This window comes from Pseudomonas sp. W5-36 (assembly GCF_046540455.1).
In the GTDB taxonomy this organism is placed as follows: Bacteria; Pseudomonadota; Gammaproteobacteria; order Pseudomonadales; family Pseudomonadaceae; genus Aquipseudomonas; species Aquipseudomonas graminis_B.
This window is the reverse complement of sequence record NZ_JAXCIQ010000017.1, coordinates 1-55,859: the sequence shown is the minus strand read 5'-3', so window position 1 is coordinate 55,859 and position 55,859 is coordinate 1. Positions and strand designations below refer to the sequence as shown.

58 protein-coding genes (1 of these 58 running past the window's edge) are annotated in these 55,859 nt (G+C 60.5%); 46 read left to right on the top strand and 12 right to left on the bottom strand.

Annotation, left to right across the window (positions count from 1 at the left end):
* The 7 genes from SLW74_RS22185 to SLW74_RS22155 all read left to right on the top strand — a co-directional run.
* A protein-coding gene (locus SLW74_RS22185; protein WP_065990645.1) for a PAAR domain-containing protein crosses the window boundary here: on the top strand, positions 1 to 263 show its 3' portion. The gene continues 1 nt to the left of window position 1, outside the view; only the last 263 of its 264 coding nucleotides appear in the window; only part of the start codon is in view: it crosses the left edge, with 2 bases visible at positions 1 to 2; the stop codon is at positions 261 to 263.
* Positions 264 to 619: 356 nt separating this feature from the next.
* A complete protein-coding gene (locus tag SLW74_RS22180; RefSeq protein ID WP_192131726.1) occupies positions 620 to 1,504 on the top strand; it encodes a manganese catalase family protein in 885 nt (294 codons plus the stop codon).
* Between the two features lie 78 nt (positions 1,505 to 1,582).
* A complete protein-coding gene (locus tag SLW74_RS22175) occupies positions 1,583 to 1,789 on the top strand; it encodes a hypothetical protein (protein ID WP_410930133.1) in 207 nt (68 codons plus the stop codon).
* 273 nt (positions 1,790 to 2,062) lie between these two features.
* On the top strand, positions 2,063 to 3,451 hold the full coding sequence (locus tag SLW74_RS22170; RefSeq protein WP_410930132.1) for an RAD55 family ATPase: 1,389 nt from the start codon (positions 2,063 to 2,065) through the stop codon (positions 3,449 to 3,451).
* Positions 3,452 to 3,543: 92 nt separating this feature from the next.
* Positions 3,544 to 3,909, top strand: a complete 366-nt coding sequence (locus SLW74_RS22165; protein WP_065990774.1) for a response regulator transcription factor — start codon at positions 3,544 to 3,546, stop codon at positions 3,907 to 3,909.
* A 99-nt stretch (positions 3,910 to 4,008) separates the two neighbouring features.
* On the top strand, positions 4,009 to 4,338 hold the full coding sequence (locus SLW74_RS22160) for a hypothetical protein (protein WP_369317860.1): 330 nt from the start codon (positions 4,009 to 4,011) through the stop codon (positions 4,336 to 4,338).
* Between the two features lie 111 nt (positions 4,339 to 4,449).
* Positions 4,450 to 4,623: a hypothetical protein gene (locus tag SLW74_RS22155; RefSeq protein WP_410930131.1), complete on the top strand. Its 174-nt coding sequence runs from the start codon at positions 4,450 to 4,452 to the stop codon at positions 4,621 to 4,623.
* A 27-nt stretch (positions 4,624 to 4,650) separates the two neighbouring features.
* On the opposite strand, the gene SLW74_RS22150 is transcribed toward SLW74_RS22155, so the two are convergent.
* The 3 genes from SLW74_RS22150 to SLW74_RS22140 all read right to left on the bottom strand — a co-directional run bounded on the left by SLW74_RS22150 (position 4,651) and on the right by SLW74_RS22140 (position 7,289).
* Positions 4,651 to 5,541, bottom strand: coding sequence for an alpha/beta fold hydrolase (locus tag SLW74_RS22150; protein ID WP_192131717.1), 891 nt, complete (start codon positions 5,539 to 5,541; stop codon positions 4,651 to 4,653).
* 209 nt (positions 5,542 to 5,750) lie between these two features.
* On the bottom strand, positions 5,751 to 6,119 hold the full coding sequence (locus tag SLW74_RS22145) for a histone-like nucleoid-structuring protein, MvaT/MvaU family (RefSeq protein ID WP_065990779.1): 369 nt from the start codon (positions 6,117 to 6,119) through the stop codon (positions 5,751 to 5,753).
* Between the two features lie 204 nt (positions 6,120 to 6,323).
* A complete protein-coding gene (locus SLW74_RS22140; protein WP_410930130.1) occupies positions 6,324 to 7,289 on the bottom strand; it encodes a tyrosine-type recombinase/integrase in 966 nt (321 codons plus the stop codon).
* Positions 7,290 to 7,468: 179 nt separating this feature from the next.
* Here SLW74_RS22140 and SLW74_RS22135 point away from each other — a divergent pair, with 179 nt between their 5' ends.
* The 4 genes from SLW74_RS22135 (at position 7,469) to SLW74_RS22120 (ending at position 13,239) form a co-directional block, all read left to right on the top strand.
* Positions 7,469 to 8,476, top strand: a complete 1,008-nt coding sequence (locus SLW74_RS22135; RefSeq protein WP_296308115.1) for a DNA-binding protein — start codon at positions 7,469 to 7,471, stop codon at positions 8,474 to 8,476.
* 32 nt (positions 8,477 to 8,508) lie between these two features.
* On the top strand, positions 8,509 to 11,094 hold the full coding sequence (locus tag SLW74_RS22130) for an EAL domain-containing protein (RefSeq protein ID WP_410930129.1): 2,586 nt from the start codon (positions 8,509 to 8,511) through the stop codon (positions 11,092 to 11,094).
* Positions 11,095 to 11,177: 83 nt separating this feature from the next.
* On the top strand, positions 11,178 to 12,533 hold the full coding sequence (locus SLW74_RS22125) for an MATE family efflux transporter (protein WP_192131709.1): 1,356 nt from the start codon (positions 11,178 to 11,180) through the stop codon (positions 12,531 to 12,533).
* A 55-nt stretch (positions 12,534 to 12,588) separates the two neighbouring features.
* On the top strand, positions 12,589 to 13,239 hold the full coding sequence (locus tag SLW74_RS22120) for a TetR/AcrR family transcriptional regulator (RefSeq protein ID WP_065990789.1): 651 nt from the start codon (positions 12,589 to 12,591) through the stop codon (positions 13,237 to 13,239).
* Positions 13,240 to 13,302: 63 nt separating this feature from the next.
* Here the strand turns inward: SLW74_RS22120 and SLW74_RS22115 are convergent, their stop codons facing one another.
* Together SLW74_RS22115 and SLW74_RS22110 are read right to left on the bottom strand one after the other, a co-directional pair.
* Positions 13,303 to 15,996 (bottom strand): glycoside hydrolase family 3 protein, encoded by a 2,694-nt coding sequence (locus tag SLW74_RS22115; protein WP_410930165.1) that lies wholly within the window; start codon positions 15,994 to 15,996, stop codon positions 13,303 to 13,305.
* Between the two features lie 56 nt (positions 15,997 to 16,052).
* Positions 16,053 to 16,304, bottom strand: coding sequence for a hypothetical protein (locus SLW74_RS22110; RefSeq protein ID WP_410930128.1), 252 nt, complete (start codon positions 16,302 to 16,304; stop codon positions 16,053 to 16,055).
* 775 nt (positions 16,305 to 17,079) lie between these two features.
* On the opposite strand from SLW74_RS22110, the gene SLW74_RS22105 reads away from it, so the two are divergent.
* On the top strand, positions 17,080 to 19,449 hold the full coding sequence (locus SLW74_RS22105) for a membrane-bound PQQ-dependent dehydrogenase, glucose/quinate/shikimate family (RefSeq protein ID WP_410930127.1): 2,370 nt from the start codon (positions 17,080 to 17,082) through the stop codon (positions 19,447 to 19,449).
* A 306-nt stretch (positions 19,450 to 19,755) separates the two neighbouring features.
* Here SLW74_RS22105 and SLW74_RS22100 read toward each other — a convergent pair whose 3' ends face one another.
* Positions 19,756 to 20,646, bottom strand: coding sequence for a LysR substrate-binding domain-containing protein (locus SLW74_RS22100; RefSeq protein ID WP_410930126.1), 891 nt, complete (start codon positions 20,644 to 20,646; stop codon positions 19,756 to 19,758).
* A gap of 222 nt (positions 20,647 to 20,868) precedes the next feature.
* Here SLW74_RS22100 and SLW74_RS22095 point away from each other — a divergent pair, with 222 nt between their 5' ends.
* The 9 genes from SLW74_RS22095 (at position 20,869) to SLW74_RS22055 (ending at position 29,242) form a co-directional block, all read left to right on the top strand.
* Complete coding sequence (locus SLW74_RS22095; protein WP_410930125.1) at positions 20,869 to 21,945, top strand: ABC transporter substrate-binding protein; 1,077 nt, start codon at positions 20,869 to 20,871, stop codon at positions 21,943 to 21,945.
* Between the two features lie 102 nt (positions 21,946 to 22,047).
* A complete protein-coding gene (locus SLW74_RS22090; protein ID WP_410930124.1) occupies positions 22,048 to 23,121 on the top strand; it encodes an ABC transporter ATP-binding protein in 1,074 nt (357 codons plus the stop codon).
* Positions 23,108 to 23,980, top strand: coding sequence for an ABC transporter permease (locus tag SLW74_RS22085; RefSeq protein WP_410930123.1), 873 nt, complete (start codon positions 23,108 to 23,110; stop codon positions 23,978 to 23,980). Before SLW74_RS22090 ends, SLW74_RS22085 begins: the two co-directional genes overlap by 14 nt.
* A gap of 6 nt (positions 23,981 to 23,986) precedes the next feature.
* Positions 23,987 to 24,784: an ABC transporter permease gene (locus SLW74_RS22080; RefSeq protein ID WP_065990804.1), complete on the top strand. Its 798-nt coding sequence runs from the start codon at positions 23,987 to 23,989 to the stop codon at positions 24,782 to 24,784.
* The gene (locus SLW74_RS22075; protein ID WP_410930122.1) at positions 24,781 to 25,923 is read left to right on the top strand and encodes an NAD(P)/FAD-dependent oxidoreductase; all 1,143 of its coding nucleotides are present in this window, start codon (positions 24,781 to 24,783) and stop codon (positions 25,921 to 25,923) included. The genes SLW74_RS22080 and SLW74_RS22075 overlap by 4 nt, the downstream gene beginning before the upstream one ends.
* Positions 25,913 to 26,281 carry a (2Fe-2S)-binding protein gene (locus tag SLW74_RS22070; protein ID WP_410930121.1) on the top strand — a complete coding sequence of 123 codons (369 nt, stop codon included), beginning with the start codon at positions 25,913 to 25,915 and terminating at the stop codon, positions 26,279 to 26,281. Before SLW74_RS22075 ends, SLW74_RS22070 begins: the two co-directional genes overlap by 11 nt.
* The gene (locus SLW74_RS22065; RefSeq protein WP_410930120.1) at positions 26,278 to 27,672 is read left to right on the top strand and encodes an NAD(P)/FAD-dependent oxidoreductase; all 1,395 of its coding nucleotides are present in this window, start codon (positions 26,278 to 26,280) and stop codon (positions 27,670 to 27,672) included. Before SLW74_RS22070 ends, SLW74_RS22065 begins: the two co-directional genes overlap by 4 nt.
* Before the next feature lie 22 nt (positions 27,673 to 27,694).
* A complete protein-coding gene (locus SLW74_RS22060) occupies positions 27,695 to 28,855 on the top strand; it encodes an NAD(P)/FAD-dependent oxidoreductase (RefSeq protein ID WP_410930119.1) in 1,161 nt (386 codons plus the stop codon).
* A 36-nt stretch (positions 28,856 to 28,891) separates the two neighbouring features.
* Positions 28,892 to 29,242, top strand: coding sequence for a RidA family protein (locus SLW74_RS22055; RefSeq protein ID WP_407073248.1), 351 nt, complete (start codon positions 28,892 to 28,894; stop codon positions 29,240 to 29,242).
* A 60-nt stretch (positions 29,243 to 29,302) separates the two neighbouring features.
* On the opposite strand, the gene SLW74_RS22050 is transcribed toward SLW74_RS22055, so the two are convergent.
* A complete protein-coding gene (locus tag SLW74_RS22050) occupies positions 29,303 to 29,545 on the bottom strand; it encodes a hypothetical protein (RefSeq protein WP_065990812.1) in 243 nt (80 codons plus the stop codon).
* Positions 29,546 to 29,998: 453 nt separating this feature from the next.
* Here SLW74_RS22050 and SLW74_RS22045 point away from each other — a divergent pair, with 453 nt between their 5' ends.
* From SLW74_RS22045 to SLW74_RS22015, 7 genes are all read left to right on the top strand, one after another.
* Positions 29,999 to 30,526: an AAA family ATPase gene (locus SLW74_RS22045; RefSeq protein ID WP_410930118.1), complete on the top strand. Its 528-nt coding sequence runs from the start codon at positions 29,999 to 30,001 to the stop codon at positions 30,524 to 30,526.
* 207 nt (positions 30,527 to 30,733) lie between these two features.
* A complete protein-coding gene (locus tag SLW74_RS22040; protein ID WP_244656952.1) occupies positions 30,734 to 31,180 on the top strand; it encodes a cupin domain-containing protein in 447 nt (148 codons plus the stop codon).
* Positions 31,181 to 31,343: 163 nt separating this feature from the next.
* Positions 31,344 to 32,249 carry a LysR family transcriptional regulator gene (locus SLW74_RS22035; protein WP_410930117.1) on the top strand — a complete coding sequence of 302 codons (906 nt, stop codon included), beginning with the start codon at positions 31,344 to 31,346 and terminating at the stop codon, positions 32,247 to 32,249.
* Positions 32,250 to 32,486: 237 nt separating this feature from the next.
* The gene (locus SLW74_RS22030; protein ID WP_410930116.1) at positions 32,487 to 33,680 is read left to right on the top strand and encodes an MFS transporter; all 1,194 of its coding nucleotides are present in this window, start codon (positions 32,487 to 32,489) and stop codon (positions 33,678 to 33,680) included.
* A 135-nt stretch (positions 33,681 to 33,815) separates the two neighbouring features.
* Positions 33,816 to 34,913: a PQQ-binding-like beta-propeller repeat protein gene (locus tag SLW74_RS22025; protein ID WP_410930115.1), complete on the top strand. Its 1,098-nt coding sequence runs from the start codon at positions 33,816 to 33,818 to the stop codon at positions 34,911 to 34,913.
* 57 nt (positions 34,914 to 34,970) lie between these two features.
* Entirely contained in the window at positions 34,971 to 35,735 is a 765-nt protein-coding gene (locus SLW74_RS22020) for a hypothetical protein (RefSeq protein WP_410930114.1), read from the top strand.
* Positions 35,651 to 36,118, top strand: a complete 468-nt coding sequence (locus SLW74_RS22015) for a PQQ-binding-like beta-propeller repeat protein (RefSeq protein WP_410930113.1) — start codon at positions 35,651 to 35,653, stop codon at positions 36,116 to 36,118. Before SLW74_RS22020 ends, SLW74_RS22015 begins: the two co-directional genes overlap by 85 nt.
* Positions 36,119 to 36,197: 79 nt before the next feature.
* Here SLW74_RS22015 and SLW74_RS22010 read toward each other — a convergent pair whose 3' ends face one another.
* The gene (locus tag SLW74_RS22010; protein ID WP_410930112.1) at positions 36,198 to 36,593 is read right to left on the bottom strand and encodes a hypothetical protein; all 396 of its coding nucleotides are present in this window, start codon (positions 36,591 to 36,593) and stop codon (positions 36,198 to 36,200) included.
* A gap of 187 nt (positions 36,594 to 36,780) precedes the next feature.
* The gene (locus tag SLW74_RS22005; RefSeq protein WP_410930111.1) at positions 36,781 to 37,305 is read right to left on the bottom strand and encodes a cyclophilin-like fold protein; all 525 of its coding nucleotides are present in this window, start codon (positions 37,303 to 37,305) and stop codon (positions 36,781 to 36,783) included.
* Positions 37,306 to 37,877: 572 nt separating this feature from the next.
* Between SLW74_RS22005 and SLW74_RS22000 the strand changes: the two genes are divergently transcribed.
* The 9 genes from SLW74_RS22000 to SLW74_RS21960 all read left to right on the top strand — a co-directional run bounded on the left by SLW74_RS22000 (position 37,878) and on the right by SLW74_RS21960 (position 46,561).
* On the top strand, positions 37,878 to 39,092 hold the full coding sequence (locus SLW74_RS22000; RefSeq protein WP_410930110.1) for a methyl-accepting chemotaxis protein: 1,215 nt from the start codon (positions 37,878 to 37,880) through the stop codon (positions 39,090 to 39,092).
* Between the two features lie 9 nt (positions 39,093 to 39,101).
* Positions 39,102 to 39,470, top strand: a complete 369-nt coding sequence (locus SLW74_RS21995) for a response regulator (protein ID WP_065990830.1) — start codon at positions 39,102 to 39,104, stop codon at positions 39,468 to 39,470.
* Between the two features lie 23 nt (positions 39,471 to 39,493).
* Positions 39,494 to 39,781, top strand: coding sequence for a lipid asymmetry maintenance protein MlaB (locus tag SLW74_RS21990; protein WP_065990831.1), 288 nt, complete (start codon positions 39,494 to 39,496; stop codon positions 39,779 to 39,781).
* Between the two features lie 66 nt (positions 39,782 to 39,847).
* Positions 39,848 to 41,905: a chemotaxis protein CheA gene (locus SLW74_RS21985; protein ID WP_410930109.1), complete on the top strand. Its 2,058-nt coding sequence runs from the start codon at positions 39,848 to 39,850 to the stop codon at positions 41,903 to 41,905.
* 29 nt (positions 41,906 to 41,934) lie between these two features.
* Positions 41,935 to 43,593: a methyl-accepting chemotaxis protein gene (locus tag SLW74_RS21980; protein ID WP_410930108.1), complete on the top strand. Its 1,659-nt coding sequence runs from the start codon at positions 41,935 to 41,937 to the stop codon at positions 43,591 to 43,593.
* Positions 43,594 to 43,630: 37 nt separating this feature from the next.
* The gene (locus tag SLW74_RS21975) at positions 43,631 to 44,170 is read left to right on the top strand and encodes a chemotaxis protein CheW (RefSeq protein ID WP_065990844.1); all 540 of its coding nucleotides are present in this window, start codon (positions 43,631 to 43,633) and stop codon (positions 44,168 to 44,170) included.
* Positions 44,171 to 44,179: 9 nt separating this feature from the next.
* Entirely contained in the window at positions 44,180 to 44,989 is an 810-nt protein-coding gene (locus SLW74_RS21970) for a CheR family methyltransferase (protein ID WP_065990846.1), read from the top strand.
* Complete coding sequence (gene cheD / locus SLW74_RS21965) at positions 44,986 to 45,519, top strand: chemoreceptor glutamine deamidase CheD (protein ID WP_065990848.1); 534 nt, start codon at positions 44,986 to 44,988, stop codon at positions 45,517 to 45,519. The genes SLW74_RS21970 and cheD overlap by 4 nt, the downstream gene beginning before the upstream one ends.
* Positions 45,482 to 46,561 (top strand): protein-glutamate methylesterase/protein-glutamine glutaminase, encoded by a 1,080-nt coding sequence (locus tag SLW74_RS21960; protein ID WP_410930107.1) that lies wholly within the window; start codon positions 45,482 to 45,484, stop codon positions 46,559 to 46,561. Before cheD ends, SLW74_RS21960 begins: the two co-directional genes overlap by 38 nt.
* Before the next feature lie 41 nt (positions 46,562 to 46,602).
* Here SLW74_RS21960 and SLW74_RS21955 read toward each other — a convergent pair whose 3' ends face one another.
* The 3 genes from SLW74_RS21955 to SLW74_RS21945 all read right to left on the bottom strand — a co-directional run bounded on the left by SLW74_RS21955 (position 46,603) and on the right by SLW74_RS21945 (position 49,523).
* Complete coding sequence (locus SLW74_RS21955) at positions 46,603 to 47,907, bottom strand: tyrosine-type recombinase/integrase (RefSeq protein WP_410930106.1); 1,305 nt, start codon at positions 47,905 to 47,907, stop codon at positions 46,603 to 46,605.
* 998 nt (positions 47,908 to 48,905) lie between these two features.
* Positions 48,906 to 49,073, bottom strand: coding sequence for a hypothetical protein (locus SLW74_RS21950; RefSeq protein ID WP_410930105.1), 168 nt, complete (start codon positions 49,071 to 49,073; stop codon positions 48,906 to 48,908).
* A gap of 78 nt (positions 49,074 to 49,151) precedes the next feature.
* Positions 49,152 to 49,523: a helix-turn-helix domain-containing protein gene (locus tag SLW74_RS21945; protein ID WP_282367867.1), complete on the bottom strand. Its 372-nt coding sequence runs from the start codon at positions 49,521 to 49,523 to the stop codon at positions 49,152 to 49,154.
* A gap of 129 nt (positions 49,524 to 49,652) precedes the next feature.
* Between SLW74_RS21945 and SLW74_RS21940 the strand changes: the two genes are divergently transcribed.
* From SLW74_RS21940 to SLW74_RS21900, 9 genes are all read left to right on the top strand, one after another.
* The gene (locus tag SLW74_RS21940; RefSeq protein WP_410930104.1) at positions 49,653 to 50,777 is read left to right on the top strand and encodes a phage/plasmid replication protein; all 1,125 of its coding nucleotides are present in this window, start codon (positions 49,653 to 49,655) and stop codon (positions 50,775 to 50,777) included.
* A complete protein-coding gene (locus SLW74_RS21935) occupies positions 50,774 to 51,004 on the top strand; it encodes a hypothetical protein (protein ID WP_410930103.1) in 231 nt (76 codons plus the stop codon). The genes SLW74_RS21940 and SLW74_RS21935 overlap by 4 nt, the downstream gene beginning before the upstream one ends.
* Positions 51,004 to 51,270 (top strand): hypothetical protein, encoded by a 267-nt coding sequence (locus SLW74_RS21930; protein WP_410930102.1) that lies wholly within the window; start codon positions 51,004 to 51,006, stop codon positions 51,268 to 51,270. The genes SLW74_RS21935 and SLW74_RS21930 overlap by 1 nt, the downstream gene beginning before the upstream one ends.
* Before the next feature lie 12 nt (positions 51,271 to 51,282).
* Positions 51,283 to 51,624: a hypothetical protein gene (locus tag SLW74_RS21925; protein ID WP_410930101.1), complete on the top strand. Its 342-nt coding sequence runs from the start codon at positions 51,283 to 51,285 to the stop codon at positions 51,622 to 51,624.
* 140 nt (positions 51,625 to 51,764) lie between these two features.
* Entirely contained in the window at positions 51,765 to 52,091 is a 327-nt protein-coding gene (locus SLW74_RS21920) for a hypothetical protein (protein WP_410930100.1), read from the top strand.
* A gap of 112 nt (positions 52,092 to 52,203) precedes the next feature.
* Complete coding sequence (locus tag SLW74_RS21915) at positions 52,204 to 53,709, top strand: hypothetical protein (RefSeq protein WP_410930099.1); 1,506 nt, start codon at positions 52,204 to 52,206, stop codon at positions 53,707 to 53,709.
* A 9-nt stretch (positions 53,710 to 53,718) separates the two neighbouring features.
* A complete protein-coding gene (locus SLW74_RS21910) occupies positions 53,719 to 54,069 on the top strand; it encodes a DUF2523 family protein (protein WP_410930098.1) in 351 nt (116 codons plus the stop codon).
* Between the two features lies 1 nt (position 54,070).
* Positions 54,071 to 55,393 (top strand): zonular occludens toxin domain-containing protein, encoded by a 1,323-nt coding sequence (locus SLW74_RS21905; RefSeq protein WP_410930097.1) that lies wholly within the window; start codon positions 54,071 to 54,073, stop codon positions 55,391 to 55,393.
* Positions 55,390 to 55,614: a hypothetical protein gene (locus tag SLW74_RS21900; protein ID WP_410930096.1), complete on the top strand. Its 225-nt coding sequence runs from the start codon at positions 55,390 to 55,392 to the stop codon at positions 55,612 to 55,614. Before SLW74_RS21905 ends, SLW74_RS21900 begins: the two co-directional genes overlap by 4 nt.
* Positions 55,615 to 55,859: the final 245 nt, after the last annotated feature.

The following is a 55,859-nucleotide window of genomic DNA, read 5'->3' as shown; positions in this document are numbered from 1 at the left end:
TGAAAGACATCATCCGCCTAGGCGACCTCACCACCCACGGCGGCGTCGTGCTTGAAGCCTTCCCGCAGACTAACCTCAACGGCAAGCCCATCGCCGGGGTAGGGCACAACGTCAGCTGCCCGTTATGCAAAGGTATTTTCCCCATCGCCGAAGGCAGCAGCACGTACGCCGTGGATGGAGTCCCGGTTGCACTGGACGGAATGAAGACAGCGTGTGGCGCGGCCCTGATCGCCAGTGGACCGAAAGCCGCCGTCATCAGCTGATGATCCACCTGCGCGACCCGCTCCATGTCCCCACGAAAAATCTTCATGGTCATCGACGGTGCAATGCCGTCGATCCAACTCCTGACAACTCTCCATTCAGATCGCTTAGGGTCGCGAAATTCAATTCGTTCGGCTGTCGTTTAAATAACAAACCACCTGTCGGGACACGCCCACCGTTATTAAACTTTAAGCGCCACACCATTGGTCGGGCCTATTTTCGCTTTCCTGAATTACACCACCCCCGATCTCTCTTTATATCTGTGCGTTCTGCTTAGTTGACCGATCGCCGTACTAAAAAAGCTGAACTTGTCGTTAAACATCCTGATATCAAAATAGCCTGAGAAGGGAGTAACACTATGTTCCTGCACAATAAACGTCTCCAATACACGGTTCGCGTCGCCGAGCCTAATCCGGGTCTGGCCAATCTGCTTCTGGAGCAGTTCGGTGGCGCCCAGGGCGAGCTGGCCGCGGCCACTCGTTACTTCACTCAAGCGTTGGCTGAAGAGGATCCAGGTCGCAAGGACCTGTTGCTGGACATCGCCACCGAGGAATTGAGCCACCTTGAGATCATTGGCTCGATCATCGTGATGCTCAACAAAGGCGCCAAAGGCAAACTGGCCGAAGGCGTGCAAGCCGAAGGCGAGCTGTACCGTGACATCAACGGTGCCGGCAATGATTCGCACATCACCAGCCTGCTGTACGGCGGTGGCGCTCCGCTGGTCAACTCCGCGGGCGTGCCATGGACAGCCGCTTACATCGATACCATCGGTGAACCGACGGCGGACTTCCGTTCGAACATCGCCGCCGAAGCACGGGCGAAGATCGTTTACGAACGCCTGATGAACGTGACCACCGATCCAGGCATCAAGGACGCACTGGGCTTCCTGATGACCCGTGAAATCGCGCATCAGATTTCCTTCGAGAAAGCGTTGCATTCGATTCAGCCGAACTTCCCCCAAGGCAAGCTGCCAGGCATGCCAGAGTTCTCCCGGACTTACTTCAGCATGTCCAACGGCGAGCCGAACGTGCGTGGGCCGTGGAACAGCGACGCAGATTTCGAATACGTCGAGAATCCAAAGCCGGCAGTCGATGGGGGCGATGGTACCGCTTCTGTCACGTTGAGCGAGGACGATTCGGTGACGCTGACCATGATGAAAGAGCGGCTGAAGTCCGATCTGGAAGCCGACCCTATGACCGGTGCTGACCTCGGTTCGGGCCTGGCTCAGGGCAAAGCCGAGTAAACCGAGACGGGCTGGGCCGGTACGTAGCGGCCCAGCCCGACAGTGTCATCAATGCCAGGTACAGCATGGAGGTCTCTGATGAACAAGCCATTGGAAGATTCAACCCTCAACGAAGTCAGCGAGTTGTTCAGCGACAACGCCAAGCTCGACTTCACGTCATGTGTAACCCGTTTTGAAGCAGAAGCGGCAACGCTGGGGCGCGGGTTCAGAACGGCGATGTTTGTTCAGCAATTCAAGGCGGGACTGCTGCCCAAATCCGTCAAAGGGGTTGAGAGACTCCATTAACGCTCGGGGTTTCTGTGGGTGGTTTCGCAGAACCATCCGCTGGCTGGACGGTTCCATCTCGCTATAACTCCATCGATTTTGCCCGCGAAAGCGGGCTTTTTTTTGTCGCTGCCGAGGGGACCGAATGAGATACCTGCTCAGCCACTGCACGCCGCGCAATCCGCAACGTTGCGACGGGCTGGACTGATCCGCGATTACCCGCCACTGTATTGGCCTTCGCGCGTGAGCAATGCGTATTTTCAGGCCTGATGCACATCAGGAGAGGGAGCAGATTTGAATCAGCTAAAACGCCTTGAAAGCGGGATCAAGGGCTTCGACGCAGTGCTCAAAGGAGGCCTTGTTGCGGGCGCGTCATACATCATTCAAGGACGGCCGGGGTCGGGCAAGACGATTCTCGCCAACCAGGTGGGGTTCAACCACGTCCGCCAAAACGGCCGCGTGCTGTTCGCAACATTGCTCGCCGAACCCCACGACCGGCTGTTTCATTTCCTCTCGACCCTGAGCTTCTTTGATCGCGGTGCGGTAGGCCAGAGTATCCAGTTCGTCAGCGCGTTCGACACCCTCGAGAACGACGGGCTGCACGAAGTGGTCAAGTTGCTGCGCCGCGAGATCAGCCGCCAGCATTCCAGCCTGCTGATACTGGACGGGCTGCTCAACGCGCGCTCCAGGGCAGAAACGCCGCTGGACACCAAGCAATTCATCTCCGAGCTGCAGGGGCATGCCGCATTCGCCGGTTGCACGGTGCTGTTCCTCACCAGTTCGCAACTCGACGATGGCAGTCCCGAGCACACCATGGTCGACGGCGTGATCGAGATGGGCGAAGACATGGTCGGCTCGCGCACGGTGCGGCGCGTCAAGATGCGCAAGACGCGGGGCAGTGGCGCGATCCCTGGTGCCCATGAATTCGAGATCAACGAGCAGGGCATTTCCATTTACCCGCGCCTGGAATGCATGCTCACCCGCACCGGCGCCATGCCCGAACATCCCCATTCCCTACTGAGCAGCGGCATCGACGGGCTGGACGCCCACATCGGTGGCGGTCTGGTCCGCTCTTCGGTGACCCTGATCATGGGCCCTTCTGGCGCGGGAAAGACGTCCCTGGGCATTCAGTTTCTGGGCGGCTGTTCGGCACAGGAGCCCGGGCTGTACTTCGGCTTTCACGAGTCGCCGCAGCGGGCCATGAGCAAAGCGCGTTCTCTCGGAAAGGACTTCGCCGGGCTGGAAGCGTCGGGGGCGCTGCACATCGTCTGGACGCCGGCCTCGGCGGGTCTGATTGATCGTGTCTGTTACGACTTGCTCGACCGGGTAGAGCGGCTGCGGATCAAGCGTGTGTTCATCGACAGCCTGAATGCCCTGAGCCGCACGGCCGCCGATCAGAGTCGGGTGCTGGACGTTCTGGACACCTTGCTCAGCGAGCTTCGCGGCCGGGGCGTTACGGTGATGGCGGCATGGGAAGCCCATCGGTTGTTCGACGAGCATGCAAACCTCCCGACACCGGATGTCTCCGGCGTGGTGGATAACCTGCTGCTCGTCCAATTCGTGCAGCATCGGACTGAACTTCAGCGGCAGGTTTCTATTCTGAAGATCAGAGACAATGCCTACGATCCCTCGCCACTTGAAGTCGTGATGAGCAACGCTGGAATCACCATGAAGAAGGTCTGAGATATGCGATTCGCAACGTGGGGGTGGCCAGAGCCGTTGAGTTGCCTGACCAGGCGCCAGACCCTCGCGACGTCGTGGGAAGTGACCCTCTGATGCCGACCATTCTGATCATCGACGACGAATACCTGATTGCCGACATCCTCAGCTTTGCGCTGGAGGACGAAGGCTTTCATACGGTCGTCGCCGGCAGCGGAAGCAAAGCGCTGGCCATTCTTGACCGCGAGCGCCCCGACCTGATCATCACCGATTTCATGATGCCGGGCATGACCGGTCTGGAACTTGCCCAGACAATCAAGTCCCGTCAAGTTCACATGGCGACGCCGATCATGCTCATGAGTGGCGCGCAGGCCTATATGGGGACCGAGCGGCCGGATTTGTTTGATGAGGTGATTGAAAAGCCCTTCGACATCGATCAGGTCATCGGCAAGATCCACGCTCTGTTTCAAGCCCGCCTGTAAGCCCGTTCATAAGTTGGCCTCGCTCGATCGTTATTACCGTTGAACGAATCGGATCAGGGCAGGGTCGATACTGATAACGCTTACAAGATGGGCAGCGCAATGAATACCTGGTACAGCAAATCGTTGGGTGAAGGCACCGTTGTCTACCGCCGCCTGCGCGTGTTAAACGAACTTCGCCATCAGATTTGTCCCGATGCGTCGTGCCCTTATTCGCTTTACATGGACGCCGTGACCGCGGAAACCATCGTTTTGTTTGAGCACGACCAGATGGTGCTGGCCACTGCCTTTGGTGCACTTCCTTGTGGGCAGCCTCACATCAACGGGGTCCGCCTGATCAACCTTGAATACAGCCCGCTGCCTGTCACGCTGCAAAGCGCGCAAATCTTCAGCACCCCACGTACCCACACACAACACTCGGTTCTACGCTGATTATTGTGCGTAATGACCATGCCCTTGAACGTTCAAACTGATCATCAATGTCAGCAGGTTCCAGTGTGAACAGCTCGGTTGGTTGTCAGTGTTTCCCGCAGGAGAATCATAATGGCCGTGGCCGTCGTCAGACTGGAAGGTGAAGACATCCCACTTGAACACCGGCAGTCCGGCGCAACCGCCGTCTTCCGCGTCAAGGATGAGGGGGGCGCCGAACTGTACTTTGAAGATGAAGTTGAAGCGGCCAAGTCAGCCGTCGAGCTAAGCAATGCCGAGCAGTCCTGAGTCGCTAGTGGCTCAGGTTATATGCACTCAATGATCGTCCAGCAGGCTTAGTATTGCATCGGTAAACTCTGCCGGCGCTTCTTGCGGCACATTGTGGCCCACTCCCTCTATCACCTGCCGCCGCACTTGCCCTGCAAATCCCCGCACCGCCGCAACGCCCTCACGTTTTGAAGAGACGCCATCGTCTGCCCCTGCGAGGATCACCGCCGGAACCCTGATCAGTGGCGTTTGCGCGAGCTTCTCCTGAATAAAGGCATAGGCGGGATCGCCCGGAACCAATCCGTAACGATGACGGTAGGAATGCACCACGACCTCGACAAAGTCCGGGTTTTCAAACGACTGAGCGGTGTCAGTGAACGTGGATTCGGAGAATCCCCATGTCGGTGACCAGAGCGTCCACAGCAAACGGCAGAACTCCGTTCGATTGGCCGCAAGGCCTGCCCGTCCGCGCTCGCCGTGAAGGTAATACTGGTACCACAGGCGCCGTTCCGTTTCGGGGGAGGCGGGTGTGTTTGCAGCAGCGATGTCCTGAATGTTGTAGCCGGGGTCGCAACTGACCAGTCCCGTTACCCGTTCCGGCCACAGCGCAGCGACCACACATGCGGCGCGTCCGCCCCAGTCGTAACCGGCGAGAATGGCGTGAGGAATGTTCAGCGCGTCCATGAGTGCCAGGAGGTCGGCGCCCAGTGCCGCCTGCTCGCCCGAGCGGGGTGTGGCGGCATCGACAAATCGGGTGGGACCGTATCCCCTCAGATAAGGCACGATGCAGCGGCAGCCAGCCTGAACCAGTCGCGCCGACACCTCGTCATAGGCGTGGATGTCATAGGGGAATCCGTGGAGCACTATCACGACAGGGCCGTCGCTGGGTCCCACGTCGCGGTATGAAACATTCAGCACGCCGGCAACGATGTTCTTCACGGGATGGCTCCGACAGACAGGTAGTAGCGAAGCCCTGAGGACATGCCGGGTTGAAATAAGGGAGGATCTATCTGATGAGCGTGTGCGACGGCGAAGCGTAAATCAATACGGGAGCAGCGTTTGAATCACCGATGCAGCGCCGTGGGCGCATGCATCGGGAGATCGGCAATGGGGCAGTGGTCAGTGAGCCAGCTCCCTAGACAGGCCGATCAGGAAACCCAGGATTCGACCGTGTCGGAACCGTGTTCGGCTTTCCATTCTTTCAAGGTTTTGTGGTTGCCACCTTTGGTTTCAACGACTTCACCGGTGTGCGGGTTTTTATACACTTTAACGGCGCGGGCTTTGCGAGTGGTTTTCTCGGGGGCGCTGGCGTTCTTGCCCTGTTTGGATCCGGTCGGGTGATCCAGAATCGAAATAATATCTTTAAGGCTCTTATTGTATTCGCCGAGCAGCGTACGCAATTTGCCTTCGAATTCGATTTCCTGTTCCAGGCCTTTATCGCCTTTCATGGCCTCGAGGGCAGCGAGCTGATCGGCAAGGTGACGTTCGAGTTGGCGGTATTCAGCAAGTTTAGACATTGGAACTCCATGTTTCGGTTTGTTGATACTGACGTGCGGCGTTAGCACTGGCGAACATTGGAGCGCACGGTGATTACTGGTGTAACCGTGGACACTGTAGTGCGAGTGGGTGCATGGATGCCAGTACTAACAGCAAACTTTTCTGCCTTGACTGCAAGGTTGCCAGTTCACGCGCTGTGGTGCGCTTTAAAACATGCACGCCTGTCAGCTGTTGCCGAGCGCTGCAGGCTGCAACGCTGTGTTCAAAGCGGGTTTCAATGCCAGGCCGCCAAACGACGTGGTCGGGTCTACATAACGCAGCGCTGATTTAATGTCTTTCCAGCCGACGTAATTCATCAGGCTTTTAATATCCCAGCCGTTGCCTGACGCCCACGTTGCAAATCCCCGGCGCATCGAGTGACTGCTGTAGAGGTCGTCGGGCAGCCCGGCGTCTTTAAAGATGCGCCGCAACATCGGCACCAGGCTGTGGGCGTTGATGGCGTCCATGGACAGGTTGCCCCAGCGGTCGATCCGGCGGAACACCGGCCCCTGGGTCAGCCCGGCCACGGTGATCCAGTTGATGTACGCATTGACCGGGCAGAGGGTCTTCAGCGCCGGGGTGCGAAAGGTGGTGCCCTCATGCTGGCGGTCGCCTTTGGTGTACGGCAGATAAAAGCTGATGCCTTCGCCGGCCTGGGCCTGGGTGTTGCCGATGTCCAGCCGGGCCAGTTCGTCGCCGCGAAACCCTCGCCAGAAGCCGATCAGCACCAGCGCGATGGAGCGACGATGACGCATCAGTGTCTTGTGGTCGCCCCGTGTCCAGGCGGCGTTCGCCTCATTCTCCAGCCATGCCACCGCTTGCTCGAGGTGACGCAACAGCAACGGCGCCGCCTGTTTGGCCTGCGCCGGGTGGACGACGCGAATGCCCTTGAGCAGTTGCCGCACGGTGGGTGTTTTGGTCGGGTCCGGAAACCCCTGGGTGACGTGCCACTGGGCCAGCGCCGCCAGCCGCTGCTTCAGCGTACTGATGGCGTGCTTGTCAGCGTACTCGGCGAGGTAGCGGACGATGCCGTCGCCTGTGGTGGGCAAGTAACCGCCCCAGACCACTTCGAAATGCTCGATCGCGGCGCGATAGCTCCGCCGCGTATTGGCGCGGGTGCCTGCTGACAGGTATCGATCTGCCTTTTCCATACGTCCCTCGGCGGCGTGACACGGGCGCTTTGCTGGCTGGGATCGCCTTTCACCCGTCTGAAAAGCGATAAAGCACTATTATCGGCTGCTGGCAGAAACATTTCCACACAAGGTTCTAGCTGCTAATGTAGCCTGTAATAACGTGTTACGTAACACGATACGAAATAGTAGGAGTGGACATGGCACGCGGAGGCATTAACAAGGCGGTGGTAGAACGCGCACGACAGGCGTTGCTGAGCAAGGGCGCCTACCCCAGCATCGACGCGGTACGGGTGGAACTGGGTAACACCGGGTCGAAAACCACCATTGCGCGGTACTTGAAGGAACTGGACGCCCAGGCGCCGGCCGAGGTGTCGTCGCGGGAGCGTATGAGCGAGGAGCTGAAGGCGCTGGTTGAAAGCCTGCTTGATCGGCTGACGGAGGAGGGCGCGCAGGTCGTTGCCCAGGCGCAGGCGGCGTTCGATCAACAACGATCAGCATGGGAAACCCGGCTGGAAGCCCTTGAGCTGGAGCTGAAGTCAGCCCGGCACCAGTGCGAATCGCAACACGCCGCGCTGACCGAACAGGGCGCCCAGTTGCACACCACCCACTCCTCCTGGCAGTCGGAACTGACGCGCAACGCCGGTCTGAGCCAGCAGTGCCAAGACCTTGAAAGGCGCGTGCAGGACAAGGACGTGCAAATTCAGTCCCTCGAAGAAAAGCATGTGCACGCCCGCGCCGCGCTGGAGCATTACCGCGATGCTATCAAGGAGCAGCGCGAGCAGGATCAGCGTCGCCATGAAGCCCAGCTTCAGCAGATCCAGCTGGAGCAGCGAAAGCTTCAGGAGACGCTGGTGGTCAAGCAGGATGAATCCACGCGCCTGAACCGCGACAACGAGCGTTTGCTCGGCGAGATGCGTCAACAGGCCCGGGCGTTGTCCGATCAGCAAGACCAGGCGCAGCGCCTCGCCACAGAACTTCGCAGCGCGCAGATGGCCACCGCCAAAGCCGACGGCGCCCGTGAGCAGCTTCAAGAGCAACTGGTGGCTATAAAAGCGGACAGTAAATCCCTGGCGAAAGCGGTGTCACAGGCGAACGAGCAACTGGCACAGGCCAATCAGCGTGTGGCCGTGTTGAGCGAAGACAACGACAGCCTGCGCGCTGAGGTCCAGCTCATTATTGCCACGGCGCCGCCGATACAGACCTAAGCGACCCACCGGTCTTCAGCTTGCGGAAAGCCATGTCAAACCAGCCCATCCCCAATGTCATCAAACCCGCCAGCCCCTCGACCGTCGCCCTGGCGCGGGGTTCGTTGTTCAAGTTCGTGTTCCTGCTGGCAGGCGTCTTTCTGCTGGCCGCCTATCTGCTGGCCTTCCTCGCCCATGACCTTGATCACAACGAGGAGATCGAAAGCGCGTTCTACACCGAGAAGGCAATGCGCTCTCTTCAAAAATCGCTGTCCGTCACGGTCAGGGACTACGCCTACTGGGGCGATGCCTACCGCTACCTGCATTTGCAGGTGGACACGGAGTGGGCGTTCGTCCGCCAGAACATCGGACCTACGCTGTACAGCGATTTCGGGTTTAAGGGTTTGTTCGTCATCAATGACGCCGGTCGTACGGTGTATGCGGTGATCGCAGGACAGCTGCAAAAGGTTGATGCCGATCCGTGGCTGGGACAGGCCAAGGACCGGCTGCTGGCCAAGGCCAGGGAAGGGGCCGAGACAGGCACGCCGGTCACCGCCTTCGTCGACCTGAACGGCACACCCGCGCTGGTTGCCGCAGCCGCTATCACCCCTGGCACCGACCCGGGGGTGACCGCCGATGGCCGGGCGCCTTCGGTGCTGATCTTCGTCGACGTGCTGGACGACGCCAAGCTGGCCGTTCTGGGCAAGGAATACGGCGTAGACGGCCTGCACATTGCAACGCCCAACGAGCTCAACCAAGTCTCGGTCTTTCCACTGGGCGAAGGCGGTACTGCCGGCGCCCTGCACTGGACGCCCCCCAAGCCAGGCCTGCGCTTGCTGACCCTCGGCCTGCCGCTGATCGGTCTGGCCGCCGCGCTGGTGTGCCTGATGACCTGGGCTATCCTGCGTCGCGCCACCGCCGCCGCGCGCTCCCTGGATGACAGCTACGCGTCCCTGCAAAAAAGTGAAAGCGCATTGGCCACCAGTGAAGCGCGCTTTCGTGACGTGGTGGAAGCCAGCTCGGACTGGGTCTGGGAAATCGACAGCGCAGGGCGTTTCACTTACCTCTCGGACCGCTTTGAAATCGTGACCGGACTGAACCGCGCCCAGTGGGTCGGCGCCTCGATGGACGATCTGCTGCAAACCGAGCTCGGCCAGGTGTCGCAGTGGCTGGCGATCCCCAACCGTCGCCCCGACATCACCATTCAGTGCCGCTACCTGGAGACCTGCGGGCGCGAGCGCATCAGTCGCCTGTCAGCGCGGTCGATGGCGGTCGGCGGATTCCGCGGTACGGCCACCGATGTCACCGAAGAAGTGGAGGCCCGTCGGCGCATTGAGTTTCTCTCCCAGCACGACGCCCTGACCGGGCTGCCCAATCGGGTCCGCTTGCAGGAGTTTCTGGACGGCAAGCTGAAAGCGTTGCCGACCCTCGATCAGCCACTGGTGATGCTGAGCATTGACCTGGACCGCTTCAAACCGGTCAATGACCTGCTCGGCCACGCCGCCGGCGACCGCGTGCTCAACGACGTGTCCAGTCGGTTGTCCGATTGCGTGCGCCACGGCGATCTGGTCGCGCGGGTGGGCGGCGACGAATTCGTGCTGATCCTCAGCGACCCCCAGACCCAGGACGAAGTCGAGGCGTTGTGCCGACGGCTGATCGAGTCGATCGAACGCCCGGTGGAGATCGACGACCAGGAAATATTCGTCAGCGCCAGCATCGGCGTCGCCATGGCGCCCACCGATGCGCGCGAGGCCGCCGAGCTGCTGCGGTACGCCGACATCGCACTGTACGAGGCCAAGGCCAGCGGTCGAGGCACCTGGCGGTTTTACGCAGGCGACATGAACGCGAAGATCATCGAGCGCCGTCGGCTGGAGAGTGACCTGCGCTATGCCATCAAACACGATGAACTGCGCCTGCATTTCCAGCCGCGTTTCCGTATTTCCGACGGCGAAATGGTCGGCGCCGAAGCGCTGGTGCGTTGGCAGCATCCCCAGCGCGGCCTGATTCCCCCGGACACCTTCATCCCCATCGCCGAGGAAAGCGGGCTGATCATCCCCCTCGGCGACTGGGTCATGGCCCAGGCCTGCAGTGAAGCCGCGGGCTGGCCGAAGCACCTGTTCATTTCCATCAACCTGTCGCCGGCCGAATTCAAGCGCGGCAACCTGCCGGCGCGCATTCAGGCCGCCCTCAAGGCCACCGGGATCGAGCCGTCGCGGGTCGAACTGGAGATCACCGAAGGGGTCATGATTGATGACGCCGTCGGGGCGCTCGATGTCATGCAGACGCTCAAGCAACTGGGGGTGCGCATCGCCATGGACGACTTCGGCACCGGGTATTCGTCGTTGAGTTACTTGCGCACCTTCCCCTTCGACGGGCTGAAGATCGACCGCAGCTTTCTGACCCGCCTCAGCGAAAGCGAGGGCGATCGCTCCATCGTGCAGGCCATCGTCGGGTTGGGCCGGGCGCTGTCACTCACGGTTACGGCCGAGGGCATCGAAACCGCCGAGGACCTGCAATTGCTCAAGTCAGTGCAGTGCGAGGAGGGGCAGGGCTATTTCCTCAGTCTCCCGCTGACCACCTCGGACTTTCACGCGCTGCTGGCGGCGAGAAATACGGCGGCGCTGGGCACAAACGTATAAAGTGCGCGCGCTGTCCCGGCAGCGCCGCTTCCATCCATCACACCCGCTGCCGCATCTGGCCACTGTTTAGTTCTGGAGTGTTCATGACTCACCCGCGCGCTGTTTTCACCGAAGGCTCGGTGGCCCGGCACGTGCTGGTGATGTCGAGCACCAGCGCCTTGAGCCTGCTCGCGGTGTTCCTGGTGGACATCTTCACGCTGCTCTACGTCTCGATGCTTCACGACCCGTTGCTGCTCGCCGCGACGGGGGTGGCGAAGGTGTTGATCTTCCTCAACAGTGCCGTGTCCAGCGGGCTGATCATTGCCGCCGCAACGGTGCTGTCGGAGCGGATCGGCCATCGCGCCGCGAAGGCGTCATCGCGTCTGGTCACCCACTTGATGGTGATGGTGGTGATCGCGTCGGGCGCAGCGGCGGCGTTGCAACTGGCGCTGCTGGTTCCGCTCACCCATTGGCTCGGCGCGGACGCCAGCACCTACGAAGCCGCGCGAATTTTCATCTGGCTGACCCTGCCGTTCAGCGTGTTGCAGTCGGCCATGCAGATGTCGGCGCAAATCCTGCGAACCGCCGGCGACAGCCGCCGCGCCCTGTGGGTCGTATTGTCAGGTGCGGCGACCCTGGCGCTGGCTGACCCCTTGTTCATTTTCGGCTTTGGCCTCGGGCTCGAAGGCGCGGGGATTTCCTATGCGCTGTCGGCGCTGGTGTCCCTGGGCCTGGGCATTTACTGGCTGCGGGCGCGGCTGGGGATGCCGTTTACCCTCCGCTGGCGCCTGCTGCGCCTGCACACGCGCAAGGTCATGCAGGTCGGCTTGCCCGCCATGGTCGGCAACCTGGCGACGCCCGTGGGCCTCACCTATCTGGTCTCGTCGATCGGCGCCTATGGCACGTCGGCGCTGGCGGCCATGGCGGTGATGGACCGCGTGATGCAGTTTGCCTACTGCGTGTTCTTCTCCCTGCCCAGCGCGCTGGCGCCGGTGCTGGGGCAGAACATCGGCGCCCATCGCGATGCTCGCGTCGCCTCAGCCATCGTGTTCAGCCGCAGGCTGGTGATCGTCTATGGCCTGCTGGTCTGGGCCGTGCTGCTGCTGGTGGCCACTCCGCTGGCTGACACCTACGAACTGGAAGGCGCCGGGCGGGCGATCTTTTTAGCGTTCTGCCACATCGGCGGCGGGCTGTGGGCGCTGATCGGGCTGGATTTCGTCGCCATCGCGATGTTTGTGACCCTGGGCCGGCCGTGGCTGGTGGCGCTGTTCGCCTGGCTGCGGGCAACGCTGGGGACCGTGCCGTTCGTGCTGGGCGGGATTCACCTGTTCGGTGCGGCCGGTGCGTTCCCGGCCATGCTCACCGGTAACGCATTGATTGCCGTGACTTCGATTACAATCGCGTCCCTGACGGCCAGGCGGTTTTTTCAGCGCCGGGGCGCCGCGCAGGCCGTGGCGTGAGCAGGCAGTTGCCGTGCTCGGTCGGGCTTTATTTGAATCTGCGAGACAAGGGCTTATGACAGACGACGAATCAGGGAATGACTCGCCCGAGATGGCCTCGCCGAAGCGGCGGCGTGCACCCAAGGGTGAAATGCGTCGTGCCGCCTTGCTCGACGCGGCGACGCTGATCTTCGCCCGCAATGGTTATTCCAGTGCGTCGATGAAAGATGTCGCGCAGCTCGCCGGCATCACCACCGTCGGCCTGCTGCATCATTTTCCGAACAAGGAGGCGCTGCTCAATGCGCTGCTGGAGCGGCGAGATCAGCGAGTGGTGTCGCGGTTCAGTGAACTGACCATGGAGATGACGCTGGAGGGGTTCATCAAATTCGTGCGGATGAGCATGAGTTTCAGCGTCCAGGACGCTGCCGAGTGTCAGGCGGCGATGGTGCTCAATACGGAAAGCCTGTCAGAGGCGCATCCGGCCTTCGACTGGTACAAGACGCGCTTTCACATCACCCACGAGCATGCGCGCGGGCATCTGCAGGCGTTGATCGAGGCGGGGGAGGTGCGCCCGGACATCGACGTGAAGGCACTCGCTCAGGAGATCTTCTCGGTCATGGACGGTGTGCAGATCCAGTGGCTCAGGGCCCCGGAAGATGTCGACGTGATGGCGGTGTTCGAGGGCTACCTGCGCCGTTTGAAAGCCGACCTTCAAGCTCGTCCCTGAGCTTGAAGTGGCCGTTTTAGCCAAGATTTAAGACGCGATCAGAAATCCGACCGGCTTACCCACTCAGTAGGTTTGCGAAGCGCTGACCTGCACTGCCTTGCGCAGTGGCAGCGGCAGCGGGTTGCTGTCGCGGGTGGTCAGGTGTTCCGGGAACAGCGTGATCAAGGTGCGATCCAGCGGCAGGTCTTCGGAATCAGGCCCTACGAGGATCTTGAACTTGCCGGCGTCCACATCCCAGCTGTCGGTCTTCTCGACGTAGTACGCCAGGGAGCGCGAATCGATCGGGATGCTCACGGTCTTGCTTTCACCCGGTTGCAGGTAAACCTTGGTGAAGCCCTTCAGCTCTTTCTCGGGACGGTCGACCGCCGGGTTGTTCGGGTGGACGTACAGCTGCGCCACTTCGAAGCCGGCCTTGTCACCGGTGTTGGTCACTTTGAAGGTGACATCGACCGTGCTGCCCGGCGCCATGACGTTGGTCGACAGCTTCAGGTCGCTGTAACCAAACGTGGTGTAGGACAGGCCGTAACCGAACGGATACAGCGGCTTGGCGTGCTTCTTGTCATAACCGCGATAACCCATGTACAGGCCTTCGCTGTAGGTCATTTCGGTCAGCGCGTTGTCGCCACGGTAGGCAGCCGGATCCGGGTACGACGTGTAGCTCGGGTTGTCCTCGATCTTCTTGTCGATGGTGATCGGCAGCTTGCCCGACGGGTTGACCTTGCCGAACAGAATCTCGGCCAGGGCCTGGCCGCCTTGCTGACCCGGGAACCAGGCTTGCAGCGATGCGCCGACCTTGCTCGCCCACGGCTGCATGTCCGCCGAACCGCCGCCGTGCATGACCACGATGGTGTTGGGGTTGGCCTTGGTGACGAAGCTGATCAGCTCTGCTTGCTGGTCAGGCAGTTCGAAACCGTGGTCGGAGCCTTCGCCTTCGTGCTCGTAGTTGGAGCCTGTTGCAATAACGACCGCGTCGTACTTGGACAGGTCCTTCGGCGGACGCAGCGCGGCCCAGCTCATCTGCACGCCGGTCACGCCACCCAGCGCAGGGATGAAGTTGCCCTGAATGCGTTGGTACTCAAGCTTCACCGAGTACGACTTGCCGGCCACCAGCGCGGCGGTTTTGCCTGACGTTGTCAGCGCGTTGACCACGTCGCCGGAGTACGGCGCGCCGTCGCTCTGCAGGACCAGCTCGTCGTTGACCCACAATTTGTACGGGCCGTCCGCACGCACCTTGAACACCTGGGCGCCGGAAACGCTCGGCTTGATGGTGGCGGTGTAGCGTGCCGAGAATGCGCCTGGGGTCGGGCTGAAACCGGACACCGCGGTGGTGCCGGCGTTGGTTTCGTTGGTGCCGGTGGTCCAGTTGAGGTTCACGCCAGGTTCGACGCGGGTCACGGCCGGGCTGCCGGAGAAGCTGGTGTTGGCGAAGTATTCCGCCTTCACGCCGGCATTGTTGACGTTATTGCTGCCCACCGCGGGCTGAAACCAGGCCGAGGCTTTGGGGTTCAGGCTCAGCTCGGGAAGGTAGGTGACGTTGGCGCTGCTGGATGCCAGTTGCTGCAGGCCGCTCAGCTCGGTGACGTAGCTGTTGGGCGGCGAGTTCGCGGTGCCGAACGGCGATGCCGGCGCCTGATAGGCCCAGTCACCGATGACCGCGATCTTGGCGTCTCGGGCCAGCGGCAGCAGCGGTTTGCCCGCTGCGGTGTTCTCGTTGCGCAGGAGCACGATCGACTCACGCGCTGTGTTCAGCGAAGCGCGCTGGCCGTACTCGGGGTGGTCCAGGGTCTTGGCGGTGTTGAGGTTTTCCTGGAAGTCATAGCTGACAATGGCGCGCAGGTTGCGTTTGACCTTGTCGTCGATGACGTTCTGGCTCAGCTGGCCGCTCCAGACATAGGGCATCAGGTTGGCTTCAGTGAATTGCAGGCCCGACGGCATGTCGATGTCGGTGCCGGCCCACGCGCCTTTGAACGCGTCATGGATCGCGTTGAAGTCACTGATCACGGTGCCTTGATAGCCCCATTCACCCTTGAGCACTTCAGTAATCAGGTGATGGTTTTCGCAGGCGTAATCGCCATTGATCTTGTTGAAGCCGCACATGATCGAGGCGACATTGGCGTTCTTCACCATCGACTCAAAGCCCGGCAGATACAGCTCACGCAGGGTGCGCTCGTCCACCACGACATTCAGCGCCTGACGGTTGGCTTCCTGTTCGTTGGCCAGGTAGTGCTTGCCGCTCGCCTGAATGCCCTGTGCCTGAATGCCGTTGACCACGGCCGGCGCCAGTACGGCGCCGATGAACGGGTCTTCGCCGCTGGCGTATTCCGCCGAGCGCCCGTTGTACGGCGTGCGGTACAGGTTAACGCCCGGGGAGAGCATTTGCTGACCACCGGAGATCCGCGTCTCGTAGGCGATAGCCAGGCCGAATTCCTTGGCGCGGTTGATGCTCCAGGTCGCCGCGAGAGCGGACTGTGACGGGTACTGCGCGCCGAATGTGGCGTTGTTGACGTGCACGCCCATGGAGGAGTCGTAGGCCACGGTGCCCTTGATGCCCCATTTGAGCAAAGACGGGATCATGTGGCCGTCGTTGACGCGGGTGAAGTTGATCTTCTCGGACTGGCTCATGTTGTCGAGGATCGAACTGACCCGGGCTTCGACGGCGTTGCCGGTGGCCGGCGTGACCTCCGCCAGGGCCAGGTTGGCTTGCAGCACGCCAAGGGACAACAGGCTCAAGGCCAGGGTGTGTTTGAAAACTGACATCGGGAATGCGCTCACGGGTTGCTGACGGAGGCCGGACGGCGGGGTGCGTGGTTCGGTCATGGCTTCTGCACCAGTACCGGCGCGTCACCGGTGTCGACCGGCGCATCGAGCACGGCGGACGAAGTCTGGGTAGCTGGCACGGCAACCTTGTCAACGCCGGAAAGCTGGTCGCGCTGTTTCTCAACTTGGGCGCGAATTGTTTCTGCAGAAGTGGCGTTTTGAGTGGACGTGGAGTCCGCCGCAACAGCAGCAAAACTGCAGGCGCCGAAAAGCACGACGCTGCACACAGACAGCATGGTTCTATTCATCGATTGTTTCTCGATTGATGGGGTGTGGAAATTAAATGAACGCGCAAACCCGCCCTGTGAGAACAGGGCGAACGTTAAGTCTGCGGAATCTACTGATTAGTTCAGCGTTTGCAAGATTAATTTTTAATTAGACGAGCGGTGATCGAAAAGGGGCTTTCAGGAAGGTTTCCGAAGGCGGTGCAGTGCTGAGCTGAAGACCGATAATCTTGATTCACGGCAATAAAACGCCCTTTAAACGAATTAAAGAGATGAATATTGCCAATAATAGAGCAAAACCATAGCTTGACTTGCCGTATGGAAAACCTAATTGCTATTAGGTTTAGGTTGCTGGTAAGCTCTCTCCGCGCTGAGGAATCCTCGACCATTCAGACGACTGCATAGCCGCCTTAGTTGCGGATACATATTCATCATCTTTGGCGGTTAATAGCACTTCTGTGTCGCTCATTATGTGAGTGACTGCGCCCAAAGTTTAATTTGAACTGATCAGGAGTCTCTGGAGAAACACTGGCGACCGCTGAACCGTGGGCGCTGTAAAAGTGCGCCTCTCTCATGAGTTAATAAGCACGCCAGTGCCGTCGTCCCTTTACACCCGCAACCACCCCTAACGCTAAAGGCCCTGCGTCAGACATTCGGAAAGGGGGCACAAAGGTTTTTGTGGCGCAGGGTGTGGGCGCTAGTATGGTCGGGAACGCTTGCGAACGGGCGGCTCGGACCTCCCGCTTTCGCCCACTTCCCACTCGGGAGCCATCACCGGCCCCAACACGGAAAACCAACAATGATCTTGAGAGTGACTGGGGCGGTGATGGCGATTTTCGCCATTGCCCTGTTGTACATGGGTGCGCAACTGGTGGCCGCCGGCGGCTCGGCGGCGTACTCGATGATCGCCCTCGCGGTATTGGCCTCGGCGGTGCTGCTGATGCTGAAAAAGCAGTCGGCGCTGACGGTGTATGCGCTGCTGATGTGGGCGATTCTGATCTGGATCGTCTACGAGGTCGGCTTCGACAAATGGCAGTGGATTCCGCGCGGCGACCTGTTCGCGCTGCTGGGTCTGTGGCTGGCGCTGCCGTGGGTGGTGCGCCCGCTGTACAAGGCGCAGAACCCGGGCGATACCCGCCGCTTCCATCCGTTTCTGGGCGGCACCGTCGGCGTGATGATGCTGATCGTGCTGGCGGTGATGTTCTACGACCCTTACCCGGTGGCCGGCAAGATCGACACCCCGCTGGCGACCCGCAGCACGGGTGAAGCCGGTAATGACTGGGTGGCCTATGGCGGCACCAACAGCGGTCAGCGTTTCTCCAGCCTTGACCAGATCAATGCCGGCAACGTGAAGAAACTGACCGTGGCGTGGGAATACCACACCGGCGATCTGCGCGATGCCGCCAAAGACGCCGGCGAGTACACCTTCGAAGCCACGCCGTTGAAGGTCAACAACCGGGTGTACGTCTGCACGGCGCACAACGAAGTGCACGCGCTGAACCCCGAAACCGGCAAGTCGGACTGGAAGTGGGTGCCGGAGAAAAACCGTTCGTACCTGCAGCAGCATCAGACCTGCCGTGGCGTCAGTTATTACGCGCCGGCCGCAACCGCTGCAGCCACCCCATCGAGCCAGTGCGCCAAGCGCATCATCACGGCCACTGCGGACGCAAAACTGGTGGCCCTGGACGCTGACACCGGCACGCTGTGCAGCGATTTCGGCGACAACGGGGTGATCGATCTCAGCACCAACATGGGCGAGATCCGTCCCCATGCGCTGATGCAGACCGCTGCGCCGCTGATCGCCGGTGATCTGGTCATCGTCGGTGGTTCGGTGATGGACAACGGCTACAACGATGGCAACCCGTCGGGTGTGATCCGCGCCTACAACGCTGTGACCGGCACGCTGGTGTGGAACTTCGACCCGGCCAACCCGGACTTGACCCAGCCCATTGCCGCCGAACAGACCTACCCGCAGGACACACCCGTGGCGTGGGGCACGTTGAGCGCCGACATGAAAAACGGCTTGGTGTTCGTGCCGTTCGGCAATGCCTCGCCAGACGAGCTGGGCATTAACCGCGACCCGAACAGCAACACGGAAAAATTCCGTGACACGCTGGTGGCGCTGGACCTGAACACCGGTGCGCTCAAGTGGAAATTCCAGTCCTCGAACAACGACCTGTGGGACCGCGATAACCCGTCGCAGCCGACCCTGATGGACGTCGGCAAAGAGGGCAGCCAGCAACCGGCGCTGCTGTTGCCAACCAAAGTGGGCAATATTTTCGTGCTCAACCGCCTGACCGGGGAACCGATTGTCCCGGTCGATCAGGTCAATGTGTCGACCCAGGGCGGCGTGCCGGGCGAGCATTTCGCGCCGACCCAGCCGGTGTCGAAAATCAACTTCATCCCGGAACCCCTGAGCGAGAAATCGATGTGGGGCCTGACGCCCTTCGATCAGATGGCCTGCCGCACGACCTACAACACGCTGCGCTACGACGGCAACCCGTGGACGCCGAGCACCGAGCAGGGTTCGTTGATCTTCCCCGGCAACATCGGGGCGTTCAACTGGGGCTCGGTGGCGGTGGATCCGGATCGCCAGATTCTGATCGCCGCACCAGTACGCCTGGCCTACACCTATCACCTGATCAAGCGCACCCCGGAAACCGCCGAGAAGCGGCTGTTCACCCAGGACGGTACGCCTTACTGGAACGAGAACTTCAACGGCGACTACGCGATTCGGATCAAGCAGTTCGCTTCGGCGCTGGGCGTGCCGTGCATTGCGCCGCCGTGGGGCCGCATGGTCGGGGTGGACCTGACCACCGGCAAAACCGCGTGGATGCGCCGCACCGGCACCACCCAGAACCTCAAAACCAGCTTCCTGCCGGGCCGCTTCCCGATCGGTTTCCCGATGGGCATGGTCGCCCACGGCGGTCCGCTGGTGACGGCGGGGGGCGTGGTGTTCCATGGCGCCACGGCGGACAACTTCATCCGCGCGTACGACGTCAACACCGGTGACGTGCTCTGGGAGAAGGAGCTGCCGGCGGGCGGTCAGGCGACGCCTTCGACCTACATGGGCAGCGACGGCAAGCAGTACGTCGTCATCTCCGCCGGCGGGCACGGCTCGCTCGGCACCACGTTGGGCGACAGCGTGATCGCGTTCCGTCTGGATTGATTGAATGACGTGTGGAAAAGGCCGTGACGCCGTTGTGCGTCACGGCCTTTTTTTATGCCGGGCATTGAACGCTACTCCCGCCGTCCTCCAATGAATCTCTGGAACCCTAAGCACGCGGCCCACGCAGGTTCTGTAGGAGCGTGGCTTGTCCCGCGATCGGCCGGAGACCGGTCGTGAAACCTTTGGACCCGCTTCGCCTGACGGAATGCGGCGCCTGGAATGCTGCCGCTGCGCGCCAGATCGCGGGACAAGCCACGCTCCTACAGTCGATCGGTGTCTGAAGGGGGGCGCTGCCGCGGCGTGCTCCTAAAAAACGATGTCCCGGTAGAACGCCTTCAGCGTGTCAACGAACTCTTCGGACAATTTCGTCGGCACTTGGGCCGGTGCCCACATGACGTAGGTGGGGAAGAGGATCTGCGGCACAAACGGGCGGATGACGATATCGCGGTGGCGATAATCCCGGGCCACCAGCGGGTGGGCGAGGGTGATGCCCATGCCCAGCGCCACCATCTCGCAATTGATCGCGCTGTACTGCGCCTCCACGGTCATGACCCGCTCAACGCCGGCCTGCTCGAACAGACCGTCCACCAGCGCCCGGGTGCCGTCGCCGTGGCACAGCGACACAAAGGTCTCTCCCTCCAGATCGGTGAAGGTGATCTGCGCTCGGGTCGCCAAGGGATGGGACGCCGGCAACACGCACACCGCTGCCACTTCGCTGAGCAGCTCGATCTGCTGACTGTCGACATCGCCAGGGTGCACCACAATCCCCACATCGCAGAACTGCGACTTTACCCACTGCTCGACGGTGGGCGAGGAGTTCACGTGCAGAGACACCGTCAGCTCCGGTCGCGTCTCGGTAAACGCCTTTAGCACCCGGGGCATCATGCTCATGCCGGTGGAAGGTACTGCCGCCACCCGCAAGCGGCCCGTACCCAGATTGCGGATGTTCTTCGCCGACAACTTGAGGCTGTCCAGCCCGACGTAGGCGCGCTCGACTTCCTGAAAGAAGGCCTGACCCTCCTGAGTCGGCATCAGCCTGACGCCGGCGCGCTTGAACAGGGTCAACCCGGTGCTGAGTTCCAGTTGGGCAATCAGCCGGCTGATGTTGGGCTGCGAGGTAAACAGCACCTCGGCGGCAGCGGTCATGGAACCCAGGCGCATGACGCTGCGGAAGGCTTCGATCTGTCTCAGGTTCATGTCGCGCTCCATATCAAATATGAATAACTAAGGCCTATATCCGTATTTGACCATATGGACGCCCCGTCGCAATACTCGAACCAGCCACCCATAGCGCACATGAAGATGCGCCACCCCGCGATGGATTCGCCGGGAGCATGCACGCTGCATGCATGGCTTCGGTTCACACCGAAGCGACTGACGCATTGTTCGATCTGCCCCCATGCACTTCGGAGATAGTCTGTGAATAGCCTCGACCTTTCCTCAGCAGCACGACCGTTTCGTCCCTTCCACCGCAGTGCCATGGCCGTTGCCCTGACGCTTGCCGCCGTTGGCAGCACACCCGTCTTCGCCGAGACCACGCTGTACGTGGCCGGCGTCGGCGGCTCCACCGAGCAGATGTACAAGAACCGCGTCATTCCCGCCTTCGAAAAACAACACAACGTCAAAGTCGTCTACGTCGCCGGCAACTCCACGGAAACCCTGGCCAAGCTCCAGGCGCAGAAAGGCCGTCAGCAGATCAACGTCGCGATGATGGACGACGGCCCGATGTACCAGGCGTTGCAGATGGGCCTGTGCGAAAAGCTCAGCGATGCGCCGATCTACAAGGACCTCTATCCGCTGGCACGGCTGAGCCCTGAAGCCACGGGGATCGGCGTGGTGGCCACCGGCATCGGCTACAACGAAGAGGCGTTCAAGAAGCGCGGCTGGGCGGCACCGGATTCCTGGGAAAACCTCACTGACCCACGCTTCAAACAATTGCTCGGCATGCCGCCGGTGACCAACACCTATGGCCTGCACACGCTGGTGGAAATGGCCCGGCTGAGGGGCGGCGGCGAGAAAAACATCGACCCCGGCTTCAAGGCGCTGAAGGACGAAATCGGTCCTAACGTGCTCGCGTGGGTGTCGGCGCCGGGCGAGATGGACGGGATGATGCAGAACGGCGACATCGTCATGGCGGTGTACGGCAGCGGTCGGGCCGTGGCGTTGCAGGGCACCGGCTTTCCGCTCAAATTCATCTACCCGAAGGAAGGCGGCATTGCCTTGCAGGTCGCCGCGTGCAGCGTGACCCCCAACGCGCAATCCGAACTCGCCCAGGCGTTTATTCAGTACGTGCTGTCACCTGAAGTGCAGGAAATCCAGGCGCGGGAGAACGGCTTCGCGCCGGTGAACCAGACCGTCAAGCTGCCGGATGATGTCGCCGCGCGCATGCCGTACGGGCCGGAGAAGGTCAACGCGCTGATCAAGGTCGATTGGGAAACCATCAACCAGCAGCGCAGCGAGTGGACCACGCGCTGGAACCGCACCGTCGAGCGCTAGCGTCACCGATCGCTCTCGCTGATCGACAGTCGCTGATCGACGTACACGCCGATCTTCCCCAGCACCCTTCTGGAGACGCAGGTCCGCCTGCGTGGCACGCCCATGGCATTTCTCACCCTCGAAGGCATCGTCAAGACCTACGGCACGTTTAGGGCCATTGACGGTTTGAACCTGGAAGTCCGGCACGGCGAGTTCATCGCCTTGCTCGGCCCGTCCGGGTGCGGCAAGACCACCACCCTGCAATCCATCGCCGGATTCGTGCAGCCTACGGAAGGTCGTATCGTTCTGGACGGCCGTGACATCACCCACGTGCGCCCCGAACAGCGCGGGCTGGGCATCGTCTTCCAGAGCTATGCGTTGTTTCCGCACATGACCGTGGCGCAGAACATCAGCTTCGGCCTGGAGATGCGCGGCGTGCCCAAGGTCGAACGCGGCAAGCGCGTCGATGAAGCGCTGGATCTGGTACGCCTCGCCGGCCTCGGTGAGCGTTACCCGAAAGCCCTGTCAGGCGGGCAGCGCCAGCGGGTGGCGATCGCCCGCGCATTGGCGATCCGCCCGAACCTGCTGTTGCTCGACGAGCCGATGTCCAACCTCGACGCCAAGCTGCGCGAAGAGATGCACATCGAACTGCGGGCGATTCAGCGCGAGCTGGGCATCACCACCATTCTGGTCACCCACGATCAGGTCGAAGCCATGACCATGAGCGACCGCATCGCGGTGATGCAGAAGGGCCGCATCGTGCAGATCGACACGCCGTTCGAAGCCTACGAGCGGCCGCATTCGCCCTTCGCTTCGGCGTTCCTCGGCAAGACCAACGCCTTCGCTGGCGCGGTGCAATTGCGTAACGACCGCTGCTGCCACGTGCAGGTCCACGACACGCTGATGCACGTGCCCCACGAAGACCGCACGCTGGGCAATGACGTCAACGTCTACATCCGTCCGGAAAAAATCCGTTTGGTGGCGCTGGGCAGCGGACGGTTTTCCGGGCGCGTCAGGCTGCGGGTGTTTCTCGGCAACCTGTGGTTGATGGCGGTGGAAAGTCGCCTGGGGCTGGTGCACATGACCCTGCCCAACCTCGGCACACCGCCGCCGGAGGAGGGCAGCGAGGTCGGGCTGGACTGGTCCGACGACGACCTGCGCCTGCTGGACCGGGAGGTCGCCCATGGCCAGGTATGACGCCGAACGGGTGGGCGTGGCGCCGTGGCTGCTGAGCGGGCCGGCATTGCTGGTGTTCATCGCGCTGTTGCTGGCGCCCTTGTTGCTGACCGCCGTGCTGTCGTTGAACCTGTTCAGCGACACCGACGGCGTGGTGCCGATCTACACCCTTGGCAATTACCTGGAGGTGTTCAAGGACGACTACTTCCACGAGATATTCCTGCGCACCGGTGGCATGGCCCTCGCAGTCACGGTGCTGTGCGTGCTGCTGGGCATTCCGGAAACCATCATCATTGCGCGCATGGCGCCGCGCTGGCGGTCGCTGTTCCTGCTGGTGGTGTTGGGGCCGCTGCTGATTTCCGTGGTGGTGCGGACCCTGGGCTGGGCGATTCTGCTGGGCAACAACGGCCTGATCAACGATGCCCTGCAAGCCGTGGGCATCACTGACCAGCCGGTGAAAATGCTGTTCACCCAGGTCGGCGTGGTTATCGCCCTGACCCATGTGCTGGTGCCGTTCATGGTCATTGCCGTCTGGGCTATCCTGCAGCGGCTGGATCTGCAGGTCGAGTGGGCGGGCCTTTCCCTTGGCGCGTCGCGGTTGACGGTGTTCCGCCGGATCATCCTGCCGCAGATCATGCCCGGCGTGCTGTCCGGCTCGATCATCGTCTTTGCCCTGGCTGCCTCGGCCTTCGCCACCCCGGCGATCATCGGCGGGCGGCGCCTGAAAGTGGTGGCGACGGCGGCGTACGACGAGTTCCTCGGCACCCTCAACTGGCCCCTCGGCGCGGCCATCGCGATGCTTCTGCTGCTGGCGAATCTGATCATCATTCTGGGTTGCAGCAAACTGGCCGAGCGCCGGTTCAAGCAAGTCTTCGAGTAGCCGACCATGCACAAGAACGGATTTTTCTCGCTGCTGTTCCATGCCCTGTTCGTCACGTTCATCGTCGCGCCGCTGGTGGTGGTGATGGCCATGGCGTTTACCAGCAAGGGCTACCTGTCGCTGCCCACCGAAGGCCTTTCGCTGCGCTGGTTCCGGGCGCTGGCGGACAATCAGGAAATGCTGGATGCCTTTGCCTTGTCGATCAAACTCGGCCTGGCGTCGGCGACCATCGCCGCGTTGCTGGCGATTCCGGCGGCACTGGCCATCAGCCGTTATGACTTTCCTGGCCGGGGCGCGGTCACCGGCTTTTTGCTGTCGCCGCTGATGATTCCGTCGGTGGTCCTCGGCATCGCGTTCCTGCGCTTCTTTTCCCTGGCGCAGATCGGCGGCTCGTTCTGGGCGCTGACCCTGACCCACGTGATTGTCGTGCTGCCCTATGCGTTGCGCCTGACGCTGGCCTCGACCATCGGCCTTGAGCGGGACATCGAGCACGCCGCGCTGTCACTCGGTGCCAGTCGCTGGACGGCGTTCTACCGGGTGGTGCTGCCGCGGATTCGCACCGGGGTGGTCGGCGGCTGGATGCTCGCGTTCATCCAGAGCTTCGACGAACTGACCATGACCGTGTTTGTCGCCACCCCCGGCACCACCACGCTGCCGGTGGCGATGTACAACCAGATTTCCCAGACCATCGACCCGCTGATCACGGCGGTTTCAACGGTGCTGATCGTCGGCACGTTGCTGCTGATGCTGATATTGGACCGAATGGTCGGATTGGACCGGGTGTTGATTGGAGAAGGCAAATGAGCCAGGGCACACAGAGGGACATTCAGTCGGACGTGATCGTCATCGGTGGCGGGTTGGTGGGGACGGCAGTCGCTTACGGCCTGGCCCGCAGCGGCGCCGACACCGTGGTGCTGGACCAGGGCGACGATGCGTTTCGCGCCTCGCGGGGCAATTTCGGGCTGGTCTGGGTCCAGGGCAAGGGCCACGACCTGCCGGACTATTCGCGCTGGACGCAGTCGTCAGCGACCCGCTGGCCGGACTTCGCTCGGGCGCTGATGGCCGACAGCGGCGTGGACGTGCAGCTCCACCAGCCCGGTGGCTTCCATATGTGCTTCAGCGACGAAGAACTGATCGAGCGGCAATCGCGCCTGCAAACCCTGAAGGACGCCCTCGGCGATTACCCGTTCCAGATGCTCGACGCCGCTGAACTCAAAGCGCGCCTGCCGCTGATCGGCCCCTCCGTGGTGGGCGCCAGCTACACGCCCCAGGACGGTCACGTCAATCCGCTGAAACTGCTGCGCGCGCTGCACACCTCGGCCCAGGCCAAAGGCGCGCGGTTTCACGGCGGCATTCAGGTGGATCGCATCGACGGCGCGACTGGTGAGTTTTGCGTCACCGCCGGCACTCAACGCTTCATCGCGCCACGGGTGGTACTCGCTGCCGGCCTGGGCAATCCGGGGCTGGCCCGGCAGGTGGGCCTGCATGCGCCGGTGGCGCCGAATCGCGGCCAAGTGCTGGTCAGCGAGCGGGTGCGGCCGTTTCTCGATCACCCGACGGTCCATGTTCGGCAGACCGACGAAGGCACCGTTCAGCTGGGCGATTCGATGGAGGAGGTGGGGTACGACGACAGCACCTCCACCCAGGTGCTGGAAGCCATTGCCCGGCGCGGCGTGGCGACCTTTCCGCTACTGCGGGAGGTGCGGCTGATTCGTGCCTGGGCGGCGCTGCGGGTCCTTAGCCCTGATGGCTTCCCCATCTATCAGCAATCGGCCAGCCACCCGGGCGCCTTCGTGGTCACCTGCCACAGTGGCGTGACCCTGGCCGCTGCCCATGCCCTGCGCATCGCGCCCTGGGTGATGGGCGGCGCCATGCCCGACGAGCTCGGCGCGTTCGCCGGTGAGCGTTTCCTGACTGACAAGGTGTTTTCCCATGCGCACTGATCCGCTGTTCCAACCGGTCACGAGTGAAGTCAGGTCGACACGGACTGTCAGACTCAGCTTCAACGACCAATCCTTTGAAGTGCCGGCGGGCATCAGCGTGGCGGCGGCGCTGCTGATGTCTGGCATCAACCGCTTTCGCGCGACGCCGGTGAGCGAATCGCCCCGGGCGCCGTATTGCATGATGGGCGTGTGCTTCGAGTGTCTGGTGGACATCGACGGCGTACCCAATCGCCAGAGCTGCCTGATCGACGTGGCGGACGGCATGCGCATCCGTTCCCAGGAAGGCGCTCGCGACCTGATTTTCCAACCCGGCGATGTGCAGACCGCCAGCGTGCAGACCGTCGAGGTGCAGTCATGAATGATCATTTTGGCGGTGTCGTGGAAGCGGTGGACGTGGTCGTCGTGGGCGCAGGTGCCGCCGGTATGGCAGGCGCGGTGGCCTTGGCCGGGTTCGGCCTGCAGGTGGTGCTGCTGGACGAGCAGGGCAGCCCGGGCGGGCAGATTTATCGCGGCATCACCCTCGCGCCCCTGTCGCGGCGGGACCTTCTTGGCGCGGACTACGCCCATGGCAACGTCCTGGCCCAGGCCCTGGCGTCTTCGTCGGTGCGCTATGAACACGGCGCGGCGGTCTGGCAGGTGACCCGGGATCATCAGGTCAGCTACCTGCGCGACGGGCGTTTGCGCACCCTGCAGGCCAAGGCCGTGTTGCTCGCCACTGGCGCCATGGAACGGCCGTTTCCGATCCCGGGCTGGACCTTGCCCGGCGTCATAAGCGCGGGCGCCGCGCAGATTCTGCTGAAAAGTGCGGGCCTGGCCCCGACCGAGCCGGTGGTCCTGGCCGGCTGCGGCCCGCTGCTGTATCTGCTGGGCTGGCAATACCTGCGCGCCGGCGTGCCGATCAAGGCCTTGGTCGACACCACGCGCCCCGAAGATTACTGGCGGGCCCGGCGTCATCTGTTCGCGGCGTTGCGCGCCTGGCCGTATTTGCGCAAGGGCCTGGAGTTGATGCGCAGCCTGCGCAGCGCCCGCATCGCGCACTACACCGGCGCCGAGCATCTGGCGATAGAAGGGGACCAAGCCGCCACCGCGCTGACCTTCACCGTCGGCGGCAAGGCTCAGCGTATTGCGGCGCGCTGCGTGCTGCTGCATCAGGGCGTGGTCCCGAACATTCAATTCAGTCAGTCGTTGCGCGCACGCCATCACTGGGACGTCGACCAGCTGTGCTTCAGCCCGGTGATCGACCCGTGGGGTGAGCTGGACGTGCCGGGGATGTTCGTCGCCGGTGACGGTGCCGGCATTGGCGGTGCCCAGGCCGCGGCGCTGCAGGGGGAGCTGGCGGCGCAGGGCATCGGGCAACGGCTGGGGACGTTCGATGCCGTTCAGCGTGATCAACGCGCCGCGCCGCTGCGTGAAAAGCTGGCGTTGAACCTGCGCATCCGACCGTTTCTCGATGCGCTCTATCAGCCGAAGGAAGCGAACCGCATTCCCGCCGATGAAGTCATCGTGTGCCGCTGCGAGGAAGTCACCGCGGGGGACCTGCGCAAGTTCGTCGCCCTGGGCTGCGCCGGCCCCAATCAGGCCAAATCCTTCGGCCGCTGCGGCATGGGCCCTTGTCAGGGGCGGATGTGCGGCCTGACGGTGACCGAAGTGATCGCCAAGGCCCGCGGTGTGTCGGCGGCGGAAGTCGGCTACTACCGCATTCGCCCGCCGATCAAGCCCATCACCCTGGGGGAACTGGCCGGTGAGTGAGGCGCGGGCAAGGCACAGCGACGTGCTGGTGATAGGCGGCGGCATTCATGGCCTGAGCACCGCACTGCATCTGGCCCAGCGCGGCGTTGAGGTCACGGTGCTGGAGGCTGATTACTGCGGCCGTCATGCCTCCGGGGTCAACGCGGGCGGGGTTCGAACCCTGGGCCGTCACGAGGCGGAAATTCCGCTGGCGCTGTCTTCCCGCGCCCTCTGGCATGACTTGGCGCAGACGCTGGGCGATGACGGCGGCTTTGTGCCCAGCGGCCAGCTCAAGCTCGCGGAAACCGCTGCAGAACTCCACGAATGCCGACAGCGCGTCGAACATCTGCAGCGCCTCGGCTTCACCCACGAAGTGCTGATCGACGCTCAACAGGTGTTCGAGATCATTCCGACTGTCGCCCGGCATGTGGTCGGCGGCATCTGGGTCAAGGACGACGGCTACGCCATTCCCTACAAGACGGTGACGAGCTTTCGGCTGGCGGCCGAAAAGCTCGGCGTGAAGGTGCACGAAACGACGCCGGCGCAGCGCATCGAGCAATGGGGCAGTGGATGGCAGGTCACCACGCCCGCCGGGGTGTTCAGCGCCGGGCATCTGGTCATCACCGCCGGTGCCTGGGCGCGGGAGCTGGCAGAACAGGTGGGCGAATCGGTGCCGGCTCATCCCGAGGGCCTGATGCTGATGGTGACCCACCGCGTCGCGCCGTTTTGCGCGCCGGTGCTGGGCGCAACGGGTCGCTCGCTGTCGTTCAAGCAATTCGCCAACGGCACCGTGGTGATTGGCGGCAAGCTGATTGGCAGCGTGGATTTCCCGGCGCGCCACGGCGAAGTGGATCTGGCGCGTCTGGGCATCAGCGCGAGGACCGTCACCGACCTGTTTCCCCACCTCAAGCACTTGGGCGTCAATCGGGTCTGGGCCGGCGTCGAAGCGTTTACCGCTGATGACTTGCCGGTGATAGGGGCCAGCCGCAAGGCCAGTCACCTCAGCTATTCGTTTGGATTCTGCGGCAGCGGTTTCCAGATGGGCCCCGGCACCGGCAAGCGCCTGGCCCAGCAGATCCTCGGCGAGCATTCGGACATCTCGCTGGAGGCATTCGACATAGGACGCTTTGATAGCGCCCGCTTTGATAAGACACGCCTCAACGACGCCCACATCCCGGTCAACGTACCGTCAGTGGCCCGTTGACTCCGTACACCCACCGACCCATCAGGAGTTCACATGCTGGAAATCAACCGTATCGAAACCAACCAACGCATGAGCCGTGTCGTGCAGTGCAATGGCTTTACCTTCCTTGGCGGCCAGACCGCGACGGATCGCACCCTCGACATCAAAGGGCAGACCGCGCAAGTGCTGGAGAAGATCGACAACTACCTGGCCAAGGCCGGCCTGGACAAGACGCGGATTCTCACCGCACAGGTCTGGCTCTCGGACATCGCGGCGAATTTCGCCGGCATGAATGAAGTCTGGGACGCCTGGGCACCGGAAGGGCACGCACCCGCGCGGGCCACCGTGGAATCACGTCTGGCCGCGCCGGATTTGCTGGTGGAAATCACCGTGGTGGCCGCCGGCTGAATCAGCTGCTGCAGGAATGAACTGCGCCGGGCCGGTTTTATCCCGACCCGGCGTTGCCGCTCAAGGGCGGACAGACGCTTCGGCGGAGTTGGTCACGAGGTGGTTTTTAGTTGTGCGACGCTGCTGCGTGATCAGCACCTGAGGCACCGAAGAACAGTGGTATTTGATGCCTTTCCTCGTCGGCATCAGCGCGACGCTCTCCATGCATTCTGCGCGGGTCGAATACGCCGTCGGCTGGTTCTCGTCCACACATCCTTCCGCACCGGAACACATACTCATCACAACCACAAAGATGCTCTTCATTGCTCTCATTCCTTTTTGGCAAATCACGGCGCGGGACAGCGGGTGTGTGGCGATTCTGAGGGGAGGTGATGGCAGAAGGCAATGCGGTGAAAGTGCGTTTCGTCGGGAATATGACGGTTTTGGGTTTTCATGGGATTAGAGCGTAAATTTGCAGTCGGTAAATTGACGTCACGTTTTTTAAAGCGGGCCGGTTTACTTAAGTCTGGCGTCACTTAAGCGCGCTGGCGTGGGGTTTTTGAAACTTTCCTGGAGACCGCAATCGGGCTCGCGCTCAACAACGCGCAACCCGTCCCAGCGTGCCTGATAGCTCTGCGCCTTTTTGCGAAACAACTCGGGCTGCGGGAATATTCAAAGGGTCTGATTTATTTGATCTTGAACACCACCGGCGGCGTTGGCATCCCTCACAGGAGTAAATTAGCCTGCTTGAACAGCACATCCTATGGGGGGTCTCAAATGCTCATCGTCTTCAGTGGTCTGCCCGGTACCGGTAAGACGACCATCGCCAAGGGTCTGGCCGCAACGCTGGGTGCTGTTTATGTGCGCATCGATACGATTGAGCAAGCCCTTCGTGATTCGCCGGATTTTGCGCGGGATGTGGGCCGCACGGGGTATCTGATTGCCTACGGGTTGGCGGCCAGCAACCTTGATTTGGGCGGCACGGTGGTTGTCGATTGTGTGAATCCCGTGCTTCAAAGCCGAAGAGAATGGAGCGCCATATCCTCTCGATCCGGTGCTCCATTGGTGAATCTTCAGGTCATCTGTTCCGACAGGACGGAGCATCGACGCAGGGTGGAGACCAGGCAGGTCGATATCCCGGGGCTGACGCCTCCTACCTGGCAATCCGTGCTGAATCATGAGTATGAATCTTGGGACACAGAACCCTTCACCGTAGATACCGCGCTCAATTCCCCGGCGCAGGCATTGGCGGCGATTGCCGATTACTTGAAACGGTCTTATTTATTCACCCCTGAGCAGGACTAACGGCGCCGTCGTGGCGTTGAACACCTTCGCAGTGTTGTGCGTTTCAGGAGAGGGGTGATCAGCCTGAATTCATGAGCATCGCTCACTGCTGTTTGTCACAGGGCCCTGTAGTACATCGCTGCCGCGTGAATTAGGTTGATGAGGACATCTCATTCACCCAGGAGCTCGCCCATGCACACAGTCGCAGCAATCACCACGCTGGGGATGATGCTGATGCTCGCCAAGGTTCAGGCGGACGACAGCACGCCCGCCATGACCGTCGTCCCGAACGGCTCCCAATCCTCGATTCTCGGGAGCCCGGCGATGTTCGTCGGCACGGTGCGCATCGATCCCTTGGTATCCGCCCATGAGCCGTCCCGGGTCACGGCGGCCTATGTCACGTTCGAGCCGGGGGCGCGTTCCGCCTGGCACACGCATCCGTTGGGGCAAACGCTGGTGGTGACCGCAGGCACGGGCTGGGTGCAGCAACAAGGCGGGGAGAAACAGGTGATTCGTCCGGGAGACGTGATCTGGACGCCGCCCGGCGTCAAGCATTGGCACGGGGCCACGGCCCGCACGGGCATGACCCACATGGCGATCCAGGAATCCCTCAATGGCCAGAATGTGGAGTGGATGGAGCCCGTTTCCAATGCCCAGTACGAGGCCTCCCGATGATCCTTGCCCGACACGCGTTGACTGCTGAGTGACCCTCAGCGCAGTAATGAGCCAAGCTCGTCTAAAGCGGCCGGTCAACCCGGATATACTCCGCGCAACGCACGCATTCGGGTTGATCGACCCGTTCATTGCCGGTCCGATTCACACCTTGCGTAGGTAGATGATGCAGCTCACCCGTGCCAACCTCGCCGATTTCATGTACTTCCTGGCCGTCGCCCGGCATTTGAGTTTCAGCCGTGCGGGATTGGAAGTCGGCATCAGCCCGTCGGCCCTCAGCCATGCCATCAAGGCGCTGGAAGCCAGGCTTGGCGTGCGCTTGCTGAACCGGACCACCCGCAATGTCACGTTGACCGCTGCCGGTCAGGAGTTGCTGGCGTCGATTCGTGAGCCCATCGACCGCATCGACCAGGCGATGGAGGTGCTTAACCGTTACCGGGACGAGCCCACGGGGAGGATCAGGCTGAATGTGTTCAGCGACGCCGCCCTGTTGCTGCTGGCGCCCGTACTGCCGCTGTTCGGTGAGCGTTACCCGGACATCGAAGTGGATATTTCGATCTCCAACAGCATGGTCGATGTCGTAGAGGGGGGGTTCGACGCCGGCATGCGCTTTGGCGCGACCGTGCCGGAAGGGATGATTGCCCATCGGCTGTCGCCGGATGTGCGCTGGCTGGTCGCCGGCACGCCCGACTATCTGCGCAAGTGGGGCACTCCCGTTCACCCTGAAGACCTGAAGCAGCATCGCTGCCTCAAGTTCAAGGTCGGCACCGGCAAACTTTACGACTGGGAATTCGAGAAAGAAGGCGTGCAGCTGGCGGTCCCGGTGTTCGGTGGCGTGATTCTCGACGAGACCCGAATCGCGATTGCATTGGCCTGTGAAGGGAGCGGACTGATTTACGCCGCTGAACCGATCCTCGCACCTTATGTGAAGAGCGGTTCCCTTAAGCTCTTCCTTGAGGATTGGGCGTGCGTGAGCCCGGGGTTCCACATCTACTACTCCAGCTATCGCCAGCAACCGCTGGGGCTGCGTCTGCTGATCGACATGATCCGGGATATCGCGCCGCTGGGGTGATCCGCAACGGCTCAAACCGGGACGCCTGACGCTTTCCCGGCTAAAGCCGGTTCCACAGAGTGCTCCGCTTCCCGTCATTAGTGAGCATTGCTCATCACCGCATCACACGTACCCCCGATAGGCGAGGGCGGAGCGCGCCTGTACCGTGACGCCACTCAATCCATCAAAACCGGCGTCTGTTGCACATCACCCTGGCGTGAGGCGACTGCACGGGCCGGACACGTGTCGAGGGTATGAATGCGTACTGCTGAGCTACAAAGAGCCGAGCCTGAAATTGCCAGGCCAGATCGAGGTGTGTGGAGCGCCGTGGGTGCGATGGCCATGTGCGTGGCCATGCTCATCTCATCCGAATTCATGCCGGTCAGCCTGCTGACACCGATTGCCTCGGACCTCGGCGCGACCCAGGGGATGGCCGGCCAGGCGATCTCCATTTCGGGACTGTTTGCCGTCTTCACCAGCCTGTTCATGTCGGTCATCGCCGGGCGCATTGATCGTCGGTACGTGTTGATCGGCTTGACCAGCCTGGTGCTGGCCTCGCTGATCCTGATTGCCGAGGCGCCGAGCTTCCTGATCCTGATGATTGCGCGCGCCGTGCTGGGGATTGCCATCGGCGGGTTCTGGGCACTGTCCACGGCGACCGTCATGCGGCTCGTGCCATTCGACACCGTGCCCAAAGCCCTCGGCATCATTTTCACCGGCAATGCCATCGCCACGGCATTTGCTGCACCTATCGGCAGCTACCTGGGCGGCATCATCGGGTGGAGAGGCGTGTTCTGGGGACTGGTCCCGCTGGTGCTGATCAACCTGCTGTGGCAGTGGATCAGCCTTCCGTCCATGCCGCCCAAGTCGGCGGGCTCGGTCCGTCAATTGTTCGCGCTGCTGCGTCGTCGCCACGTGGCGTTCGGCATGATGGCGGTGATGTTGACCTTCGCCGGTGCGTTCTCGGCCTTCACCTACTTTCGGCCGTTCCTTGAAACCTACACGCACGCGACCACCCCGCAGCTGTCGCTGTTCCTGCTGGGGCTCGGTGTCGCGGGTTTTGCCGGCACCTATGCGGGGACGGCGCTGGTGAGTGACCGGATGTATGCGCTGTTGCGCTGGCTGCCATGGCTGCTGGCGGCGGTGACGCTGTTGATGCTGCTGTTCGGCCACCTGAAGCCCGGCGTCGCCGTGGCGATGATCTGCTGGGGCGGGCTGAACGCCGCCATTCCGGTGGCGTGGTCTACCTGGCTCAGCAAAAGCGTCAGTGATGACCCGGAGAGCGGAGGCGGCTTGCTGGTTGCGGCGATCCAGCTGTCGATCATGGTCGGTGGCGCCCTGGGTGGCCTGCTGCTGGATCACCTCTCTATTGCCGCGACGTTCATGGGCGCCGCCGCATTGCTGGTGCTCGGTGCGTTGATCGTCGGGAACGGCAGTCGCTTGCGCGGCTGAATCCGGCTTCGAAGCCCAGCCCTGACCGCAGCACAACACACCTTCACAGACAGGCACATCATGCGCATGGAAAACAGAACAGCCCGGCTCTTCAGACAGGGCGTTGGCGGGGTATTGGCCATTTTGGGTGTCGCCATGACTCTAGGAGGTGCGGTATTGCTCAGTGACGGCGGATCTGCCTGGTACGGGGTGGCAGGCATCGTCTGGGTTATCTGCGCCATCGGCGTGTTCCGGCGCGACCCTCGCGTTATCCCGCTTTACGGAATGATGTTAGCCGCGACGGTGGCATGGAGTGTCTGGGAGGTAGGGTTCGAGGGCTGGCAGTTACTGCCACGGCTCGGACTGCCTGTGCTGCTGGCCGTTCTGCTGGTGGCCAGCACCGTGGGGCTTCGAGCTCCGCGCCGATCGGCATGGCTCGGCTCGCTGGCGGTGTTGACGTTGAGCGTTGCGGTGGGCGCGGTGCTGCATGGCCAGTCGGGCGAGGGCTCTGATCCGCTGCTGCGTGCAGGCGTATCGAACAGTTATCCCCCGGCAAACGGCATGACTGAGGCGGCCGCTCGACAGGATTGGCCCGCTTTCGGCAATGATCAGGGCGGCACACGTTTCAGCCCGCTGACGCAGATCACGCCCGACAACGTCCAGCAATTGCAAGTCGCCTGGGAAGCTGAGACAGGGCCTATGGGGCCGGGACCGGAGGGTGGCCTTGAAGTCGTGCCGATCATGGTCGGCGACACGCTTTATGCCTGTAACGATCAGAATCGCGTCACCGCCCTCGATGCGGAAACCGGCAAAGAGCGCTGGCATCAGGACATTTCAGGCGGCACGGCGGCATCCGGCAAACCCTGCCGAGGCGTCGCCTTCTACCAGGTGCCCAATGCCGAGGGGCCCTGCGCCCAACGGATCATCGCACCCAATCAGATGCCCGGGCTGGTGGCCCTTGATGCCCGCACAGGCGAGTTCTGCGAGCAATTCGGCGACGAGGGTTTCGTCGACCTGCGAGAGGGCATCAAGGCCTACCCGCACGGTCTGTATTACGTCAGCTCGGCGCCGCAGATCATTCGCGGCAAGGTGGTCGTCGGGGGCGGTATTCCGGACGGTCAGTACTGGGGCGGCCCGTCCGGAGTCATCCGCGCTTTCGATGCCGAGACCGGCCAACTGGCATGGGCCTACGACTCCGAGCAGCCTGATCGTAAGGGGGCTCCGCCCAGTGGCGAGGCTTACTCATCGTCCTGACCGAACAGCTGGGCACCGATCAGCGCCGATGAAACCCTCGGCCTGGTCTATCTGCCCATGGGCAATGCAACCCCCGACAACTTCGGCGGTTTGCGTCGGCCGGGTGACGATCAGGTCTCCAGCTCGGTCATTGCGCTGGACGCTGAAACCGGCCGGTTGCGCTGGCATTTCCAGACCACCCATCACGACATCTGGGATTACGACGTGCCGGCTCAGCCGACGCTGGTGGATCTGCCCGTCGACGGCGTCATCCGCCATGCGCTGATTCAGGCGACCAAGCGCGGCGAGGTCTTCGTCCTGGATCGGGAGACGGGCAAACCGATTGCGCCCGTTCAAGAGCAGGCAGTGCCTCAGGGCGGAATCGCGGAGGGCGAGCGGCTGTCGGCGACTCAGCCTGCGTCGATCGGCTTGCCCGCGTTTCGCCAGCCGACGCTGCAGGAACGTGACATGTGGTGCATCACCCCATTGGACCAGATGCTGTGCCGCATTCAGTTTCGCCAGTCACGCTACGTGGGGCACATGACGCCGATTACCCTGGGCAAGCCCGTACTGATCGCGCCGGGTTCGGCCGGAGGGATCAATTGGGGCGGTGTGTCGGTGGACCTCGACCATGGCGTGATGGTCGTCAACTGGCTGCGGATGGTGGACCGCGTCGAACTGGTCAGCCGGGAGGAGGCGGTTGAACGCACGTTCAGGCTGTCGGACGGTCAGAGCCCGGGGGGGATGCGCAGCGGCCCATGCTCAACACGCCTTACGGCGCTTACGGCACAACCTTCTTATCGGTGCTTGGCACGCCCTGCAATGCGCCGCCATGGGGCCTGATTTCGGCGGTGGATCTGGCCAGCGGTAAACTGCTCTGGTCCAGACCGCTGGGGACGGCAAGAGACACCGGCCCGCTGGGCATCCCGTCGATGTTGCCCGTGACGGTGGGGACGCCAATGACCGGCGGCTCGGTCAGCACCCGCAGTGGTCTGATCTTCATTGCGGCGACCGCCGAGCGCACGATTCGGGCACTGAATGTGCACAGCGGTGAAGAACTCTGGTCGGCGCGTTTGCCAGGGGGCGGCAATGCCAGCCCCGTGACCTATATCGGTCCCCACAGCGGCAGGCAGTTCGTGGTCATTGCGGCAGGGGGCAAGAAGGCGCTCAAAACGCGCTTGAACAACAAGATCGTGGCGTTCGCGTTGCCGGCGCCCAAACCCTGAAACGCCAGCGTGGCATCCACACATTTGCTGGATGCCACGCTCGTTTCAGTTCCCAATGCCTGCAGGGCCAATGGGCTCATTAAAGGCAAGGCACCTTGCCGGCTTGAGCCACCGCAACGCCTCGACTGTCCACCAGCGACACCTTGACCCCTGCGTCCGCTCGGCTCTGCACCAGCGTATAGCGTTCATCGGCTGCAAACCCGTCGTAATCAAGTGTCGCCGTGCAACGCCGATGACTGTTCTGATACCCGATCATCACAATCCCCAGTTCCATCGAATGCCTGCCCGGCGAAACAATGAAGTGATTCAAACTGTTGGCCTGATTTCCGTCGAGACGTCTCGCGATCATGTCGTCTCCTGCATGGGCCTTAATGTCGACGATGGACTTTCCAGGTTCAGGGCGCGGTGTTCCAGTGGTACAGCCGGCTATGACCGCGACAGACACTAAGGTTGTCGCAAAAGTACGTAATTTCATGGGGTGCCCGTTCATTAATTGGTTAATGTCTTTAAATATTTAACGCGCACCACGCTTCGCCCGCGGCGCTCGACATGACGGCAGGCGCCGTCACTCAAGAATCGCAACGTGAGTGCTTTCGTTATAAAAACGATGCCCACCAACGGGCCGTTAAAAAGCGCAGCCCTTTGAGAAAAATCGTCTGACGTTATTGTTTTGAAAAAGCGATGCGTACTGCATCGCTGCCAAAGACGCGGGCCAGTTCGGCGGCATTGTCGATGCGGCCCAAACGAGTGTAGGAATAGGGCGATGAGAAAGTAGCGTAGAACGCGACCAGCGTGCGTGACCCGTACAGCATCAGATCGCCGCTGTGGATCGTGCCGGGGCGAATCGTACTTGTCGGCAGCGATGTCGGCAGTTCGGCGTGTTTCTCGTTGTTGTTCAGGTCAGGCATGTCGATGGAGAGTGGGAGCAGGGCGGCAAATGCCCGTGCCGCTTGTGTATCCGCCAGGGTGATCGCGAAGCGCGTGTCGCGAACCGTCATCCAGATACGGGATTCCGGAAGCTGCGCGGTGGCTGACGTGGCCGCGGGGGCAGGGCCCACGGGGGTCGCAGGCGAGGCATTGCTTTCGCTCAACGCTGTCAGGCCCAACAGAAGTCCGAAGGCTCGCGTCAGTCCCCTTGCGCCCCCGACATGAGCTTGGGTGAATAGGGCGAATCGTTTGTCGCGCATCCTGTGGGCACCTTATGCAGTGGGGTTATTCGGAGAAAGTTAATCAGCCGTGATGGAGTAAGTGGTCAGCGATCTCATTGCTTTCGCGTCCAATCCCCATCGGATACCTGCTGTCACAACACTCTACGTCGGGGTATTGGCCTGAACCATACGGCTCTCCAGAATGCTTTTATGAACAAACTTCACCAATGCCGGAACGTTGCAGGGCAGAGCGCGCCAGTTGCCCGGGGAAGCGCGTTTCAATCTCCAGACACTTATATAAGTCTTAATCAGGATGTTGACGATGGTCGATCTTTGCCCAGTCCTGATCCCATCATCCTGCCAATGCGATAGCAGGGGGTTCGGACACTTTGCGCATCGTGCCGCAACAAAAAAGTTTACGATTTGGCACGTTGGAATGACTCTCAATCGGGTCATCGTGGCCGGCGGTTACAAGGAGCGCAGGCCTCTTCAGCGTCACGCGAAAGTCATAAACCAGACGGAAGGCAGAGGGGGATGACTCAAGTTGTGACGCACTGGGCAGATAACCGTGATGTCAGTTACATCAGCAGCATTGTTCAAGGATCGAACCCATGACCCAGCGTCAATCCATCCGCATTCCCCGTTCCGCTCAGCCGCGTTTTCTCTGGTTCGCTTTCATTCCGGTCGTGCCTGCCGTTGCATGGGTACTCAGTCAGTCAACCTCTCTCCCTAACCTGATCGCGTGCGCGGCGCTGGTTCTCGTCGGCCTTGGCGCGGGGGCCTGGAGTGCTGCTTCCCGGCGTGACGTGGTGCTGCGCGCCACTGCCCGGGCTCAAGCGGATCAGTCAGCGGCAGACGCCGCGAGCCACAGCATTAACTCGCGGGTACAACTCGATGAGGTGCTGCTGGGCGCCATGCCGATCTGGGCCCGGCAGGTGGAGAGTTCACGGCATCAGACCGAAGAAGCGATTGTGAATCTGACCCATCGGTTCATCGGGATTGCCGCGCGATTGCAGGAAACAGTTCAGGCGTCCCAGCGCGCTGCCGGCGAACTCGACGGGCAAACGGCGGACGGGGCGCTTGAAGTGCTGTCCCTCAGCGAAAGCGATTTGAGCCAGGTGATCAACTCGCTCAAGGCCGCTCAAACCAGCCGTGACCAGACCCTGGCCCAGGTGCGCGGCCTCACGGCCTACACCGGCGAACTGCGCACCATGGCCGCGGACGTAGCGGCGATCGCCGCGCAAACAAACCTCCTGGCCCTCAACGCGGCCATTGAAGCGGCCCGTGCAGGTGAAGCCGGTCGCGGCTTTGCCGTGGTGGCCGACGCGGTGCGCAGCCTGTCGAGCAAATCCAGTGAAACCGGCCAGCAAATGTCGGCCAAGGTCGACATCATCAATAACGGCATCACCCAATTGGTGCACGCCGCCTCCAGCAGCGCCGATCAGGACAGCCAATCGGTGGCCGCGTCAGAAAACAGCATTCAAGTCGTGCTCGAACGCTTCCATAACATCACTGGCCGCCTGGCCGAATCCGCGGACCTGCTCAAGCAGGAAAGCCGCGGCATTGGTGATGAGATGACGGAGGTGCTGGTCGACCTGCAATTCCAGGACCGTGTGAGCCAGATCCTCAGCCATGTGCGAGACAACATGGAAGACCTGCATGGTCACCTGCGGCAGGCAAGCGAGGCCCCGGACCAGGCAACGTCCATCGACGCCCGGCAGTGGCTGGCGCGAATGGACGCTACCTACGCCACCGACGAGCAGCGGCGCACCCATCGTGGCGAGACGCCTGTGCAGCAGAACTCTCAAGACATCACCTTCTTTTAGGAGCTCATCATGGCGAAGAATGTATTAGTGGTCGACGACTCCAGCAGCGTGCGGCAAGTGGTAGGCATTGCCTTGAAAAGCGCCGGTTACGACGTGATCGAAGCGTGCGACGGCAAGGATGCGCTGGGCAAGCTCACCGGGCAGAAAGTGCACTTGATCATCAGCGACGTGAACATGCCCAACATGGACGGCATCACCTTCGTCAAGGAGGTCAAGAAACTGGCCAGCTACAAGTTCACCCCGATCATCATGCTGACCACCGAGTCCCAGGAATCGAAAAAGGCCGAGGGGCAGGCTGCGGGCGCCAAAGCGTGGGTGGTCAAGCCGTTCCAGCCGGCACAGATGCTGGCAGCGGTGTCGAAACTGATCCTGCCCTGAATCCTTGCGCGAGGGAGGCTGCGATGCCGATCACCATCGAAACACTCGACGACAGCACCTGCGTCAGCATTGACGGCGAGCTGACGATCTACACCGTTGCCGAGCTGGCGGGCGAGCTGTTGCCCCGGATGAGCGGCGCGCCACGCCTGATGCTGGACCTCTCGCAGGTCACCGAAATGGATGGCGCGGGGCTGCAGTTGCTCGCGGTCATCCAGCGTGAAGCCGACAGCGCTGGCACAGCGTTGAGCGTCACCGGCCAGAGCGTGGCGGTCACGCAGGCCCTTGAGCTGTGTCGCAAAGCCGCTTCATAGCCAGTCCAGCGACGCGTACCCCAATCGCGTTCATTGCACGTTCATTGATAGACAAGGAAGGTCCAGGTGAGCATCAATCTCGACCAGGCATTGCAGACATTCATCGTCGAGGCCCACGAACTGTTGCAGGTCATGGAGCAATCCCTCCTGCAACTGGAAACCGAGCCCGCCGACCAGGATGCCATCGGCGCGATTTTTCGTGCCGCCCACACCATCAAGGGGTCCGCCGGCCTGTTCGGCCTGAACCCGGTCGTGAGCTTCACGCACATTGTCGAGGACGTACTCGACCGACTGCGCGACGGCAGTGTGGCAGTCGACTCCCGGCTGATCGCGGTGCTGCTCAAGTGCGGCGACCATATGCTGGAGCTGATCAACGTTGTCGCCAGTCGTGGCGAGCCGCTCCAGCCGGCAGCCCTGGAGCGTGAAGCGGCGTTGCGCGAGGCGTTGAGCACCTATCAGGCGCCGCACCCTGTCCCCGATGCCAGCGTTCAAAACACTGAAGAAGAGGGCGTTGATGGCGGCGCAGACACGTCCGCCGAGGTGCTCTGGCATATCTCCCTGCGCTTCGGCGTGGACGTGTTTCGCAATGGGATGGACCCGCTGTCGTTCCTGCGCTACCTGGAAACCCTGGGGCAGATAACACAGGTCACGACCCTCACTGACAGCATTCCGGCACTGGACAGCTGGGACCCGGAAAGCTGCTACCTGGGTTTCGAGATTGACCTGCGCTCGACGGCCAGCCACGCCACCCTCAATGAAGTCTTCGACTTCGTGCGCGACGACTGTGACGTGCGCATCGATGCCATCGACGAAGCGTCCGACAGTGCTGTGTACATTGGCAGCGAGCTGGTGGCCCAGGCAGAGCAGGGGCCATTGACGGCGTCGGTGCAGCGGCTGCCGGCGGCCAGTGAGCCGAAAACCCGTGACGGCAATTACGTGCGCGTCAACGCGGACAAGCTTGACGAACTGATCAACCTGGTTGGCGAACTGGTGATAGCGAGCGCCGGCGCCAGCTTGTTGGCCCGTTCCTGCAACAACGACCCGCTGCAGGAAGCGACGTCGACGGTGTCGGGACTGGTGGAGGAGATCCTCGACGGCGCACTGCACCTGCGCATGATTCCCATCGGCGACACGTTTAACCGCTTCCGCCGCGTGGTGCGGGACATCAGCCAGGAGCTGGGCAAGGACATCGAGCTGACCATCAGCGGTGCAGAAACCGAACTGGACAAGACCGTCGTTGAGAAGATCGGCGACCCGTTGATGCACCTGCTGCGCAACGCCATGGACCATGGCATCGAAAGCGCGGATGCCCGGCGTGCTGCCGGCAAGGCGGGGAAGGGCCATCTGAGCCTCAACGCCTACCACGACTCGGGCAGCATCGTCATCGAAATCGCCGACGACGGCAACGGACTCAACCGCGAACGGATCCTGGAGAAGGCTCAAGAGCGCGGCCTGGTGGCGAGCGGTGCGGTGCTCTCCGATCAGGAGATCTACAACCTGATCTTCGAACCGGGTTTCTCTACCGCTGAGGCGGTGACCAACCTGTCGGGCCGTGGCGTCGGCATGGACGTGGTCAAGCGCAACATCACGCTGCTGCGCGGCACCGTTGATCTGGACAGTCGCCCGGGGCAGGGCACCGTGGTGCGCATTCGCTTGCCGCTGACCCTGGCGATCATCAACGGGTTTCTGGTCGGGATCGATGCCTCCACCTACGTGATTCCGCTGGACATGGTTCAGGAATGCATCGAACTGGACGAACACCAGCGCCAGTCAAGCCGTGACAAGGGCTACCTGGACCTGCGTGGCGAGGTGTTGCCGCTGGTGGACCTGCGCGAGCATTTCAGCCACGAAGGCAGCGCCGGCCGACGCCAGAATGTGGTGGTGGTGCGCTATGCCGAGCACAAGGCCGGGCTGGTCGTCGATGACCTGCTGGGTGAGTTCCAGACCGTGATCAAACCGTTGGGCAAGTTGTTTGGCGCACTGCGCGGCATCAGCGGCTCGACCATATTGGGCAGTGGCGCGGTGGCCCTGATCCTCGACGTACCGGCATTGCTCAATCAAATCGTACAACTGGAAGCCCGCACGACCCAGGCGCCTTATTCGCCAACCGTCGTCGCCCGCTGACGTATTTGCAACACCCTGGAGGTTCCACGATGAAATGGTTCTACGATCTTATAATTTCCACCAAGCTGATCAGCTCATTCCTGGTTGTCCTGGCCCTCACTGCGGCGATGGGCGTCTTCGCCATTCTTCAGCTCGGGGCCGTCAATCATGCCGCACAAGACATCAGGGGCAACTGGATGCCTTCCATGCGCGCCGCGGCAGGCATGCGCTTTTTTGCCGCCAGCTACCGCCTGAAAGAGAACCGCTACATCAGCACCGATGTCGCTGAAGAGAAGGCCCAGGCCGAGCGGGAAGCCACCGAGGCCCGCCAGCAGTTCGAAACCCGCATGGGTACCTATGAGAACTTGCTGTCGAACGACGAAGATCGTCAGCTTCTGGCAGCGGCGAAAAGCGCATGGGCTTCCTACCTGACCAGCAGCAATCAGGTGCTTGACCTGTCCCGGCAGAACCATGAGGACCAGGCCCGCAGCCTGCTCAGGGGTGAGTCCAAGGTACGTTTCGAAGACCTGACCAACCGCTTGCAGAAAATGGTCGAGCTCAACGACGCTGGCGCAACGGCGGCCGGTGACAAGGGTTCGGCGCTGTACGAAAGTGCCCGACTGGCGATCATCGCGGCGCTGGTCGCTGCCCTGTTGATCGGCCTGGGCCTGGCCGTGTTCATCGCGCGGATCATTTCGCGTCCGCTGAGACAAGCCGCCAGCGCCGCCGAGCAGTTGGCCGAAGGCAACCTCAGTGCACCTATCGCACCGGGCACGAAAGATGAAACCGGCATGGTGCTCAACGCCATGCGCAACATGGTCGGCAAGCTGGGACACATCATCGGCGAGGTGCGCAACGCCGCTGACAACCTGGCCAGCGCCTCCGAGCAGGTCAGCGCCACCGCGCAATCGATGAGCCAGGCCACCAGTGAACAGGCGGCCAGCGTCGAGGAAACCAGTGCCTCGATCGAGCAGATGAGCGCCAGCATCAACCAGAACACCGAGAACGCCAAAGTCACCGATGGCATGGCCAGCAAAGCCGCCAAGGAAGCCACCGAGGGCGGCGACTCGGTCCAGCAAACCGTCGTGGCGATGAAGAAAATCGCCCAGCGCATCAGCATCATTGATGACATCGCTTACCAGACCAACCTGCTGGCCCTCAACGCCGCCATCGAGGCCGCTCGGGCCGGTGAGCATGGCAAGGGGTTCGCGGTGGTCGCGGCCGAGGTGCGCAAGCTGGCCGAACGCAGCCAGGTCGCCGCCCAGGAAATCGGCGAGCTGTCTTCCAGCAGCGTGGACATGGCGGAGAAGGCCGGCAAGTTGCTCGGCGAAATGGTGCCGTCCATCAACAAGACCAGCGATCTGGTGCAGGAAATCAGCGCGGCATCCGAAGAGCAGGCCGCAGGCGTCGCGCAGATCAACACGGCGATGACCCAGCTCAACCAGGTGACCCAGCAGAATGCGTCGAGCAGCGAGGAGCTGGCCGCCACCGCCGAAGAAATGAGCAGCCAGGCCGAACAGCTGCAACAGGCCATGAGTTTCTTCGTGCTGGATTCAACCCCGCGGCCCGCCACTCAAAGCAGCAGCGCAGACAACGCCGGCAGCAAGCCGAGCCATCAGCCGCCACGGGTGAAACCGCAGCCGCCGCGCAAAGCGTTTGCGTACAGCATGGCCAGCGCCCCGGACGAATCGGAATTCACCCGCTTCTGATCACCAAGCATCAATGCGGGATTACAGGGAGAACGACATGGGCGCAGTGACGACCACTCGGCAGACCGCAGTTGCGGTGGATGAGGACGCGCAATACCTGACCTTCATGCTCGGCGGCGAGATGTTTGCCATCGGCATTCTGGGGATCAAGGAAATTATCGAATACGGCAGCCTGACCGTGGTGCCCATGATGCCCGCGTTTGTGCGCGGGGTGATCAATCTGCGCGGCGCGGTGGTGCCGGTGGTCGACCTCTCGGCGCGTTTTGGGCGGGCCAACTCGGCGATCACCCGGCGCTCCTGCGTCATCATCATTGAGGCGAGCACCGAGGAGGGGCAGGCGCAGGACATCGGTTTGCTGGTCGACACCGTGTCTGCGGTGCAAGAGATTCCGTCCTCACAGATCGAGCCGCCGCCCAGCTTCGGCGCGCGGATTCGGTCCGATTTCATCAGCGGCATGGCCAAGGTCGATGGCAAGTTCGTGATCGTGCTGGACGTGGACAACGTGCTGTCCATCGACGAGATGTCCAGCCTTGCCGAAGCCGGTCAGGCGCCGGCCCTTGATCTCGACCCGCGTTGAGGCCCGAACATGGCAGACACCGCTACCATCGATGATCGTGAGTTCGGTCAGTTCCAGAGCTGGCTGTACCGCGCGGCCGGCATCAACCTGTCACCCGCCAAGAAAGCGCTGGTGGCCGGGCGCCTGTTCAAGCGCCTCAAGCATTACGAGCTGCAGAGCTATGGCGAGTACTTCAAGCTGATCATGAAGGACGAGCGCAAGGGCGAGCTGCAGGTCGCCCTGGATTTGCTGACCACCAACGAGACCTATTTCTTTCGCGAGCCCAAGCACTTCGACTTCCTGCGTCAGCAGGTGCTGCCCAAGGCTGCGCCGGGCAAGGTGTTTCGGGTATGGAGCGCGGCCAGTTCCTCGGGCGAAGAACCTTACAGCCTGGCGATGACCCTGGCCGAGGGACTTGGAACCACGCCCTGGGAAGTCGTCGGCTCGGACATCAGTACCCAAGTGCTCGCTAAAGCGCGCAGCGGCCATTACGCCATGGGTCGCGCCGAGACGTTGCCCCAGCCGCTGCTGGTCAAGTACTGCCTGAAAGGCATCGGGCGCCAGGAGGGCACCTTTCTGATCGACAAGGCGTTGCGCAACCGCGTCAACTTTGTCCAGGTCAACCTCAACGAAACGCTGCCCGCCCTGGGTGAGTTCGAGGTGATCTTCCTGCGCAACGTGATGATTTATTTCGACCAGCCGACCAAGACCCAGGTCGTCGCACGCATGCTGCCGCTCCTTAAGCCAGGCGGCTACTTGATCATCAGTCACTCGGAAAGCCTCAACGGTGTAAACGACACCTTGAAGCTGGTGGCGCCGTCGATTTATCGCAAGCCATGAAAATGCCCGTCGGCGCGGCCGAAGTGGTGTTGGCCCCGGGACAGGTCAGTTTCGCGACGCGGCCGACGCGCTTGCGCACACTGCTCGGTTCCTGCGTGGCGATCACGTTCTGGCACCCGCAACGGCTGATCGGCGGCATGTGTCACTTCATGCTGCCAGGACGCCTGCGTCACGATCAGCCGCTGGACGGCCGATATGGCGATGAGGCAATGGAATTGCTGCTTCGACACGTTCTTATCAACGGCACTCAGGTGCAGGATTACCAGGTCAAGCTGTTCGGCGGCGGCAGGATGTTTCCCGACCACCCGCGCGACCTGCGCACGGAGGACGTGGCCAGCCTGAATATTCGCGCGGCGCTGGCCTTGGCCGAGCGCTACCACCTGCACCTGACAGCTCAGGACATGGGCAGCACCGGTCACCGCACAATCATGTTCGACGTGTGGAACGGCAATGTCTGGGTTCGGCACCAACCAATGGGAACACTTCAACACGATGCCTACCAAAAAAATCAGCGTACTGCTGGTCGATGACTCGGCCGTGGTGCGTCAGGTGCTAATGGCCATTCTCAGCGACACGCCGGATATCCACGTCATGGGCGCCGCGTCCGACCCGATTTTCGCCATGGACAAGCTCGCCCGGGAATGGCCCGACGTGATCGTGCTGGACGTGGAAATGCCACGGATGGACGGGATCACCTTTCTCAAGAAAATCATGAGCGAGCGACCTACGCCGGTGGTGATCTGTTCCTCGCTGACCCAGAAAGGCGCCGAAACCTCCTTGCAGGCCCTGTCGGCAGGCGCTGTGGAAATCATCACCAAACCCACGACCGGATTGAAGAATTTCCTGCTCGAATCGGCGGCCGAGCTGGTGGCCGCGATACGCGCTGCCGCCAACTCCAACGTCAGAAACCTGGGAAAGCGCACCGCCAGCCCGGTTCCGCTTGCTCCGGCGGGCAAGCTCACTGCGGACGCGATCCTGCCAGCCGCCAGTGGCCACGCCATGGCACAGACCACCGAACGCATCGTCGCGATCGGCACTTCCACGGGCGGAACCCAGGCGCTGGAAGCAGTGCTCAAGGCATTGCCGAGGGTGTGCCCGGGCATTGTGATCGTGCAGCACATGCCCGAGAAGTTCACGGCCTCCTTTGCCGAACGGCTCAACAGCATCTGTGCGATCGAGGTCCGCGAAGCGCGCAGCAACGACCGCATCCTGCCCGGACTGGCCCTGATCGCCCCCGGTGGCAAGCACCTGATAGTCACGCGCAGTGGCGCCTATTATCACGCCCAGGTGATCGACGGGCCCCAGGTCAACCGGCATCGGCCGTCTGTGGATGTGCTGTTTCGTTCGGTGGCGAAGTTCGCCGGCAAGAACGCCACCGGCATCATCATGACCGGGATGGGCGACGACGGCGCGCGCGGCCTCAAGGAGATGCTCGACGCCGGCGCTGCGACGGTTGCACAGGATGAGGCCAGTTGCGTGGTCTTCGGCATGCCCAAGGAGGCCATCAAGCTCAACGCTGCCCAGCGGATCATGCCGCTGGAGCATATTCATCAGGCGATCCTCAACGGTTAGCCTGGCCGCCGAGTTTTAGAATCTGAACGGGCAATGACCGATCACGATCGCTCTTTCATGGGCAAACGCTTGACCGAGTAAGCCCGTTTCTCATCCTCGGAGTTGTAGTAGACGTTCTGTGTCGTGCTGAGGCTGTTGTGACGCAGATCGACCTGCAGATCCTTCATGTCGCGGTGCGGCGCATCGAAGGTCGCCGAGGTGTGGCGCAGCCAGTGCAAGGACGCCGCGCGCAGGCGGCCGACGTCTTCATCCGGCCAGTGCTCGGCCTGCATGCGCTGCAGCGCGCGATCAAACACCTCCTGCAGCAACACGCGGATATGCCGGTCCGACAAACCGGCGCGCCCGCGTTGAGTGGCAATCAGCGGCGTGCTTTCACGGAAGCCGGGCAGGGGGGACAGACCTTGGTGCAGTCGCCAGCGCTTGAGGTAGTTCTCGACGTAGTCGTCCCGCACGCTGATCTTGCCGGCTTTATTGCCTTTGCCCACCACGTGGTACCACCAGTTGCCGGCGCTGTCCTTGCGCAGATCGCCCATGGTCGGTTTCCAGTTGTCACGGCCCACCAGATCGGACACCCGCAGGTACATGGCAAAAATCGTCGCCACGATAAACAGCGTGCGCTCGTACTTGGTGTCTTCGGCGGCCATAAGCTCAGCGGTCTCCAGCACGAAATCCCACTGCAGGGAGGTCAGGATGCGCGTGTCCTGGTTATCGGTGTTGCGCTCTTTGTATTTGCTCTTTTGTTTTACCGCGCGAAACGGGTTCTGCTCGCAAAAACCTTCATCGATCGCGTGCTGGAAGAAGCTGCCACACACCGCGAAGATCTGCGCGATAGAGCCTTGGGCCAGCCGGTACGTGTCCTGAAGGGCGGGACGGTTTTCTTCATCAGCGCGCTTGCGTTCTTCCTTGGCGACGGTCTGGCTGAATGGCCGCCAATCGGGGTTGAGCACGTAGGTGTCCGTCGCGGTTTTCTTGCGCGCACCCAGGCGAGTGAAGCGGGATTTCACCACCGGACCGACCCAGGCGGGGTCAGGCGCCAGGCAGAACTCCATGAAGCTTTCGGCCTGGGTGCGGCGCATGGCGAGGAGGGGCGTTCTGGATTTGAGCATCGTCCAGAGCAGCAGTCGTTCGACGTGGGTGCGGTAGGAATTGAACGTGGATTCGTTGCCGGCGTAGGACTTGAGGAAGCTGCGCACGGCGCGGTAGCCTTCGATGGCCTGGGTTTCTGCGGGGAACTGCTCGAGATAATCCCGGATCGCCGGAAGCTCTTCCTTTAAGGAGCTGAAATTAAGCTCGCCGAACTTCGCGTAGGTTTCGAACAGCGGATGAGGTGACGAGGGCGCGGGCATTTGAATTCGCTGACTGGGAATGCGGAAGATGGCGGCATAATCCAGCAGGATGGGTGCAGATGCAATATCCGGGTCTGACAGTTATCGGATATTGCATTTGTGTGTTGGGGTGTGTTAGCAGGGTTGCCTGGAGCGACTTGCCTTATTGGGGGCTGATTTACGCCTTCTTAGCGCAATCTGGCGGTGTATTCGTGCGTTGGCAGGCGGTTTTGCGCTTTTTGGGCGGGTTTTGGCCCCCAAGTGTGGCGATTTCGCGGGCTGATCAGGCGCTACTGCGGGGCATTGCTGCTCTGCAGGCCCTGTTTTATGGGCTTTCGAGGCAGGTCAGGCGTTCGCGGACCTTGATAATCCCCGTTGGTGAGCTGGCCGATACGCAGTTTGGCTGACTGTCGGTAAGTCTTGCACGGGTATCGGATCGGCGCTGCGTTGGGGTTAAGCGGTGATCGCGATTGTTGAATCGTCGGGCTTGGGTGAACGGCAAGCTATCAGCCGCGGGTGGCGAGCGGTAACTGATGATGAGTGGTTAACGTCGAGGGCGAGCCTTGGTATCGGGATCAGACTGGGTGCTTTGGAACCTGGAGCAGGAAACGGAGAATCGCCACGCTCGATTCTCTGACACCACGCCCAGCGGCGTAATGTCTTGTTACGCATAATTTCTGTGGCGTTATGGTACTTGCGGCCAACGGCCAGAATCAGCCGCGGGGAAAATCGCTCCGCGCCCCGCGGTTGATTTAGCCATAACGTCCATTATGCGAGGCCCCACAAGCCTCTCAGAGCGCTTTTGCCACGAACCCCTCCCCATATCCCTCTCAGGTCAAGGGCCGCGTCCCCGGCTTGTCGTGACACGTTCCACCGTCGCGTCAAACGGAGACCCGGAGCGTAGCGAACCCTTTACCAGCCCCATTCCCCTTTAACCTCCGCAAGGGTGCCTGGATGTGCTTCACCGTCCAGGCTCCCGCCGCTCAAGCAAAGGGCTTGCCCCCGGAGGGGCTTTTGATTCATTGGGTTGTGAGGACGTAGCAGGCTCCAGCGGTCGGGCGACCTTCTGCCTGTTTCAGTGCCAAGATTCGCATCATTGCCTGTTGGCACAGGGCTTCTGTGCGCTTCTCAGCGACGATCTGAGGCTTGCCCTCGATCATCATGACGAAAATCCATTTTGCGAACATCGCGCTTCCTGCGGTTTTGGAGCCGACGGGGTGGGGGTGCCTGTAACACCCCCACTTTGGTATGGAATCGCATACTTTTTAAGCCACGTGCTGCCTCGATGCCTCCTCTTCGATGCTCGCCAAAAGACCTCCTACCATGCTTCTTGCGAGCGGTTTCAGGTCGTCCGGTAGATCGTTGAAGCGCCTGAACAAAGCCCTCATTTCTGGTGATACGTCCCTGTCTTGCTTCTCCAGCAGTATTTCGTCGGTCGAGCATCCGAAAAGCCTTGCCATGATCACCACTTTGTCACCCGGTGGTGCGTTCTTGTCTTTCTCCCACCCTGCGACTGTGTTCTCTCCGCTCTCAATCGCTTCCGCTAGCGTTTTCTGGGACATTCCCACCGCTTCTCGTTTTTGCCTGATGTTCTCGCCGATGCTCATTGGTAGCTCTGCCGCATTGTGGTGATTCATTGACCCTAACTCCTGTATGCCTATACATGCCCGACATATGGTGGCATGTCCCACCAAATAACGCTTGTCACGGCTCCGCGAGATATCGTAGCATCCTCCACATTATTTGGGGGCTTGACAGGATTTCCAATGTTCTACGATTGGACCAAGGCATTTCAGGACTACGACTACGATCTCCCCCGGGTTGGGGAGGTCATCACCCGTCGTTTTGATGCCGGTACCGATGAGCTCCTGTCTACCAGCGTTCCCGCTTTTTTTGCCGAGGGCAGCTATTCGACGAGCTTCCGAATCCACGTTTGTGGTCGCCGCATCACAGTCGATGGCAATCCTTCCAGACTTAACCGTCTCGATAACGTTTTTGGTCTCAAATCCCTTGACGACTGCATGCGCGTAATTAACTCGCTGCTCGCTGAGTACGGTCTCCCACCTATGACCAAGTGCAAGACCATTAAACGTCTGGATGACGGAACTGCTGTTGCTGATGGGGCTGTATTCCAGCGCCTTGATCTCACATCCAATTTTTATGTGGGGCAGGGTAACGAACGAGCTTACCTTCGCGGTATATCTTCCCAGCGTTATCGCAACTCAATTGGTTATCTTTATCCAGACGGTAATACCACTGTTTGGACCCCGAAGGGTGGTGAAAAAGCCGGTCGCCTTGTATATCCCGGCAACTACGCCAAAGCTGCTGAGCTTGATGCTCATCTGCTTCCCCGTGTTAAGCGCTCTTTCGGCGAAGATTCCGAAGAGCTAGGTTATGTAACGGCGCTTCGAGATTGGTGCCGTTCTGTTGGAATGGTCCGGTCAGAAATTAAGTGCCGGTCTGAATTCTTGAAACGTGAACGCCTCCAGTTTTGGGGCCAGTTTGATGAATCCAAACTAGTGGAAATCCACAGGGGTTTTCTTATGCTCGGTGAAAAGTGCGAGATTAATAGCTTCGATCAGCTCACAGTCGCTGATGAGCTCTTGGCGAAAAACATCGTTGATACTCGTAAAGCTGCAATGACCACCGCTGGTTACGCCCATTTGTGGCAATCAGGTCAGTCTTTCAACTTTGAAACGTCAGCGGTCAAAACACACCGTGCTCGTCTTCGCCAAATTGGTATTGACATCAAGCTTCCGTATGACGGCACACGGCATGGCATTGTATTTATCCGCAATGTTCGCGAAATTGAGCGCAAGTTTGAAAGCTCAATTCCTTCTTTTTACCGGCACGCTCTCGTTCCTCGACATCTTCAACTGGTGGCCGCATGAGAAAGGTTCTTCAGCCAGGCCGTGCATTGTCTGCCGCACAGCGTCGTCAGCTAGAAGTCATGTCCATAGTACGTGCGAGCTGCGTTTCTCCACTTCGCTTACAGGTTGATGAGACGCTTCGCCATATGGATGAGTTGAAAGAGAAGGGCGTTAAGCATGAGCCCCTGAACAAGCTCGTCGAGAGCAAGACCGGGACCATTTCCGTTGCCGAATGGATGGGCTTTTGATGGATAAGTCCGATTATCAATTGTTTCGCTGGTCTGTGGAGATGCACATTGCTGAGTCCCTTGGTCATGTTTTCGCTAATGATCCTGCTGTTCGTGATCTCACTAATCGTATTATGGGCGAATTTGTTAAAACTTTGGCGGCTTCACAAGTTAAGCAGTCTGCCTCCAAGCGAGCTTTTTTTACGTTTAGACGAGATAGACAATCCATTACGCCCAGTTGGGCATTACGCAAACCGGGCACTGATTCCCGACTCCCTCGCATCTAAGGAGATTAATTAATGAAAATTGCATTCGGTCATATCCAAGACGTTCTCGATCGCGGTGAAGGCGACAAGGCATATTCGATCATAGGCCTTGGTGTTACCAACAAAAACCGCAATGGTTTCGATGTGACCACCGTTATGGAATTCCAGGTGCGTGGCGAAGATTATAAGAAGGGTCTTCAGAACGTTTACCGTCAGTTGAAGGGCAGCGAAGTCTATGCCCCGTACAACGACGAGATTGACACGTATTACAAGGACAACCCCCGCATTCGCTACAACCTGCAAGGCCCACCACTGCGCCTAGCAGAACAGCGTCCAGTTCAGTCTGCCCCTGCTCAAAAACTGGCGGGAGCCTGAATAAGTGTCCACTCAACCCGTTTTGGTGTGCAGCCAGTTTTCCCAAACTGCTGACGGAGTGACGAATTGCACCTCTCAAGCTTGGGTGGACACTTATGTTCTAACACCTGATATGCAAGCTCAAATCGAACTTGTTGTTCATGGTGGCTTTGACCCTGATGCTTTCACCTTTTACTTTGGAGCTACATTGTTGCTCTTCGCGACTGGTTTTAGTGTTGGGATTATCATTTCTCAAATCCGAAAAATTCGCAGAGGTTAAAATGTTCAAACGCTTCCGTAACGCTTCCATCGTTGCTTCCGGTGCTCTCGTTTCTGCAGGTGCTTTCGCCGGTGCAATGGACTCCGCTGCAACTGCTGCAATCGAAACCGCTCAGGGCTCTGGCGAAACTACCGGCGCTGCTGTTGTTGCCTGCGTAGCTGCTCTCTGCGTCGTCGGTATCGTTCTGTCGATGATCAAAAAGGTCTGATGCCAGGTGATTTGGACCGCGCTGGTTGCTGTAATTATGGCCAGCGCACTGGTTTCAGGTATCCGGTGCGCTGAATACTTGTAACTTCAGCCCCCGGAAACGGGGGTTTTTTATGTCTGTTTTACGCTGCTTCTTAATTTTCATTGGCCTGCTAGTGTCAGCCGCTTCATATGCTGATACCTATTACTGGACATATTCCGGCAACCCCGGTCAGCAATTCTCTAGTGCAATGTCGGCTTGTCCCAGCACTTCTATGTACGGTGATGGTGTCCACACTGGCAATCTCACTGGTATTGACTGGAGAGGCGACATCACTGGTCGATGCACCTATAGCTCTAGTTTTAATGACCAGACCGTTCAATATAACTTCGGCTCTGTTCAACGTTATGGTGATTCCTGCCCAGCCGATTCCCTCTATGACCCCAACACTGGAGGTTGTTCCGGCCCCGCTCTCAATGATGGTGAACTTTGCGACGATCAGTCCGGTTCAAACGGCTCCTCTGACCCAATGATCTACAGCAAAAAAGCCGGCAAATGCGTCCTTTTTTCTGAGTCCGACGACTCAGCAACTTGTTCATATCTCGGCTCTCAGCCCGGTCCCGGTGCTGCATATTCCGTAGCTGGCAATTGGGACGGCGGCACACCATCAGCGCCTCCTGTCTTTGCTCAGGATGGCCTCAGCTGTGAGGTAGCGACCGTTTCCACAACTGATTGCGTAGCCAAGGGCACAAGCGGAGCTGTCCAGTGCAACGTAATCGGCAAGTACTCCGGCAAGGTCAGCAACAAAACCAACGTCGCCGACGCTAAAGACGCTGCGTGTCCAGGTGGTACGTGTGAGCCCATTCCACCTATGACTAACACTAAAAATGATCCCTGCGTTTATAGCGGTTCGGGCGACTCTGTTTCTTGCACCTCAAACACCGATACCTCTAAAGACGGCACTCAGAAATGCGGCTCCGTTAACGGCGTTATGACTTGTGTAACAGTCCCTCCTTCCAGCAACGGCATCAAAATAGACTCCACGGTTAAAACCACTCCAGACGCAGACGGTGGCAAAACTGCTGTTAAGACCGACACCGCGACGAAGACCACTTGCACCGGTATCAACAAATGCACCACGTCAACATCCACCACAACTACTACTACTAAAACTAATAGTTCCGGACAAACCACATCAACTTCTACCGGTTGCAAGGGTGTCTGTGGTTCAACCGGCACCGGCATCACTCCAGGCACACCATCAGGTGATGGCGAAGGAGAAGGCGAGGAGGGTAGTGGTGATTGCAAATCTGAGGACTGTGGCACAGGTGGAGCAGGCGGCTTAACTGACCCTGAAAACGGCAACTTTGACGGTCAGGGTTCTGACTGGGATAAAAAGATTGAGGAGTCCAAGACCAAATTCAAGGATGGCCTATCAAAGATTAAACAATCATTTAGCCCAATCTCTGATATCCAGCTCGGATCAGGAGGAGGTCAGCTTTATTGTCCTCCTGCTGTTACTGTCCTCGGCCACTCCATAGAGTTCTGCTTGGATAAGTACACTGATTCTCTCTCTTGGGTAGCTTCTGCCATATACGCTGTATGCGCAGTATTTGCCCTCCTTATAGTCTTTGGTTGAGGAAAGTTAATGGACGCAATTATTTCGTGGATGGGAAGTGTCACTCACTTCTTTCAGGCTGTATGGGACTTCATGGACTCTGGCATCTATGACTTCATTAAGGGTTTGCTCGTAGTTGTCACCAAGGCTCTCATTTGGAGTTTTATCGAATTCAAGGTAATGATGCTTGACGTTGCTTACACCGTCATACAGGAAATTATTAACGACACTGGTGTGGCCGCTCTTGTCAAGTCTGCATGGTCCACCATTCCCGGCAATGTTCAAGCAACCTTGTCGTTTTTTAAGATACCGCAGGGGCTCACCCTTATTTTCTCCGCAATACCCACACGTTGGGCAATGAAGTTCATTCCCGGGGCTTAACATGGCAATCAAAATTCACCACGGCCCTAACGGGTCTTACAAAACCTCCGGCGCCGTTTGGGATGATGCTGTCCCAGCAGCAAAAGAAGGCCGAACGATTATTACCAACGTCCGAGGAATGTCTCGTGCCCGCTTCGAAGCTATTTTTGACGATCTCCCTGATTCTTTTGATGTTATCTGGATTAGCCATGAATCAACCGAAGGCATGGAACGGATTAGAACTTGGTTTCAATGGGCTCCGCGAAACGCCTTTCTGATTTTCGACGAAGCTCAGGTAATCTTTCCGTCCAAATGGTCTGATAAGTTTGTTGAGAAATTCGACTATCCGGGCGGCCCCGACAAGGCCAAGGCTGATGACAAACCGACCGACTGGCTTTCAGCCTGGACAATGCACCGGCACTTTAACTGGGACATCATTCTCACGATGCCCAACATCAAGTACCTGCATAGTGACATCCGCAATACATCTGAGGCCGCTTACCAGCACTCCAACTTGGCTCTTCTCGGCAAGCTGATGAAAAAGCTGTCCGGCAAGGACTACAAAGAGGCCATGCACAGCGCTCAGGAAAACAAGGCACCCACTGACGGTTCTAACATCGTCTCACTCAGGAAAATTGATAAACGGGTATTTGAACTTTATGACTCAACAGCTACCGGATTACACCGAGACACCATGGCGGGCAAAAACGCCCTCGCGTCTCCGCGCGTTCTTGGCCTCATCGTTGTTGTACTGCTTGTTGTTGCGTACGCTTTCTGGCGCAACGACGGCAATCCGTTCCACAATCCCTTGTCTATCGGCAGTCCTAAAACCGGTGCTGCTGCTTCTCAAACACCTGCTGTTCAAAGTCCTCAGCCGGTTGTTCACCTTGATCCTGTTCGCGTTTCTGATCAGCAAAACCCTCCACCTCCTAGTTTGAACACTGATCCGTTTGCGACCTTCGATATCGTCATCAAGGGCAGTTTGGGCAATGAGCAACAAGGCACCTTGTACGCTTTCCAACTCACGAAAGATGGTCGTTCTCTAATGCAAACTTCTCGACAGTTGGCTTTGGCCGGTTACGGGATTATTTCGCAAGGTCCTTGTGTAGCTCAGTTGACTTACGCCGGTGGCTCCAGGACTGTCCTTTGCTCTGGTTCTTCGACCAACGGAGGCGGAGAGCGGCTCGGTGCAGAGCGAGCCGCCGCCGTTGGTCAGCCTCGTTTCGTTGCCTCACAAGCCCCACAACAGGCGGATACTTCAACAACAGCGTCCCACAAGGGCGTTCAATACACTGTCGTCAACGATTCCAGCCGAGGGCAGCGCACGCTGTTAACCGCACAATGACTTATGTTCTGGTTGCTCAGACTTATGCCGGTCAATGTTGCTCAACCTGTCGTGACCTTGACGATGTTTTGTCCGAGGCCGTTATTCACGATGAGCATTTCATCTGCTGGCTTGCTCTCGATCCTGCAGGACATGTTGTCTTCATGAGCATCGACAAATGGTTTGATGACGTTGAGCTCGACGACGAGCTGATCGCATTCGCCCAGGAGAATTTATGCTGATCCTGATGTACATCCTCTCGATGCTGATCATCTGGGCCTGCATCGACATTCTTTTCGTGCGTTGGGATCATTGGCGTAGATCCAAGCACGACAAATTGTAAGCCCTTGAATCAAAAGAGAATATTTAGAGGGTTCGCATAATTTCTGTGGCGTTATGGTACTTGCGGCCAACGGCCAGAATCAGCCGCGGGGAAAATCGCTCCGCGCCCCGCGGTTGATTTAGCCATAACGTCCATTATGCGAGG

Bases quoted from the DNA above. Each gene is read 5' to 3' on its own strand.
- SLW74_RS22180 (WP_192131726.1), top strand. From the start codon at position 620: ATGTTCCTGCACAATAAACGTCTCCAATACACGGTTCGCGTCGCCGAG.
- SLW74_RS22175 (WP_410930133.1), top strand. From the start codon at position 1,583: ATGAACAAGCCATTGGAAGATTCAACCCTCAACGAAGTCAGCGAGTTG.
- SLW74_RS22165 (WP_065990774.1), top strand. From the start codon at position 3,544: ATGCCGACCATTCTGATCATCGACGACGAATACCTGATTGCCGACATC.
- SLW74_RS22160 (WP_369317860.1), top strand. From the start codon at position 4,009: ATGAATACCTGGTACAGCAAATCGTTGGGTGAAGGCACCGTTGTCTAC.
- SLW74_RS22155 (WP_410930131.1), top strand. From the start codon at position 4,450: ATGGCCGTGGCCGTCGTCAGACTGGAAGGTGAAGACATCCCACTTGAA.
- SLW74_RS22145 (WP_065990779.1), bottom strand. From the start codon at position 6,119: ATGTCTAAACTTGCTGAATACCGCCAACTCGAACGTCACCTTGCCGAT.
- SLW74_RS22140 (WP_410930130.1), bottom strand. From the start codon at position 7,289: ATGGAAAAGGCAGATCGATACCTGTCAGCAGGCACCCGCGCCAATACG.
- SLW74_RS22135 (WP_296308115.1), top strand. From the start codon at position 7,469: ATGGCACGCGGAGGCATTAACAAGGCGGTGGTAGAACGCGCACGACAG.
- SLW74_RS22130 (WP_410930129.1), top strand. From the start codon at position 8,509: ATGTCAAACCAGCCCATCCCCAATGTCATCAAACCCGCCAGCCCCTCG.
- SLW74_RS22125 (WP_192131709.1), top strand. From the start codon at position 11,178: ATGACTCACCCGCGCGCTGTTTTCACCGAAGGCTCGGTGGCCCGGCAC.
- SLW74_RS22120 (WP_065990789.1), top strand. From the start codon at position 12,589: ATGACAGACGACGAATCAGGGAATGACTCGCCCGAGATGGCCTCGCCG.
- SLW74_RS22115 (WP_410930165.1), bottom strand. From the start codon at position 15,996: ATGTCAGTTTTCAAACACACCCTGGCCTTGAGCCTGTTGTCCCTTGGC.
- SLW74_RS22110 (WP_410930128.1), bottom strand. From the start codon at position 16,304: ATGAATAGAACCATGCTGTCTGTGTGCAGCGTCGTGCTTTTCGGCGCC.
- SLW74_RS22105 (WP_410930127.1), top strand. From the start codon at position 17,080: ATGATCTTGAGAGTGACTGGGGCGGTGATGGCGATTTTCGCCATTGCC.
- SLW74_RS22100 (WP_410930126.1), bottom strand. From the start codon at position 20,646: ATGAACCTGAGACAGATCGAAGCCTTCCGCAGCGTCATGCGCCTGGGT.
- SLW74_RS22090 (WP_410930124.1), top strand. From the start codon at position 22,048: ATGGCATTTCTCACCCTCGAAGGCATCGTCAAGACCTACGGCACGTTT.
- SLW74_RS22085 (WP_410930123.1), top strand. From the start codon at position 23,108: ATGGCCAGGTATGACGCCGAACGGGTGGGCGTGGCGCCGTGGCTGCTG.
- SLW74_RS22080 (WP_065990804.1), top strand. From the start codon at position 23,987: ATGCACAAGAACGGATTTTTCTCGCTGCTGTTCCATGCCCTGTTCGTC.
- SLW74_RS22075 (WP_410930122.1), top strand. From the start codon at position 24,781: ATGAGCCAGGGCACACAGAGGGACATTCAGTCGGACGTGATCGTCATC.
- SLW74_RS22070 (WP_410930121.1), top strand. From the start codon at position 25,913: ATGCGCACTGATCCGCTGTTCCAACCGGTCACGAGTGAAGTCAGGTCG.
- SLW74_RS22065 (WP_410930120.1), top strand. From the start codon at position 26,278: ATGAATGATCATTTTGGCGGTGTCGTGGAAGCGGTGGACGTGGTCGTC.
- SLW74_RS22050 (WP_065990812.1), bottom strand. From the start codon at position 29,545: ATGAAGAGCATCTTTGTGGTTGTGATGAGTATGTGTTCCGGTGCGGAA.
- SLW74_RS22045 (WP_410930118.1), top strand. From the start codon at position 29,999: ATGCTCATCGTCTTCAGTGGTCTGCCCGGTACCGGTAAGACGACCATC.
- SLW74_RS22040 (WP_244656952.1), top strand. From the start codon at position 30,734: ATGCTGATGCTCGCCAAGGTTCAGGCGGACGACAGCACGCCCGCCATG.
- SLW74_RS22035 (WP_410930117.1), top strand. From the start codon at position 31,344: ATGCAGCTCACCCGTGCCAACCTCGCCGATTTCATGTACTTCCTGGCC.
- SLW74_RS22030 (WP_410930116.1), top strand. From the start codon at position 32,487: ATGCGTACTGCTGAGCTACAAAGAGCCGAGCCTGAAATTGCCAGGCCA.
- SLW74_RS22025 (WP_410930115.1), top strand. From the start codon at position 33,816: ATGACTCTAGGAGGTGCGGTATTGCTCAGTGACGGCGGATCTGCCTGG.
- SLW74_RS22020 (WP_410930114.1), top strand. From the start codon at position 34,971: ATGGGCAATGCAACCCCCGACAACTTCGGCGGTTTGCGTCGGCCGGGT.
- SLW74_RS22015 (WP_410930113.1), top strand. From the start codon at position 35,651: ATGCTCAACACGCCTTACGGCGCTTACGGCACAACCTTCTTATCGGTG.
- SLW74_RS22010 (WP_410930112.1), bottom strand. From the start codon at position 36,593: ATGAAATTACGTACTTTTGCGACAACCTTAGTGTCTGTCGCGGTCATA.
- SLW74_RS22005 (WP_410930111.1), bottom strand. From the start codon at position 37,305: ATGCGCGACAAACGATTCGCCCTATTCACCCAAGCTCATGTCGGGGGC.
- SLW74_RS22000 (WP_410930110.1), top strand. From the start codon at position 37,878: ATGACCCAGCGTCAATCCATCCGCATTCCCCGTTCCGCTCAGCCGCGT.
- SLW74_RS21995 (WP_065990830.1), top strand. From the start codon at position 39,102: ATGGCGAAGAATGTATTAGTGGTCGACGACTCCAGCAGCGTGCGGCAA.
- SLW74_RS21990 (WP_065990831.1), top strand. From the start codon at position 39,494: ATGCCGATCACCATCGAAACACTCGACGACAGCACCTGCGTCAGCATT.
- SLW74_RS21980 (WP_410930108.1), top strand. From the start codon at position 41,935: ATGAAATGGTTCTACGATCTTATAATTTCCACCAAGCTGATCAGCTCA.
- SLW74_RS21975 (WP_065990844.1), top strand. From the start codon at position 43,631: ATGGGCGCAGTGACGACCACTCGGCAGACCGCAGTTGCGGTGGATGAG.
- SLW74_RS21970 (WP_065990846.1), top strand. From the start codon at position 44,180: ATGGCAGACACCGCTACCATCGATGATCGTGAGTTCGGTCAGTTCCAG.
- cheD (WP_065990848.1), top strand. From the start codon at position 44,986: ATGAAAATGCCCGTCGGCGCGGCCGAAGTGGTGTTGGCCCCGGGACAG.
- SLW74_RS21960 (WP_410930107.1), top strand. From the start codon at position 45,482: ATGCCTACCAAAAAAATCAGCGTACTGCTGGTCGATGACTCGGCCGTG.
- SLW74_RS21955 (WP_410930106.1), bottom strand. From the start codon at position 47,907: ATGCCCGCGCCCTCGTCACCTCATCCGCTGTTCGAAACCTACGCGAAG.
- SLW74_RS21950 (WP_410930105.1), bottom strand. From the start codon at position 49,073: ATGTTCGCAAAATGGATTTTCGTCATGATGATCGAGGGCAAGCCTCAG.
- SLW74_RS21945 (WP_282367867.1), bottom strand. From the start codon at position 49,523: ATGAATCACCACAATGCGGCAGAGCTACCAATGAGCATCGGCGAGAAC.
- SLW74_RS21940 (WP_410930104.1), top strand. From the start codon at position 49,653: ATGTTCTACGATTGGACCAAGGCATTTCAGGACTACGACTACGATCTC.
- SLW74_RS21935 (WP_410930103.1), top strand. From the start codon at position 50,774: ATGAGAAAGGTTCTTCAGCCAGGCCGTGCATTGTCTGCCGCACAGCGT.
- SLW74_RS21930 (WP_410930102.1), top strand. From the start codon at position 51,004: ATGGATAAGTCCGATTATCAATTGTTTCGCTGGTCTGTGGAGATGCAC.
- SLW74_RS21925 (WP_410930101.1), top strand. From the start codon at position 51,283: ATGAAAATTGCATTCGGTCATATCCAAGACGTTCTCGATCGCGGTGAA.
- SLW74_RS21920 (WP_410930100.1), top strand. From the start codon at position 51,765: ATGGTGGCTTTGACCCTGATGCTTTCACCTTTTACTTTGGAGCTACAT.
- SLW74_RS21915 (WP_410930099.1), top strand. From the start codon at position 52,204: ATGTCTGTTTTACGCTGCTTCTTAATTTTCATTGGCCTGCTAGTGTCA.
- SLW74_RS21910 (WP_410930098.1), top strand. From the start codon at position 53,719: ATGGACGCAATTATTTCGTGGATGGGAAGTGTCACTCACTTCTTTCAG.
- SLW74_RS21905 (WP_410930097.1), top strand. From the start codon at position 54,071: ATGGCAATCAAAATTCACCACGGCCCTAACGGGTCTTACAAAACCTCC.
- SLW74_RS21900 (WP_410930096.1), top strand. From the start codon at position 55,390: ATGACTTATGTTCTGGTTGCTCAGACTTATGCCGGTCAATGTTGCTCA.